The sequence below is a fragment of the Stenotrophomonas sp. STEN225 genome (assembly GCF_056756445.1).
This window is the reverse complement of record NZ_JBRRBV010000009.1, coordinates 110521-168191: the sequence shown is the minus strand read 5'-3', so window position 1 is coordinate 168191 and position 57671 is coordinate 110521. Positions and strand designations below refer to the sequence as shown.

The window sequence follows — 57671 nt, the reverse complement described above, 5'->3', positions numbered from 1 at the left end:
GCGGCCTGGCCTACGATCAGACCCCGACCACCTACGAGCACCGTGACGTCCGCGTGCCGGACACCACCCGCAAGTGGCTGTCGCTGGGTATGACCTACGCAGCGTCGGACAAGCTGGAGTACAGCGTGGGCTACACCCACCTGTTCACCAAGGATCCGGACATCTACTCGACCTCGGCGACGGCCAACACCGTCATCGGCAAGTACAAGGTCAGTGGCGACGTGCTGGCCGCATCGCTGCAGTACAAGTTCTGATCCAGGCTTCGGCCTAATCCAGTACACGAAGGGCCCCGCGCAAGCGGGGCCTTTTGTTTGTGCAGCGCGCATCCACGCGGGCTGTGGATCTACGACAATGGCCGCATGAACCTGTCCGATCCGAACTTCCAGCTGGAGCTGGCCGCCAACGTAGCGGTCGCGGGCTCGATCCTGCTGGCGGGACGCAACAACGTCCACACCTGGTGGCTGGGCATCGTCGGCTGCGCGTTGTTCGCCGTTGTCTTCGAGCGCTCACACCTGTTCGCCGACATGGTGCTGCAGTTCTTCTTCATCGCCATCAGCGTGCTGGGATGGTGGCAATGGCTGCGTGGCAACCACGGCGCACCGCTGCCGATCACCTCGCTGCGCCCGCGCACGGGAATGTGGCTGCTGCCGACGGCGGCCCTGGCCACGTTCGGCTACGGCTGGATGCTGACCCGCCTGACCCACGCCTATGCGCCCTACGTCGATTCGGCGGTACTGGTGCTGAGCGTGATCGCGCAGATCCTGATGATGCGCCGCAAGCTGGAATCGTGGTGGGTGTGGCTGCTGGTCAATACGATCGCCGTGCCCCTGTACTACAGCCGTGGCCTGCACCTGACGTCGATCCTGTACGTCGGTTTCTGGATCAATGCACTGGTGGCGTTGCGCCACTGGCGCAATCTGATGCGTGCCGAGGCCACGGCGGCACCTGGCTCCCTGTAGAGCCGAGCCCACGCTCGGCTGCGCCGGAAAAGCCAAGCGCGGGCTCGGTTCTACAGCAAGCGAGGCACAAAAAACCCCGCTTCCGCGGGGTTTTTCGTTGACCACATCAACCCGGTGATCAGTCGCCCAGCGTCAGCAGCGAGGCGTTACCACCAGCGGCCGTGGTGTTCACCGTGACGGTCTTCTCGGTGGCAAAGCGCAGCAGATAATGTGGGCCACCGGCCTTCGGTCCGGTGCCGGACAGGCCCTGGCCGCCGAATGGCTGCACACCGACCACTGCACCGATCTGGTTGCGGTTGACATACACATTGCCGACCTGGATGCCGTTGGTGATGCGATCGACGGTCTCGTCGATGCGCGAGTGCACGCCCAGGGTCAGGCCGTAGCCGGTGGCATTGATCTGCTCGATCACCGCGTCCAGCTGCTCACCCTTCCAGCGGATGACGTGCAGGACCGGCCCGAAGATCTCCTTCTGCAGCTGGCCCAGGTTCTTCAGTTCGTACGCGCGCGGTGCGAAGAAGGTGCCGTGGGCAGCCTCGGCGGACAGTTCAGCCGCAGCGATCAGGCGCGCTTCGCGGTCCATGCGTTCGGCATGGTCCTGCAGGATCTTCAGCGCATCGGCGTCGATCACCGGGCCGACGTCGGTGGACAGCAGGCCGGGGTCGCCGACCTTCAGTTCCTTCATGGCGCCGGCCAGCATGGTCATCACCTTGTCGGCGATGTCGTCCTGCACGAACAGCACGCGTGCGGCCGAGCAGCGCTGGCCGGCCGAGGTGAAGGCCGAACCGATCGCATCCTTGACCAGCTGTTCCGGCAGCGCCGAGGAGTCGGCGATGAAGGCGTTCTGGCCACCCGTCTCGGCGATCAGCACGCCGATGGCGGCATCACGCGCGGCCATCGCGCGGTTGATCGCACGTGCGGTGTCGGTGGAGCCGGTGAAGGCCACGCCCGCCACGCGCGGATCGGCGGTCAGCGCCGCGCCGACGGTGGCACCATCGCCCGGCAGGAACTGCACCACCTCGGCCGGCACGCCGGCGTCATGCAGCAGCTTCACGGCGTAGTAGCCGACCAGGTTGGTCTGCTCTGCCGGCTTGGCGATGACGCTGTTGCCGGCAGCCAGTGCGGCGGCCACCTGGCCCAGGAAGATCGCCAGCGGGAAGTTCCACGGGCTGATGCAGACAAACACGCCACGGCCGTGCAGCTGCAGCTCGTTGGATTCGCCGGTGGGGCTCGGCAGCTTCTCGGCATGTCCGAACTGCTCGCGTGCCTGCTTGGCGTAGTAGCGCAGGAAGTCGACCGCTTCACGCACTTCGGCAATGCTGTCGGGCAGGCTCTTGCCGGCTTCCTTCACGCACAGCGCCATGAACTCGGGCATGCGTGCTTCGAGCTGGTCGGCGGCGTGCTCGAGAATGGCGGCGCGGCTTGCTGCCGGGGTGCGGTTCCAGGCCGGCTGCGCGGCCACGGCATTGGCCAGCGCCTTCTGCACGGTGGCGGTATCGGCGGGCAGCCACTGGCCGACCACTTCGCGAGTATCGGCGGGGTTGGTTACCGGTTGCGGCGCGCCTGCGGGGGTCGCACCCGGCACCAGCGGCGCGGCCTGCCACGGCTTCACTGCCGCGTTGAGCTGCCCGGCCAGGGCGCGCAGTTCGTTGTCGTTGGCGAGATTGGCGCCCATGGAGTTCTTCCTGTCGTGGTTCTGGCTGCGCAGCAGGTCAACCGGCAGCGGGATCTTGGGATGCGGAATCGATTCGAACGAGGACACCATCTCGACCGGATCGCGGATCAGATCGGAGATCGGCACGCGTTCGTCGGTGATGCGGTTGACGAAGCTGGAGTTGGCGCCGTTTTCCAGCAGGCGCCGCACCAGGTACGGCAGCAGATCCTCATGCGATCCGACCGGCGCATAGACGCGGCAGGGAAGGCCGAGACGATCGGCCGGCACCACTTCGGCGTAGAGATCGTCGCCCATGCCGTGCAGCTTCTGGTGCTCGTACACGCCGCCGTTGGCAATGCTGCGCACGGCCGCGATGGTGTGCGCGTTGTGGGTGGCGAACATCGGGTAGATCACATCGGCATGCGTGAACAGACGCTTGGCACAGGCCAGGTAGGACACGTCGGTGTTCTGCTTGCGGGTGAACACCGGGTAGCCCGGGTAGCCCTCGATCTGCGCGCGCTTGATCTCGGCATCCCAGTAGGCGCCCTTGACCAGGCGCACCTGCAGGCGGCGACCGGCACGGCGGGCCATGTCGGCCAGGTGGTCGATCGTGTACGGGGTGCGCTTCTGGTAGGCCTGCACCACGACGCCGAAGCCGTCCCAGCCGGCCAGCGAGGCGTCGCAGAACACCTGCTCGATGATGTCCAGCGAAAGCTCGAGGCGGTCGGACTCCTCGGCGTCGACGGTGCAGCCGATGCCGTAGCTCTTGGCCAGCTGCGCCAGTTCCAGCACGCCCGGCACCAGGTCCTTCAGCACGCGCTCGCGCTTGGCATGTTCGTAGCGAGGGTACAGCGCCGACAGCTTGATCGAGATGCCCGGTGCGTTGTTGACGTCGCCGTCGGGACGGCCACCGCGTGCCTTGTGGTCACCGCCGATGGCGTGGATCGCACGACGGTAGTCTTCCAGATAGCGCAGCGCATCCTTCATGGTCAGGGCACCTTCGCCCAGCATGTCGAAGGAATAGCGATAGCTGGCGTTGTCGCCCTTGTGCGAACGCGCGAGCGCCTCGCTGATGGTGCGGCCCATGACGAACTGATGGCCCATGATCTTCATCGCCTGGCGCACGGCCAGGCGGATCACCGGCTCACCCACGCGTCCGACCAGGCGCTTGAACGCGCTGGGTGCGTCGGCACGGGTGGCATCGTTCATCTGCACCAGCTTGCCGGTCAGCATCAGGCCCCAGGTGGAGGCATTGACCAGTACCGAGTCACTGCCGCCCAGGTGCTTTTCCCAGTCGGCGTCGGCCAGCTTGTCGCGGATCAGTTTGTCGGCGGTGTCCTGGTCCGGAATGCGCAGCAGCGCTTCGGCCACGCACATCAGCAGTACGCCTTCCTCGCTGCCCAGATCGTACTGGCGCATGAAGGCTTCGATCGCGCCCTGGTCCTTGGCGCGCACGCGCACGCGGCCGACCAGATCGGCGGCCAGCGCCTGCACCCGGGCCTGTTCCTCGGCGGGCAGGCGGGCCTGCGCCAGCAGCTCACGGACGTGGCTGGCCTCGTCCTTCAGCCAGGCGTCGGTAATGGCCTGGCGGAACGGGTTGGGGGACGCCGGCAGTTCCGGCGACAGCAGCGCGCCATGACGCGGGGCGTCGTGGGCGGCAAGGGAGGAGGAGGGTGCGTTCATGCCGGTCCGGCCAATGGAAAACTTGGCGATTTTAATCATTTTTGCGCCCTCCGGAAGTGCCCCGCGGCCGCCTTCGTGAATGCTGATAGCCCCTAACGGTGGTGGATTCAGTGTGTTCAGCAAGCGCGACACTATTTGTGCTGAATTCGTCATTTGCGGCGCCGGGCGAATGCTGTATTGCAGCATGGCAAAAAGTGTGAATGCACCCTTGCTACCGGTGAGACGGCGGGGCTACCATCGAGACGTTTCCCGCGGCAGGAACGCGGTTGCGACATGATCGAGGTGCTTCCAGCTCCAGATGGGTCAGGTACGCAGCTGCGGCTGCGTCCCCCACGGGCGCTCGATGCCCGGCAGTTCGTCCTGTTGTTCACCGTGTTGTCGGGAGCGATGTGGCTGGTCTCCGCCCTGGGGTGGTTGGCCGGCAATGCATTCGCCCCCCTGTTCGCGCTGCTGTACAGCCTGTTGCTGGCAGCCGCGTTACGTGCCCTGTGGCGCAGCGGCGAACGGCAGGAGGAAATCCGGGTAGTGCCGGCGTATGTGGAGGTCATCCCCATGCCCGGTGGATTGCCGGTGTTCCGGGCTCACCCGCATTGGGTGCGCCTGCTCGCCGACGATGAGAGGGTCCGGCTTGCGTCCAGCGGCCGGCAGGTGGAGGTGGGGAGTTTCCTCGCGCCGGCCGAACGTCAGACGCTCGCAGAGACACTTGAAGGCTTGCTCGCCGCCAGCGATGGCGGCAACCGACGACGCTAAGGGTCTAGGCAATGAAGCAAAGCAGCAGGTGGGGCACGAAGTGCGTTGCAATGGCCGCCGCAGTGGTGGCCGGGGGATGGGTTCCGGCGATGGCATGGGCCCAGGCGGCCGATCCCAAGCCGTGGCAGCTGAACATGGGCAAGGGGGTAACCCAGACCTCGCGCCTGGCCTGGGAGTCGAACAATCTCTCGCTGATCGTCTGCACGGTGATCGGCGTGATCGTGTTCGGGGCGATGGCCTACGCCATCTTCAAGTTCCGCAAATCCAAGGGGGCGGTCGCAGCCACCTTCAGCCACAACACCAAGGCCGAGATCATCTGGACGGTGATCCCGGTGATCATCCTGGTGGTGATGGCATGGCCGGCCACGGCCAACCTGATCAAGATGTACGACACCCGCGATGCCGAGATGACGGTGAAGGTCACCGGCTACCAGTGGATGTGGAAGTACGAGTACCTGGGCGAGAACGTCACCTTCACCAGCCGCCTGGACCGCGAGTCGGACCGCATGCGGCAGAGTGGCAAGGTGCCGACGCGCGAGAGCCATCCCCACTACCTGCTGGATGTCGACAACCGGCTGGTGTTGCCGGTCGATACCAAGGTCCGTTTCGTCATCACCTCCGACGACGTGATCCACGCCTGGTGGGTGCCGGCGCTGGGCTGGAAGCAGGATGCCATTCCCGGCTTCATCAACGAGGCCTGGACCAGCATCGAGCAGCCGGGCGTCTATCGCGGGCAGTGCGCTGAACTGTGCGGCAAGGACCACGGATTCATGCCGATCGTGGTCGAGGCCGTGTCCAAGGAGGAGTTCAGGCAGTGGCTGGCGCAGCGCAAGCCGGCACCGCCGGCCGCAGCCCCGGCCGAACCGGCTGCGCCTGCGGCGGAGACGCCTGCCGCGCCGGCCGAACCTGCCGCCGCCGAAGCGGGTGCCGCCCCTGCCACCGCGGCCAGCGGCGCGTGATGTAAATCCCGCGGCCGCCTGCGGCCGTGGCGACAACCGATTCTGAGAGGTGTTTTGCAATGGCGCACTCGGCAGTTGGGCACGACGATCACCACCACCACCCGGGTTTCTTCGAGCGTTGGTTCTTCTCGACCAACCACAAGGACATCGGCACCCTGTATCTGCTTTTCAGCTTCATCATGTTCATCATCGGCGCGGCGATGAGCGTGATCATCCGCGCCGAGCTGATGCAGCCGGGCCTGCAGTTCGTCAGGCCGGAAACCTTCAACCAGCTCACCACCGTGCACGCACTGGTGATGATCTTCGGCGGAGTGATGCCGGCCTTCGTCGGCCTGGCCAACTGGATGGTGCCGTTGCAGATCGGTGCGCCGGACATGGCCCTGCCACGCATGAACAACTGGTCGTTCTGGCTGCTGCCGGTGGCCTTCAGCCTGCTGCTGCTCACCTTCCTGCTGCCCGGAGGTGCGCCGGCCGGTGGCTGGACGCTGTATCCGCCGCTGTCGCTGCAGGGCGGCTACAACGTGGCCTTCACTGTGTTCGCCATCCACGTGGCCGGCATCAGTTCGATCATGGGCGCGATCAACATCATCGCCACCGTGCTCAACATGCGCGCGCCGGGCATCGACCTGCTGAAGATGCCGATCTTCTGCTGGGCCTGGCTGATCACCGCCTTCCTGCTGATCGCGGTGATGCCGGTGCTGGCCGGTGCGGTGACCATGCTGTTGACCGACAAGTTCTTCGGCACCAGCTTCTTCAACGCCGCCGGTGGCGGTGACCCGGTGATGTTCCAGCACATCTTCTGGTTCTTCGGCCACCCCGAGGTGTACATCATGATCCTGCCCGCCTTCGGCGTGGTCAGCGAGATCATTCCCACCTTCAGCCGCAAGCCCCTGTTCGGCTACCAGGCGATGGTGTACGCCACGGCTGCGATCGCCTTCCTGTCGTTCATCGTCTGGGCCCACCACATGTTCACCGTGGGCATGCCGCTGGGCGGCGAGATCTACTTCATGTTCGCCACCATGCTGATCTCGATCCCGACCGGCGTGAAGGTCTTCAACTGGGTCAGCACGATGTGGCGTGGCTCGCTGACGTTCGAGGCGCCGATGCTGTGGTCGGTGGCCTTCGTCATCCTGTTCACCATTGGCGGCTTCTCCGGTCTGATGCTGGCCATCGTCGCCGCCGACTTCCAGTACCACGACACCTACTTCGTCGTTGCCCACTTCCACTACGTGCTGGTGACCGGTGCGGTGTTCGCGCTGATTGCCGCGGTGTACTACTGGTGGCCGAAGTGGACCGGTCGCATGTACAGCGAGAAGTGGGCCAAGGTGCACTTCTGGTGGTCGATCGTGTTCGTCAACCTGCTGTTCTTCCCGCAGCACTTCCTCGGCCTGGCCGGGATGCCGCGCCGTATTCCCGATTACAGCGTGGCGTTCGCCGACTGGAACCTGATCAGCTCGATCGGCGCATTCGGTATGTTCGTCACGCCCTTCATGATGGCGGCGATCCTGCTGTCCTCGCTGCGCAATGGCGAGAAGGCGGCCGATCGGTCCTGGGAAGGTGCGCGTGGCCTGGAGTGGACGCTGCCGTCGCCGGCACCGGCCCATACCTTCACCACCCCGCCGATCCTGCGCCCGGGCGATCTGGCGCATGACGACATCACGCATTGAGGTGGGGCATGCATAACGAGAGCCCGCTCCAGACCTGTAGAGCCGAGCCCGGCTCGGCTGTCGAAGAGCAGCCGGGCAGGGCCCGGCTGTACGGCGGCGAGACTCAGGGCATCGAACAGCAGCGCCGGCGTGCCCGGCGCACGGCGGTCGTGGTGGGCGCCATCGCCGTACTGGTCTATGCCACCTTCATTCTCAGCGGGGTGATCGGACGATGAGCCCGACACCGGCCAGCACACCGTCGCCCAGCGCCGGCCTGCCGCGCCTGATCGGCGTTGCCGTGGCCGTGTTCCTGCTGACCTTCTCGCTGGTGCCGCTGTATCGCATCGCGTGCGAGAAGGTGTTCGGCGTGCGCCTGGAGCGCGGCCCGGGCAGCGAGGCCAGCGTGGGGGCTGCCACCGCAAAGCGCACCGTGCGGGTGGAGTTCGATGGCGGGGTCAATTCGCGGCTGCCATGGGCATTCCATCCCGAGCAGCTGACCATGGACGTGGTGCCCGGTGAGCTGAACGAGGCGCTGTACTACGCCCGCAATGACGGCCCACAGGCGATCGTCGGTAGTGCGGTGCCCTCGGTCGCGCCAGCACGTGCCTCCGGATTCTTCAGCAAGACCGAGTGCTTCTGCTTCACCGCGCAGACGCTGCAGGCCGGCGAGAAGCGCGACATGCCGGTGCGCTTCATCGTCGATCCGGATCTGCCGCCGGAAATCAAGACGATCACCCTGTCCTACACCTTCTACCGCAACGACGCGCTGTCCGATCGGCTGGCTCCGGCCGCCACTTCGGAAGGCGCGCACGCCGCTCCCTGACCCGGATAACGACATGGCCCAGACACCGACCGACGCCAACGTGTACTTCGTCCCGGCCCAGAGCAAATGGCCATTCGTGGGCTCCATCGCGATGATGGTGACCATGGTGGGCGTGGCCAGCTGGCTCAACGATGCCAGCTGGGGGCGCTGGACGTTCTACATCGGCATCGCGATGCTGGTGCTGACCCTGTTCTGGTGGTTCAGCGACGTGGTGCGCGAATCGCAGGCCGGCAACTACAACCGCCAGGTCGATGGTTCGTTCCGGATGGGCATGGTCTGGTTCATCTTCTCCGAGGTGATGTTCTTCGGCGCATTCTTCGGCGCACTGTTCTACACCCGCCACCTGGGCCTGTCCTGGCTCAGCGGCGAGGGACGCGGGGTGATGACCAACGAGCTGCTGTGGCAGGGCTACTCCGCGGGGTGGCCCACCAACGGCCCGGCGGCGATCGGCGGGGCCTTCCAGACCATTCCGGCCTGGGGCCTGCCGTTGATCAATACGCTGATCCTGCTGACTTCCGGCGTGACGCTCACCATCGCCCACCATGCGCTGAAGGCCGGGCACCGTCGCCAGCTGCTGGTCTGGCTGGGCCTGACCGTGGCGCTGGGCCTGGGCTTCCTTGCCCTGCAGGCGGAGGAGTACATTCACGCCTACAAGGAGCTGAACCTGACGCTCGGCTCGGGCATCTACGGGTCGACGTTCTTCATGCTGACCGGTTTCCACGGTGCGCATGTGCTGCTGGGCACGATCATGCTGATCGTGATGTGGCTGCGCTCGGCAAAGGGGCACTTCACCCGCGACAACCATTTCGCGTTCGAGGCCGCTGCGTGGTACTGGCACTTCGTCGACGTGGTGTGGCTGATGCTGTTCCTGTTCGTCTACGTGCTGTAAGCGCCGGTGCCGGTGGCGTACTCAGCCACCGATGCCGTGCGGTTTGATCCAGCCCATGTAGATGCTCACGATCACCAGTACGATCAACGCCACCGACACCGCGATGCGGCGCGTCAGTGCGTTGACCGTGCGCTTGGTCTGGCCCCGGTCGACCAGCAGGTAGTACAGCCCGGCGCCCAGGTTCCAGACGATGACGATCAGAAACGCGATCACCAGCAGGGTCTTCAGCGAATCACTCATGCGCGGCTCGAGGGCAGGGTGGATGTGCCTATCTGACCGCGTTTGCGCGGACTTGTCATGATGCGCCAGCACACGCGGGTGATCGGCTGGCTGCTGGCGCTGGTGGCGATCACGGGATTCACCGCGCTGGGCCTGTGGCAGTTGCAGCGCATGCATGCAAAGCAGGCCATGCTGGATGCGCAGGGCCCCGCTGCGGCGCAGGAACTTCCGCTGGCGCAGGCACTGGCGGCGCCGGGCGCGCTGCATGGCGTGGCCGACCATGGCCGCTTCCTGCCGGGCGTGGTGCTGCTGGACAACCAGACCCGGCACGGCCGGGCCGGGGTGAAGATCTATCGCCCCTTCCGCAGCGACGGCGGCAGCGTGCTGCTGGTCGACCTCGGCTGGCGCGCGCTGCCCGCCGACCGCACGCTCCCCGACCTGCCGCCGCCGCCTTCGCCGGTGGCCGTGCGCGGGCTGCTGGCGCCGCCGCCGTCGGCAGGGTTGGCGCTGGGCCCGGCGTTCTCTGCAACCGGTGAGGCGCAGCGCTGGCTGGCCAGCCGGCTGCCTGCCGAGGGCCTGGCGACGGCGCTGGGGCTGCCCGCACTGCCGGAGCGCGTGCTGCGGCTTGATCCGGCGCTGCCCTTCGGTGATGAACGCGACCTCGATCTGCTGCCGAACACGCTGCCCCCGCAGCGCCACCTGGGTTACGCCGTGCAATGGTTCGGCCTGGCGCTGACCGTGCTGGTGGTTGCGCTGGTGCTGGAAGGGCGCAGCAGGCGCGTTCCACGCTAGCGCCGGCCCGACTTCGGGCGCCCGGCATCCCCTGTCCAACCATGAGAAAATGCCCGCATGAACACTGCTACATCCCCGCAGGCGCGCGGTTCCGGTCGCCGGACCCTGGTGCTGTTGTTCGCCGTGTTCTTCGGGGCAATGGCGCTGGCGGCCGTGCTGCGCTTCTCCGGATGGCAGCCTACCGGCCACCGCAACAGTGGACAGCTGCTCAAACCCCCGGTGGACCTGCGCCAGCAGCCACCGACCCTGGCCGACGGCACGGCCTATCCCTGGAATCCGGAGGCGCGCACCTGGCGCCTGCTGGTGGCACCGGCCGGTGCCTGCGACGCGCAGTGCGTCACTTTGTCGCAGGGACTGGGCAAGGTGTGGCAGCTGTTCGGCCATAACGCCGATAATGTCGAGATCCTGTGGCTGGGTCCGCCACCGGCGTCGATCGCCTCGCTGCCCGCGCTGCGGCCGCTGGCACCGTCGCCAGCGCTGCGCGCGGCCCTGCCCGGCGTCGACGATCCGGCTGGCCTGCCGGTCTACGTGATCGATCCGAACGGCTTCGTGATCATGCGCCATGCCCCGGGCAGCGACCTTGGGGGCCTGCGCAAGGACATGGCCACGTTGCTGAAACTGAAGTGAGTCCTGTTTGATGAGCCTTTCCGCGCGTCCGGCGCTGCACCGCAATTTCCACCGCCTGGCGTGGTTCGCCATGATCATGACCGCGAGCACGATCATGTTCGGTGCCTTCGTCCGTCTGTCCGATGCGGGGCTGAGCTGCCCGGACTGGCCGACCTGCTACGGCCGCGCGACCTGGCCGCAGCACATCGAGGAGACGGTTGGCCACCCGGCCGCCGATATCCGTCCTCTGGAAACGCACAAGGCCTGGCGCGAGCAGGTTCACCGCTTCCTGGCCGGCGCGCTGGGCATCGAGATCCTTACCCTGGCCCTGCTGGCCACGCGCAGGCGCCGGTTCGGAACCGCGGCGGTCGTCACCGCCTGCGTGCTGGTGGCTGCCGGCATACCGTTGTACATGATGGGCTGGCATGCGACGGCCAGTGCCCTGGCCCTGAGTGGTGAGGCGATACTGCTGATTGCCGCCTTGCGCTGGAACAACATCGATCTGGCGCGCGCGGCGGTACTGACCCTGGCGGTGGTGATCTTCCAGGCCCTGCTGGGCATGTGGACGGTGACGCTGCTGCTGAAGCCGATCGTGGTGATGGGCCACCTGCTGGGCGGCATGCTGATGTTCGGCCTGCTGGTGTGGCTGGCGTGGCGGGCCACGCATCTGCCGATCACGCTGGCCGAGGCGCCCAGGCTGAAGTGGCTGCTACGTGCCGCCGTGGTCGTGCTGGTCACCCAGATCGCACTGGGCGGCTGGGTCAGTGCCAACTATGCGGCGCTGGCCTGCGGCGGCGGCAGCGCCTCGCTGGACAACTTCCCACGCTGTGCCAACCAGTGGTGGCCGCAGCACAACTTCGTCGAAGGCTTCACCCTGTGGCGTGGCATCGGCGTGGACTACGAAGGGGGCGTGCTCGATGGCGCCTCGCGTATCGCCATCCAGCTGGCGCATCGCCTGTTTGCCATCGTGGTGGCTGCCTACCTGCTGTGGCTGGGCGTGCGTCTGTTCCGCCTGCCGAGCATGCGGGGCTGGGCGACTGCGCTGATCGTGCTGCTGGTGCTGCAGGTCACCCTCGGCATCCTCAACGTGAAGCTGGCGCTGCCGCTGGAAGTGGCGGTGGCGCACAACGGCGTGGCCGTTGCCCTGTTGTTCGTGCTGGTCAGCCTGCTGGCCCGCCTGCGTGCCCCGGACTGATCCGATGTTCTCCAATTACCGCCAGTACTGGGACCTGACCAAGCCCAAGGTCGTCGCCCTGATCGTGTTCACCGCCCTGGTGGGCATGGTCCTGGCCATTCCAGGCGTGCCCAGCTGGGAACAGGTACGCGCGGGCCTGCTCGGCTTCCTCGGCATCTGGCTGGCGGCCTCGGCTGCGGCTGCGATCAACCAGCTGCTGGATGCGCACATCGATGCGCAGATGGCGCGCACCTCGTGGCGGCCGCTGGTGGTCGGCAAGGTCAAGCCGTGGCAGGTGCTGGTGTTCGCCGGCGCGCTGATCGTGCTGTCGATGACGATCCTGGTGCTGTGGGTGAACGTGATCACCGCCGTGCTGACCTTCGCTTCGCTGATCGGTTATGCGGTGATCTATACGGTCTACCTCAAGCGTGCGACCTCGCAGAACATCGTCATCGGTGGTCTGGCCGGCGCGATGCCACCGATGCTGGGCTGGGCCGCCGTCACCGGAATGCAGGGCTCTTCGGACTGGGCGTACTCGTCGCTGCTGGTGCTGATCATCTTCATCTGGACGCCGCCGCATTTCTGGGCGCTGGCGATCTTCCGCCGCGAGGACTACGCCAAGGCGAAGATCCCGATGCTGCCGGTGACCCACGGCGTGGTGCATACCCGCAGGCAGATCATGGTGTATTCGGTGGTGCTGGCCCTGGTCTGCCTGCTGCCCTATCTGGTGGGCATGAGCGGACCGTTCTACCTGGGCGGTGCGATCGTGCTCAACGCGGTGTTCCTCTGGTATGCGTGGCGCATGCTGGATCCGCCGGATGAGCTGTTCTCGATGAAGATGTTCCAGTACTCCATCGTCTATCTGATGGCGCTGTTCGCCTTCCTGCTGATCGACCACTGGATCCTGCCCTGGTTGTAACGGGCGCCTGCCGCCGGGCATGGCCCGGCGCTACCGTGTCCCAGGGAAAGGCGGGCGCATCAGCCGGATGCATGACGGCCGTCGCAGGGAGGACATGCTTGACCTGATCGAGGCGGCACGCGTGCTGCGCAGCCACGCCGTGCGTGGACGGTCTTCCACAGAACTCCGTGCGTTCAATGTCGGCTTCCGCTCGCCGGAGGCGGCACTTTGCCAACCCGCCGAGCCGCTACGGTGTAGGGATCTGCCGCGCTGCTGACTCACCGCGGGCAGTGGATCACAGATACGGATGGATCCGGCAGGCGGGATGGTCGAATGTGGATACACAGGATTTGCGAGATCAATCGCAATTCTGTGGAGCAATCAATGAGATGCCATGTTTCTCTGCCCATCGTCCTCTGTGCTGCGCTTGCGTGCTTGGCCGGCAATGCAACAGCAGAAGTAAAAGCACTGAGTCGGGCCAACTGCATTGGATTCGTCAATGAATCCGTTACCTACGAACGGCCCCAGTTCCGCAACTTCCAGGGCTCTGCCGCATCCAGGCATATCCCGCTTGGAAACATCGAGCCGAAGCATGTCCTTGCTGCTCCCAACAATGGACTGTACTCCTGGCGCTTCTACGCAGGCGATGGCACCGATCCGGAACGGATGGTTGTTCATGGTTACCACACATGGGGGCTGGGCGGGCGTGTATTCACCCAGTCCACGAGCGCAGTCGATTGCCAACTTTCGGAGTGGTGAGCATCATGAAAAGCGTTTGCTTTCTTGCAACCTCACTGCTGATGTCGATGTCGGCCCAGGCATCGCAGACCGATGCAGCTCCTGATCCGGTGGGACGTTGGCTGCACCAACGTGCCATGCAAGCTGCAATGCAGGAGGCCTCGACGACGAGAGGGTCGTTCGTAGGCGCTGGCAGCTACCAGATCGTGCGGCTGGCAGACCTGGATGCCCCCGAAGCGGTGAAGCATCAGCTTCGCGCGGATATGGACCGGTCAGCAGGTGTGGTGCAGGTTGCAGAAGGGGACATCCCAACGCGGGCCGAACTGCTGGCTGCGTTGCCCCGCCGATATCGCTCGGCGTCGGAACTACGCCAGCGCCTGCCGCAGCCCCCCAGCAGCCTGGAAGCAAGCCTCCTGGGACCGGCAGAGCTGATCGGTATGGAGCCCAGTGGCGCTCTGGATGGAGGCAGGTCCTCGGGGCTGAGCCGTTTCTTCCAGCTGGAAGGCATCGGCGTCGTGGAGTTCAGCGAGAACAACTTCCTCGCTGCGGGCACGCATATCGAGGTCATTGCCGAGGCGCAGAACACAACAGTGAAAGGCGCGCTCGCGCACTTGAAGAAGAGCATTGACAGTGCTGGCCGCACCCGCGTCGAGCTTGTCTGGACGGGAGACAGCAAGACCTTCAGCCTGATCGCAACCGGGGAGCGCGGCACCGACGTGGAGCGTAGCGCCCGATTGCTGCACGACATCGCTGCCGCCATCGTGGATTAGCGACGGCGCGAGGGGCGTCCACACGTGGCGTGGCATCAGCCGAGCATGGGCTCTGCTCTGCAGTAGTTCCACGCCATGTGTGGATGAATTTCCGGGTCAGGAGCTGCGCCGTGCGTAGCGCTGCGCGATCACGCCGCAGACGATCAGCTGGATCTGGTGGTAGATCATCACCGGCAGCACGATGGCACCGAGGCTGCCCCCGGCGAACAGCACCTTGGCGATCGGCACGCCAGTGGCCAGGCTCTTCTTGGAGCCGCAGAACACGATGGCGATCTCGTCCTCGCGGTTGAAGTGCAGGCGACGGGCGATGAAGGTGATCAGCGGCATGGCGATACCGAGCAGGACGGCAGCTACCACGGCCACTGCCAGCAGCGACAGCACAGGGGTCTTGCTCCAGAGCCCTTCGGTGACGGCTTCGCCGAACGCCGAATACACGACCAGCAGGATGGTGGCCTGGTCGGTGTAGCGCAGCAGCGCGCGCTGCTTCTCGACCCAGCCGGCGATCCACGGGCGCAGCAGGTGGCCGGCCACGAACGGCACCAGCAGCTGCAGCATGATGCCGCCGATCGCATGCAGCGGGTCATGCACACCGCCGGAGGTGCCGGCCAGCGCGGTCAACAACAGCGGCGTGAGGAACACACCGAGGATGCTCGACAGCGATGCGCTGCAGACGGCCGCCGGCACATTGCCGCGCGCCATCGAGGTGAAGGCGATGGACGACTGTACGGTGGAGGGCAGGGTGCACAGGAACAGCACGCCCAGGTACAGCTCCGGGGTCAACAGCCAGCCCGACAGCGGCTTGAACATCAGGCCCAGCATCGGGAACAGCAGGAAGGTGCAGGCGAGGATGGTCAGATGCAGGCGCCAGTGCAGCATGCCGCCGATGATCGATTCGCGCGGCAGGCGAGCCCCGTGCAGGAAGAACAGCGCGGCGATGGCGACCGTGGTGACATCGTCCAGGACGATGGCGGCGGCGCCCTTCATCGGCAGCAGCGAGGCCAGGCCGACGGTGCACAGCAGGGCGAGGGTGAAGTTGTCCGGTCGCAGGCGCGACCACCAGCGGGTCATGGGGGGCAGACTCCTTGGTGTGGAGGGTTCAGGGCGAGGTGACCGGTGTGGCCAGACGCTGGCGGGTGGCCGCTTCCAGCGACTTCAGGCCGGCGCGCTGGCCCAGCTGAAGCGCCTGTTCCGGGCTGGCATGTTCGTAGCGTGCATTGACCAGTCCGAGCACGGCACCGGCGCGGTTGCCGGACGCGCAGTGCAGCAGCACCGGCCCTTGGCTCTGCTGCAGGGCCTGGTGCACGGCGCGCACATTGGCCGCATCCAGGCCCTCGGCGCCGGCCACCGGGATGCGCACATAGCGCAGGCCCAGCGATTCGGCCGCGCGGGTTTCATCGAAACCACGGTCCTCGTCGGGCTGGCGCAGGTCGATCACGGTGCGTACGCCTTGCGCAGCCAGTTCGCGCAGGTGTGCGGCACTGGGCTGGCCGCCGGCATACAGGCCGGGGCGGACTTCATTGAGCGGGGCATCTGCGGCCAAGGCCGCCAGCGGCAGGTAGAGGGACAGCAACAGCAGGCAGGTCAGGCGCAGCAGCATGGTCCTCTCCGTTGAAACGTTCCGCCGCTACCGGCCCAGGCTGGCGCGGGCCTTGAGCAGCTCGCGCAGTTCGTACTTGTCAGTATTGTCCAGTCCCTGCTGCCGCTGCTTTGCCAACAGCTCTTCCAGACGTTGCTGCAACAGTTGTTTCTCCAGCTGGGCCACGGCGTCGTGCAGTTCCTGGGTCCAGATCGCTTCGCTGCCGGGCAGGGTCTGGGCGGCCAGCGTGTGCAGCGAGGCCTGCTCCTCACGCCCGTCGAAATGCTCCAGCAGCGCGCCGGTGCTGATATCGGGACGCTGTTCGACCAGCGCCAGCAGCTCCAGCAGCAGCTCCACACCCGGCAGGCGCAGGCCCTGGAAGTGATGCTTGCCGCCCAGGGTCAGCGCCAGCGACGGCTGCTGCAGCAGCACGGCGATCGCACCCCGCACCAGGCTGCGCTTGGCCACCGGCTGGATCGACCGTGCCGGAGGGCGCTGCGGCATCGCCGTGCGGGTATTCTGCGTGGCCGCACCGAGCCCGGTCAGCTGCGCCAGCTGCTGCTTCATCAGGTCACCGAACGCGCCATCGGGAATCTGCGCCAGCATCGGTCTGGCCCGCTCGGCCAGGCGTGCCCGGCCGTCCAGCGTGCCCATGTTGATCTCGCGGGTCAGCTCGTCGAAGAAGAACTGCGATAGCGGCGTGGCCTGCTTCAGGCGTTCGTTGAAGGCCTCAGCGCCTTCCTTGCGCACGATGGTGTCCGGGTCCTCGCCGTCGGGCAGGAACAGGAAGAAGGCCTGGCGGCCGTCCTTCATGCGCGGCAGCACCGACTCCAGTGCCTTCCAGCCGGCGCGGCGGCCGGCGGCATCGCCATCGAAGCAGAAGAACACGTCCGGTGCGTTTCGGAACAGCAGCTCGGCATGGTCGGGCGTGGTCGCGGTGCCCAGCGTCGCCACCGCCTGGGTGACGCCGAACTGGAACAGCGAGACCACGTCCATGTAACCCTCGACCACGATCAGCCGCTCGATCTTCTGGTTCGCCTGGCGCACCTGCCACAGGCCGTACAGTTCGCGGCCCTTGTGGAACAGCGCGGTTTCGGGCGAATTGAGGTACTTGGGACCGTCGTCCTTCTCGAACACCCGGCCACCGAAGGCGATCACCCGTCCACGGCGGTCGAAGATCGGGAACATCACCCGGTCGCGGAACTTGTCGTAGACGTGCCCCCGGTCGTTCTTGGAGAACAGGCCGGCACGGTCGAGCAGCTTCATCCGCCGCTCGTCCTTGCCCAGCGCATCGCGCAGGCCGCTGTAGCCGTCGGGCGCATAGCCGATCTGGAAGCGGGCGCGGTTCTGTTCGTCCACGCCACGGCCGTCAAGGTAGGCGCGGGCCTTGTCGCTGCCCTCCAGGTTCTTCTGGAAGAAGCGCGCCGCTGCATCCAGTGCCGAATAGAGTTCGCGGCTGTCGTCCTGCTGCTGGGCGCTGCGCGGGTTCTCGCTGCGTGGCACGTCCATGCCGGCGCGCTTGGCCAGCTCATCCACCGCGTCGAGGAACTCGAGGCGGTCGTAGTTCATCAGGAAGCTGATTGCGGTGCCGTGCGCACCGCAGCCGAAGCAGTGATAGAACTGCTTGGTCGGCGAGACGGTGAACGAGGCCGAGCGCTCGTCATGGAACGGGCAGCGTGCCGCGTACTCCTTGCCCTGTCGCTTCAACGGCACACGGCTGCCCACCACCTCGACGATGTCGGTGCGGGCCAGCAGGTCGTCGATGAAAGCGTCGGGGATACGGGCCATGGGCAGCAGGGCAGGGCGCGGCCGCCGGGGCGCGCAGCAGGGGCGGCAGGTCCCCCTAGTTTACTCGCTGGCGATGGTCGGGCCGGCCTGTTGTTCGCTGCTGCCGCCGGCGCTGGCGGCAGCCCGCTGTGCCCGGGCACTCAGGCGCTCGTCGATCACCGCGGTCATCAGGGCGCCGACGAAGAACACCGCGGTAGCGTAGTAGATCCAGACCAGCGCGATCACCAGGGCGCCCATCGAACCGTAGGCGCTGCCGGGCGCCACGGTGGCGATGTAGACGCCGATGCCGTAGCGCCCCAGGGCGAACAGGAGCGAGGTGATGGCCCCGCCGATGAAGGCCTGGCGCCAGGCCACGCGACGGTCGGGCAGATAGTGGTAGAGGAAGGCGAAGGCCAGCGTGTACAGCAGCAGCGTGGTCACGTAACCGATGGCCGGCAACACCGATGGCAGCTGCGCGAATACCACCTGCAGGGCGGTGGTGGCGGTCATCGACAGGATCAGCAGGAAGCCCAGCGCCAGCACCACGCCGAAGGAGAACACGCGCTTGCGCAGCCAGGCCTGGACGCCTTCCAGGCGCTGGCCGCTGGTATGGAAGATGCGGTTGAGTGCGTTCTGCAGCTGTGCGAACACGGCGGTGGCGCCGACGAACAGCAGCAGGGTGCTCCACAACCCAGCCAGCGAGCCCATGCTCGGCTGGCTGTTGGCGTTGTGCAGCACGGTATCGGCCACGCTGGCCACGCTGCTGCCGGCCACCGAGCCGATCTGGCTGATCAGCGCCTGCTGCGCGGGCGGGTACAGCGAGGCGGTCAACCACAGCAGCAGCACCAGCAACGGCGCCATCGACAGCAGGGAATAGAACGAAACCGATGCGGCCTGGGTCAGGACGTCGATTTCGACGAAGCGCTTGGCCACGGCCATCGGGAAGCTGTCCTGCAGCTTCTCCAGGCGCGATCGGACGATGGGCAGGAAGGTGCGGGGATGCGGCATCTACGGCGTCGGCTGGAGCGGTACGGGCTTCCTTTTCTAGCAGATGCCGGCGTTGCGGCAGGTGAAGTGGAAGCGCGGTCGCAGAATGCAGCGAAGTCCGCGTTATCCTTCTGCCCGGACCGAGGGCGCGCTGGGGCTGCCGCCGCGGTATCCGGGCCCACCGCCGGTGTGCGGGGCCACGACAATCCAACTTCTCTGCAAAAGGACGCGTTATGAAAGGGATGGTCTGCACCACGATGGTGTTGCTGCTGGCGACGAGCGGTTCGGCCGCTGCGGCGTCCACGGCCTGCGAAAAGGCCTTCAAGACGGTAGGGGATCCGCGCAATGGCGCGATGTACATGGCCGACCTGACGGTGCCCGGTCTGAAGGTGCAGAGTGCACTGGACCAGCTTCGCAAGATCGGTGCCGATGACCAGTTCGAGGTGGGCGGCCAGCTGGTGGAAGGCGATACCGGCAACCAGTACCTGATCCAGACCAAGGGCCTGCGCACGCCGCTGGTGCTGATCGGCACCGCCGACCGCAGCGGCCGGGTCACCCTGGCCACCAAGCTGGCCCGCGGCCAGACCATCGCCCAGGAGGATGCCCGCAAGTCGATGTGCGACATGCTCGACAAGCTCAAGGGGGGCAGCCAGGGGGACGCGCTGGCCGCCGCTGCGCGCGCGCAGTATCCGACTTCCGTGGCGGAGGACGTGACCGCGCCGGACCTGTCCAAGAAGATGGGCAAGGAGGTGCGCGATACGATGGCGGCCTACAACGCTGCGGGCAGCTTCAAGGACCTGCTGCTGGGCACCACCACCAACAAGGAAGACCTGGGCGACCGTTCGGCCACCTTCCTGCCGGTGTATGCCAAGTACATCGGTCGCCGCTACCGGATCGACGGCCAGATCTACACGGTCAACTCGAACAGCTACTCCAGCCGTCCGGGTGAGGTCGGATCGATCAACTACCTGGTGACGCCGACCCGTGGCCTGTTGCGGATCCGCCAGAATGACACCTTCAACAACAACAACTACACCATCCGTTGCGAATTCGCTCCGGACCAGGCGGCCAACTTCGCCATGCTGCGCGAGCGCGACTGGGCCAAGCTGGAAGGCGAGGTCAGCGCGGTGGAAGGCAGTTCCATGACCCTGCGCAACTGCCGCCAGGTGTAAGCGCTGGCCTGGCCGCTGCAGCAATGACAAGGCCCGCGTGAAGCGGGCCTTGTCGTGTCCGGCAGGGGCGGTGGCGGATCAGCCAGCCAGGGCCTGCTTGACCAGCTTGGACACCACGCCCATGTCGGCCTGACCGGCGAGCCTGGGCTTCAGCGCCCCCATCAGCTTGCCCATGTCGGCCGGGCCGGTGGCACCGGTTTCGGCAATGGCGGCCTGGATGGCGGCGGCGATCTCGGCCTCACCCATCTTGGCGGGCAGGTAGGCCTCGATGACCACGATCTCGGCACGCTCGATCGCGGCCAGGTCTTCACGGTTGGCCGCTTCGTACTGGCTGACCGAGTCCTTGCGCTGCTTGACCATCTTGTCCAGCACGGCGATCACGGCGGTGTCGTCGAGCTCGATACGCTCGTCCACTTCCTTCTGCTTGATCGCGGCGTTGATCAGGCGGATCACGCCCAGCTTGTCCTTCTCGCCCGCCTTCATGGCGGCCTTCATGTCATCGGTGAGCTGCTGCTTCATGCTCATGGGAGACCTCGTGGTGGTAGTGGGGCAGGGCGGTTGCCCGGGCCCGGAAACGCAAAAAGCCGGCGACGCTCGCGCGTGCCGGCTTCGGCTTCACCGCGGAAGGACGAACCCGCCGCAATGAAGATGCGTCCGATCAGTACAGGCGCTGACGCTTGGTGACGTCGCGCGACGAGCGGCGCAGCTGACGCTTCACAGCAGCGGCGGCCTTGCGCTTGCGCTCCTGGGTCGGCTTTTCGTAGAACTCGCGCTTGCGGGTTTCGGCCAGCACACCGGCCTTTTCGCAAGTGCGCTTGAAGCGGCGAAGAGCAAACTCGAAGGGCTCGTTCTCGCGGACTTTGACGCTGGGCATGGAATCTCCGGGACACAGTAGAACCGGGTCACGCCCGGCGAGCCGCACATTATAGCGGCGAATCAACAAACTGCAAGCACGCAAGCCTGAATGCGGGCCAGCAATACGGATGCAGTGGGATCTGCACGTCACCCCGAGGGGGCGGCAGGGGCGTCATAATAGCAGGCATGCGAGTCCTTGGCATCGAATCTTCCTGTGATGAGACCGGCGTGGCGGTGTACGACACCGACCTGACCGGCAGCGCGGCCCTGCGCGCCCATGCGGTCTACAGCCAGATCGCCCTGCACGCCGAGTACGGCGGTGTGGTGCCCGAGCTGGCCAGCCGTGACCACGTGCGCAAGCTGCTGCCGCTGGTCCGGCAGACCCTGGCCGAGGCGGGCCTGGGCGTGGACGACATCGATGGCGTGGCTTATACCGCTGGCCCCGGGCTGGTCGGTGCGCTGCTGGTCGGTGCCGGGGTGGCCCGTGCCCTGGCCTGGGCACTGGAGGTGCCGGCCGTGGGCGTGCACCACATGGAAGGGCACCTGCTGGCGCCCTTGATGGAGGACGATCCGCCGCAGGCCCCGTTCGTGGCCCTGCTGGTGTCCGGTGGCCACACCCAGCTGGTGGCGGTCGATGCCATCGGCCGCTACCGCCTGCTGGGCGAGACCCTGGACGATGCGGCCGGCGAAGCCTTCGACAAGACGGCCAAACTGATGGGGCTGCCCTATCCCGGCGGCCCGCAGCTGGCCAAGCTGGCCGAACAGGGCACCCCGGGGGCCTACCGTTTCGCGCGGCCGATGACCGATCGCCCGGGTCTGGATTTCAGCTTCTCCGGCCTGAAGACCCAGGTGCTGATGGCCTGGCGTGACAGCGACCAGAGCGACCAGACCCGCGCCGACATCGCGCGCGGTTTCGAGGATGCGGTGGTGGAGACCCTGTCGATCAAGTGCGAACGCGCGCTGGAAGCAGCCGGCACCAATGTGATCGTGGTGGCCGGCGGTGTCGGTGCCAATACGCGGCTGCGTGCCCGCCTGCAGCAGATGGCCGAACGGCTCGGGGGGCGTGCCTGCTTCCCGCGGCCGGCGCTGTGCACCGACAACGGCGCGATGATCGCTTTCGCCGGCGCCCTGCGCCTGCAGGCCGGGCAGCACAACCCGCCGAAGGTTGACGTGACCCCGCGCTGGGACATGGCGACGCTGCCCGCAGTGTGACCCGCGGCGCACCCATCCACACAAGCTGCGACCGTAGCGGCGGACGTGCCGGGATCCGGTCGTTTCAGGCAGTGGTGGTTCCGTGCCGTTACCATGACCGTCTGTTTTCCGGCTGGTAACCGCAATGGACAAGGTTTTCATCGAGGGGCTGACGATCGACGCCCTGATCGGCATCTACGATTGGGAACGGCGGATCCGGCAGGACCTGGTGTTCGACCTGGAGATGGGTTTCGACAACCGGCGCCCGGCAGCGACCGACGATATCGCCCATACCCTCAACTACAAGGCGGTCAGCAAGCGGCTGGAGCAGTTCGTGCGCGAATCGGAGTTCGGCCTGGTCGAGACCCTGGCCGAACGTTGCGCGCAGATCGTGCTCGACGAGTTCGATGTGCGCTGGCTGCGGCTGAAGCTGAGCAAGCCGGGAGCGGTGCGCGGCGCGCGCGCGGTCGGCGTGATCATCGAGCGCGAACGCGGCTGAAACAGCAGCGTCGGCCGGCGGCCGGCAACTTCTTCATGCGAAATGACTGAAACAGGAGACGACTGATGGTGGATGCGGTGGTGGCGGTACAGTGGATGGAGCGGCTGCAGAACACACTGGAACCCTATCCCGGCGCCTACCTGGCGTTGATGATTTCGGCCCTGCTGCTCGCGGCGGGCCTGGCCAACTGGGTGACCAAGCGCATCCTGGTGCGCGGCCTGCGCCGTCTGCTGCAGCGCCTGCCCGGTGCCGAATCCGGGCGTGGCAGCCATCTGATGCGGGTCATCTCGCGGTTGTCCAACGTGGTGCCCAGCCAGGTGATCGCCTCTGGCATCACCCTCATTCCCGATCTGCCGCCCGGGCTGGTCAGCGTCATCGTCAAGCTGTGCATCGTGTGGGCGGTGCTGACCGTCTCGCTGGCCTTCTCGCATGCGCTGGATGCGGCCAACAGCCTGTACGAGCGCAAGCCGGATGCGCGCAACAAGCCGATCAAGGGCTACCTGCAGGTGGTCAAGATCGTGATCTTCGTGGCGGCCGGCCTGGCGATCATCTCCACCCTGCTGGGCGTGGCGCTGGGCCCGCTGGTGACCGGCCTGGGTGCGGCCACGGCCGTGCTGATGCTGATCTTCCAGGACACCATCCTCTCGCTGGTGGCCAGCGTGCAGATCAGTGGCGATGGCCGCGTGCGCATCGGCGACTGGATCGAGATGCCGAGCCAGAACGCCGATGGTGACGTCATCGACATCGCCCTGCACACCATCACCGTGCAGAACTTCGACAAGACCATCACCACCATCCCGACCAAGAAGCTGGTGACCGAGTCGTTCAAGAACTGGCGCGGCATGCAGGAGGCCGGTGGCCGCCGCATCAAGCGCGCGCTGTATCTGGACCAGCACAGCGTCGGCTTCCTGGACGAGGGCGACCTGGCCTTCCTCGGTGAGTTCGCCCTGCTGCGCGACTACCTGCGCGACAAGGAGCAGGAGCTGGGGCAGTGGAACGGGCGCCTGCGCGAACAGGGCGTGGCGGACGTGAACAGCCGCCGGGTGACCAATCTGGGCACGTTCCGGGCCTATGTGGAGCGCTACCTGCGCAGCCACCCGGGTATCCACACCGACATGACCCTGCTGGTGCGACAGCTGCAACCGACCACCGAGGGCCTGCCGCTGGAGCTGTACTGCTTCACCCGCACTACCGCCTGGGCGGAGTACGAGGCCGTGCAGTCGGACATTTTCGACCATCTGCTGGCGATCCTGCCGGCCTTCGGCCTGAGGGTGTTCCAGGCGTCCAGCGACGCCATGTTGATGGCCGGGCAGCGCCAGTCGGCCCGCTCGGAGTAAGCTGCCGTGCCGCCCGCGGGACCGTACGGACCCCGCTGGTGGATGAAACTGAATGCCGAAACCTCTCGCCAAATGGCCCGGGATCGCTAGAATGCCGGGCTTGTAAACGTTTTCATCAAGGACTGCCGGTGGCCTCCGAACGCATCGAATCCCTCATTGCCCAGATGACCGTCGAGGAAAAGGTCGGCCAGCTGGGTGTTTTCGCGGACATGGTCCGCCCGTTCGCCCCGGACGTGAACCCGGAAGCCAACGTGCGCAATGCCGACCAGGTGCTGCAGCAGGTGCGCGAGGGCAAGGTCGGCTCGCTGTTCAACGGGGTGGGCGCCGAACTGGGCCGCCGCATCCAGCAGGTCGCGACCGAGGAGAGCCGGCTGGGCATCCCGGTCATCCTCGCGGCCGACGTCATCCACGGCATGCGCACCGTGTTCCCGATCCCGCTGGGCGAGGCCGCCAGCTTCGAGCCGGACCTGGCCGAGCGCACCGCCCGCGCCACTGCGGTCGAGGCCACCGCCGCCGGCCTGCACTGGACCTATGCGCCTGCCGTGGACATCGCCCGCGACCAGCGCTGGGGCCGTGGCGCCGAAGGCGCAGGCGAGGACGTGGTGCTGGGCTGTGCCTTCGCCGCCGCCCGTGTGCGCGGCTTCCAGGGCAGCGACCTGCGTGCCGCCGATTCGCTGCTGGCCACGCCCAAGCATTTCGCCGCCTATGGCGCGGTGATGGCCGGCATGGAATACAACATGGTGGACATCTCGCCGCAGACCCTGCGCGACGTGCACCTGCCGCCGTTCAAGGCGGCCTTTGATGCCGGTGCGATCACGGTGATGTCCTCGTTCAACGACATCAACGGCGTGCCGGCCAGCGCCAATGCAGAACTGCTCACCGACATCCTGCGTGGCGAGTGGAAGTTCCCGGGTGTGGTGATCTCCGATTACACCGCCGACATGGAACTGGTGGCGCACGGCTACGCCGCCGATGACCGCGACGCCACCGCCAAGGCCTTCACCGCAGGCCTGGACCTGAGCATGCAGAGCGGCTTCTATGCCGAGCACCTGCCAGGCCTGGTGGAAAGCGGCGAGGTGCCGATGGCGGTGCTGGATGAGGGCGTGCGCCGCATCCTGTGGCTGAAGGAAACCATCGGCCTGTTCGACGACCCGTACCGGTCGCTGGACCCGGCCCGCGAAGCGGACGACTCGCACATCGCCGCACATGATGAGCTCTCGCGCGATGCCGCGCGCCGTTCGATCGTGCTGCTGAACAACCGTGACAACGTGCTGCCGCTGCAGAAGACCGGGCAGAAGATCGCGCTGATCGGCCCGTTCGTGCAGGACCGCGAAAACATCGAAGGCTGCTGGACCCTGTTCGGCGACAAGCAGCGTTATGTGGACCTGGAAACCGGTGTGCGTGCCGCCATCGGTGACGCGTCGCTGCTGGAGATCGTGCCCGGTTGCGATCTGGAAACCGCGATCCCCGGGGGCACCGAAGCCGCCGTGGCGGCTGCGCTGCGTGCCGACGTTGTGGTGTTGGCGCTGGGCGAGCCGCAGCGCTACAGCGGCGAAGCGCAGTCGCGCGTGGAGATCACCTTGCCGCCGGCGCAGCAGGCACTGGCCGAGGCGGTGGCAATGACCGGCAAGCCGCTGGTGGTGCTGCTGCGCAATGGCCGCGCGCTGGCCCTGCAAGGTGCGGTGCGCAATGCACAGGCCGTGGCGGTCACCTGGTACCTGGGCACGCAGACCGGTCATGCGGTGGCCGATGTGCTGTTCGGCGACTACAGCCCGTCCGGCCGCCTGCCGGTCAGCTTCCCGCAGGTGTCCGGCCAGCAACCGTATTTCTACAACCATCCGCGCACCGGCCGCCCTGAACTGCCGACGATGTCGGAGTTCAAGGCACGCTGGCGCGAGATTCCCAACGAGCCGCTGTATCCGTTCGGTCATGGCATCGGCTACACCACCTTCGCCTATGGCGTACCGCAGCTCAGCACGGCACAGCTGGGCTGGGACGACACCCTGACCATCACCACCACGCTGACCAACACCGGTACCGTGGCTGGCGAGGAAGTGGTGCAGCTGTACATCCATGACCGCGTGGCCAGCCGCGTGCGGCCGGTGCGCGAGCTGAAGGACTTCCGCAAGATCGCACTGCAGCCGGGCGAATCCACCGATGTGGTGTTCACCCTGCATCGCGAGCAGTTGGCGTTCACCGGCCGCGATGGCGTGCTGCGTGCCGAGCCGGGCCTGTTCGAGCTGTGGGTGTGCGCGTCGTCAGCGGCTGGCGAGCCGGTGCAGTTCGAACTGCTGAAGGGCTGAACGGGAACGGTAGCGCCGGGCCATGCCCGGCGTCGTCACCCACACGCCGGGCATGGCCCGGCGCTACCATCGCTGTGGGTGTGCGCGTCGTCACCCATGGCAAACACGCCGGGCCTGACCCGGCGCTACCATCGGGGTTCGTGATCCGATGGAGCCCGACCATGCGCAAGAGTGCTTTCCTTGCCCCCGCGCTGCTGCTGGCAGCCTGTGCACAGCCGGCGCCGCCGACGGCTCCGGAGGCAACGCCCGCTGCTGCACCGCCGGCCGAACCCGTGCAGGCAGCGCCGGCAGCACCTGCGGCACCCGCGAGCGAACAGACCGAAGATGCGCGCGCGCGCATCGAGACACTGCTCGGTGACGCGGCGCAGTACGAGAAGGTCTTCACTGCCTTCAGAACGGCGGTGGTCGGCGGTGATCGCGCGGCGGTCGTCGAGGAAATACGTTTCCCGTTGAACATCAGCGGCGGAAAGACGATCGCCGGACCGGGCGAATTCCAGCGCAGCTACGAGAAGATCATCACGCCGGCCGTGGTCAAGGCGGTGTCCGCACAGGATTTCGGCAAGGTGTTCGTCAACCAGCAGGGCGTGATGATCGGCGATGGCCAGGTGTGGTTGAGCGGCCAGTGCCTTGATGCGGCCTGCACCCGGACCGAAGTGAAGGTCATCACCATCCAGTGAGCGTGCGGGGTGACGGGCTCTGGCCCGCCACCCTGCGTTTCCTGATCAGGTCTTCGGCGTGAGCTTGAGCAGGCGCGCCTTGCTGCCATCTTCAAGCAGCCACAGCGCGCCATCGGGCCCCTGTTCCACTTCACGGATGCGCTCACCCATGTTGAAGCGTTCCGCCTCGCGCGCGTTGTCGCCCTCGAAGGCCACGCGCACCAGTGATGTGGAGGACAGGCCGCCGATGAAGCCGCTGCCCTTCCACTGCGGGAACAGGGTGCCGCTGTAGATGACGAAGCCCGCAGGCGAGATGACCGGCGTCCAGGTCACCTTCGGCGCGGCGAACTCCGGGCGCGTGTCGTGGTCGGGAATCGGCCGGCCGTCGTAGTGGTCGCCGTTGGATACCACCGGGTAGCCGTAGTTGGCGCCCCGCACGATCAGGTTCAGTTCGTCTCCGCCCGCCGGCCCCATCTCATGCGCCCACAGCTTGCCGTTGGCATCGAAGGCCATGCCCAGGATGTTGCGATGGCCCAGCGACCACACCTGTGCTGCCACGCCGCCCTGTGACGCGAACGGATTGTCCGCCGGCAGGCTGCCATCGTCGTTGAGGCGGATGATCTTGCCGAGGTTGCCGCCCATGTCCTGCGCGGGGTCGAACTTCTGCCGTTCGCTGGAGCTGATCCAGAGCTTGCCGTCCGGACCGAACACCAGGCGATGGCCGTAGTGGCCCTGCCCGCTGACCTTCGGTGTCTGTCGCCAGATCACCTTCAGATCCTTGAGCTGGCCACCGCCGTCGGCGTCCAGGGCGAGCGTGGCGCGGGCCACCGCGGCGCCGCGGGTATCCAGCGTGCCTTCCTCGGCATAGCTGAGGTAGATCACCTGGTTGCGGGCAAAGTCCGGGTGCAGGATGACGTCGCCGAAGCCGCCCTGGCCACCATAGGCGACCTTCGGTACGCCGGTGATCTCATGCTTCTGGCCGCTGGCCACGTCCAGGTGCTGCAGCTTGCCGCGCTTTTCGGTGACCAGCAGACTGCCATCGGGCAGGAAGGTCATTGCCCACGGTTGATCGAAACGGCTGACTTCCGTGGCGGTGAACGGTCGCTGGTCGGTTGCGGCCGCAGCGGGTGCAGCAGCGGTGGCGACAGTACCGGCAGTGCCGGATGCAGGATCGGCGGCGTTGCAGGCAGTGGTGGCGAGAATCGGCGCCAGGCCGAGGGCAAGCAGCAGGGGCGTGCGGGTCATGGGAATCTCCGGGGCGGGGATGCGGATGGCCAAGCGTTCCCTTGTATACCACTGCGGGTGTGACCGTCGTGGCCCGAAGGTCCTGCTACCCCCTGTGCGACGTGGGGCGGATCGTCTAGGGTGGGCACGCCCGGGCAATGCATGCCCGTCTGTCTGCCAAGGATCTGCAATGCACACTGTTCCGACCCACAAGCCGTCTCCCGCCTTCGTCGCCGCTTCCTGGGTGGCGCTGCTGCTTGGCGCGGTGGCTTATCTGATCGGCCTGTTCAACGCCGAAATGGCCCTGAACGAGAAGGGCTACTACCTGGCGCTGCTGCTGTACGGCCTGTTTGCGGCGGTATCGCTGCAGAAGAGCGTGCGCGACCGCGTGGAGGGCATCCCGGTCAGCGGCCTGTACTACGCGCTGTGCTGGTTCGCCCTGCTATCGGCGCTGCTGCTGTTGCTGGTGGGCCTGTGGAATGCCACGTTGCTGTTGAGCGAGAAGGGCTTCTACGCCATGGCCTTCGCACTTGCGCTGTTCGGCGCGGTCGCGGTGCAGAAGAACACCCGCGACCTGATCGCCGCCAACGGCGGCAATGCAAGCGGTCAGGCCGTGCCGCCGCTGCCGGAACACGATTGACGCCCGGATTGCGCAGAGCCGGGACCATGCCCGGCTCTGCCGCAGTGCCGAAGGACAGCCGGGCATGGCCCGGCCGCAGCGGGGCGTGCCCTCAGGTGCCGCGCGGTACGCCCCGGTCCAGGCGCTGGTCGAGGTTGACGGCTTCTTCCCAGCCGCGGCGGACGGCGTTGCGGGCCTGCGCCCACTCCAGCCGGCTCTTGCCGCGCTCGCTCGCCCAGCGCGACTCGAGTTCGGCTTCCACCTCTTCGTACGCGCGGATCATGTCCTGCGCGCGGGCAGCGTGGCCGATGCGATAGGCCGGCTCGTAGTCCTCGAAGAACAGCTGGTTGTCGTAATAGGGTTCAGCGGTGTAACGCTCGCGCCAGAAGTCGGAAACGGCCTGGCGCGGTGCGCTGTCATCCGGCACGCGGCCGGGGATCTGGTACTCGGGGCTCATCGATCGGGCTCCGTGGTGGATGAGCTTCGATCATGCCGCCATGGCGGTTAACAATCCGGTCCGCTCGCGTGAAGGGAAGGTGTCCTCCATCCGCGCCGTCGCTGCCGATCATCAGGCGCCCACATCCTTGCGCGGCAGTTTGTAGATCACTGCGCCGATGGCGAAGGCGACCAGTGCGGCGGCGATGTTCTGCCAGCTGGCACTGGCGAACAGGGCCAGGCAGAGCAACAGGGCCAGGACCGGAATCAGCGGCCCGCCCGGCAGCTTCAGTGCGCCCGGCCGGTCGGCGTAGCGCTTGGCCAGCACCAGCACGGCCGCCGCGGTTCCGATGTAGGCGAACAGTCGCGTGGTCATCGACAGCAGCGCCAGCTGAACGAACGAACCGGACAGCGCCAGGCCGAGGGCGATCAGCCCCTGGCAGAAGATCGCGGCAGCCGGTGTGCGGAAGCGCGGATGGACCTGCGCGAGGATCTTCGGCCCGTAGCCATCGCGGGCAAGCGCGAACAGGAAGCGCGGGCCCATCATCATCGTATTGCTGTTGGTGCCGAGAATGGAGATGGTCGCGCCGACGGTCAGGATCAACGCCAGTGCCTCACCGCCGAATCCGGCTGCGGCATCGGCCAGCGGTGTCGGCGACGACGCAAGCCCGGCCAGGGTGCCCTGCGCCACCACCTGCACCGCGCCGTAGATGACGGTGACGGTGATGATCATGGTGATCAACGCGAATGGAATGTCGCGACGGGGGTTGCGGTACTCGCCGGCTGCCGCCGGGATGTTCTCGAAACCAGCGTAGGCATACAGCAGCAACAATGCGGCCTCACCCATGCGCTGCAGGTCGTGCGGGTCCGGGCGCTGGCCGGAGAACGCCAGCTGCGGATCGATGTAGAACGCGCCGATGGCCACGAACAGCAGCAGCGGCAGCATCTTGCCGATCACCAGCACGATGCCGGTGCGGGCCGCCGAGCGCACGCCGATGATGTTCACGCCGGTCAGGAAACCCAGCGACAGCACGATCACGGCAAGGCGACCCGTGCCGGCCCCGGCCCAGGGCCAGAAGCGCGCGACCGCATCGGCCAGCGCATTGCTGAGTGCGGCCGCCGAGCTGATACGGGTCAGCCAGATCATCCAGCCGATCTCGAAGCCGGCGAAGCGGCCAAAGGCTTCGCGGGCATACAGATAGCTGCCGCCGGGTTCATCGAAGTAACTGGCGGCCTGCGCGTAGCACAGCACCAGCAGGGCCACCACGATGCCGGCGGCGACCACGCCCCACAGGCTGAAGGGGCCCAGCAGGGCGACGGTGGCCGCCGGCAGCAGATAGATGCCGCTGCCGATCACGTCGTTGATCGACAGGCCGACGATCTGCCAGCGGCTGACCGCGCGCTGCAGCTGCGGTTCGTCCGGGGCGCTCAACGCAACGCTCCGGTCAGGGCCGGCAGCTGCCACGGCCCCTGCAGGTTGTCGTACTCCGTCCTGGGCAGCAGGACGAAGACCGCGCGCGTGTCCGGCTTCAGCCAGGCCAGCAGGGCCGTCATGTGGCGCGGCCCCATTGCCGTACAGCCGGCCGTGGCCTCGCCCGGTTTGCGCCAGAGGTGGGCGAAGATGCAACTGCCCTTGCCCGGCCTGCGGCTGCTGTTATGCTCGATCACGAAGCCCTCGCGGTAGCGAACATCGCCCTTGTTGTGCAGGTCCAGCCGCATCGGTTCGGTGGAGCCTTCTACTGCGGCGGTACCTACGTCCGCCGCATCGACGATGCGGTTGTAGTAGCGCGAGGCGGGTACATCCATGCAGTAGTGGCTGGCCGTCATCGGCAGATACGGCATCGCGCTGGCGATCGTCGGCGCGTAGCCGAACGCGGGGCCGATATCGAAGACGCCGGCCGGACTGCGCCCGTCGCCTTCCGTTTTCTGCGGCCCCTGGTTGTGCAGCGACGCACGGCCCACGCCCCACGCGCTGCCCTCACGCCCCACGGCCACGGTGAAGGCCGGGCCGTGCGGGCGCCACGTGTCGTCGCTGCTCCTGCGCTCATAGGCCTGCAGCCGGCCCTGGGTGGCATCCCAGCTGTCGGTGACCACCACGATGGCCTGCAGACTGCGCGCCATCGGCGGCAGCGGGGTGAGCGCGCCAGCGGGCAGCGCGGTGGCCAGAGCGGTGACAGCGAGGGCGGTACGCAGCAGCGGCAGCATCGTGGACTCCAGTGAACCAGGGGTCGATCAGGCGTCGATCAGGTGTTCGATCCGTTCCAGGTTCACCCCGAGCTGGCGGTGGCGGTCCGGGTTGGCATGGCACAAAAGCACGAAGACGAAGTCGAGCAGGGACTGCAGTGAAGCACGGTACAGCAGCTGCGCCACGTGCGGTGCGGGGTCATGGGCGCAGACCACCAGTGACTGGTCGGCATGTGCGCGCAGCGGGTTGGCGGTGTGGCGGGTGATCGACACCACCTTCCCGCCCACGTCCTGGAACTGCCGCGACAGCTGGAACAGCTGCGGCAGCTTGCCGAACTCGGAGAACACCAGCATGGCATCACCGGCCCGCGCCGCTGACAGGTTGGCCATCATCAGGATCGGATCGGCATGGTGCACGGTCAGCATGCCCAGCAGCGACAGGCGCATGGCGAACTCGCGCGCGTACAGGCCGTCATCGCCAAGGCCGTACACGAACACTTTGGGCGCCCTGTCGAGCAGTCGCACGATGGCCTCCACATCAGCCTGCGCATTGGCCAGGCTGGTCTCTTCCTCGGCGGCTGCCCGGCTCAGGCGCAGGCGCCCGGCGATGTCGGCGTAGTCATCGGCGCTCGGCGACGGCGGGCGTGCCTGCGGATCGTGGCCGGCGCGCGCCACGTCCTGGCCGATCGAGTACTTCAGGTCCGGATAACCCTTGAAGCCCAGCTTCTGGCTGAACTTCACCACGCTGGACTGGCTGATGCCCAGCGCGCTGGCCAGCTGCTGCGACGAGTAGTCGCGCAGCAGGTGCGCGTTGTCGAGGATGAAGTCGGCGATGCGGCGTTCGATGGCCGACATCTGCCCGCGCTCGGAGCGGATTTTCACCAGGGGTGGCATGGGGCTCAGCGTGGGTCCGGTTGCAGGAAGGGTAAGCGGGATCAACGGTCGGCGGTAGCGCCCGTGCAGCGGCCTACCAGCGCGGCGGCGTGATCATCTCCAGCCCGCGCACCTCGGTGATTCCCAGCCCCGGCGCATCGCTGATGGTGATCTCCGACTCGTTGAAGTTGACCCCGCCGCTGACCGGGTCGAACTGGCCCAGCGAAGGGCCGTCCAGGTCGACCTTGGTGATCACATCACTCCTGGCCACGGCCAGGTGCACGGCCGCGGCCACGCTGATGCTCGATTCGATCATGCAGCCGATCATGCACGGCACGCCGTAGATGCCGGCGATGTCGGCGATGCGGATGGCATTGGACAGGCCACCGGTCTTCATCAGCTTGATGTTGATGATGTCCGCCGCGCGCTGCTGGATCAGGTCCATCACCTGGCTGGGACTGAACACGCTCTCATCGGCCATGACCGGCGTGTTGACCCGGTCGGTCACGTACTTCAGGCCACTGATGTCGGCGGCCTTCACCGGCTGCTCCAGCAGCTCCAGCACCACGCCGGCATCCTCCAGCGTGCGCATCGCGTGCACCGCCTGCTTGGCGGTCCAGCCCTGGTTGGCGTCCAGGCGCAGCAGGGCGCGGCCTTCAACCGCCGCGTGGATCGCCTTGACCCGCTCGATGTCCAGGCCGATGTCCTTGCCTACCTTGATCTTCAGCGACTCGAAGCCACGCTCGATCGCCGACAGCGAATCGGCCACCATCTTGTCGATGTAGTCCACGCTGATGGTGATGTCGGTGGTGATGACCGGGTCGCCGCCGCCGAGCATCTGGTACAGCGGCGCACCATGCAGCTGCGCCCACAGGTCGTACAGGGCGATCTCCACTGCGGCCTTGGCGCTGGTATTGCGCTCCATCGACGTCTGCACCAGCCCGCACAGGCGGTTGAGGTTGGCAACGTCCTGCCCGATCAGGCGTGGAGCGATGAAGTGGCGGATCGCTTCGATGATCGAGCCATGCGTATCACCGGTGATCACGGCGGTGGCCGGCGCCTCGCCGTACCCGGTGTGGCCGCTGTCGGTGCGGACCAGCACCACCACGTCCTCCACGGTTTCCACGGTGCGCAGGGCGGTCTTGAAGGGGGTCTTCAGCGGCACGCGCAGCATGCCCAGTTCAATGGCGGTGATCTTCATTCAGGGGTCTTGGCCCGCAGGCGCTGGATGTTGGTGATGCGGTCGATGTAACGGACCGTGTCGCTGGCCATCATCGGCTCCAGCGGCGTGACCGAAACACCATTGAGATGGGCCTGCACACGCGTGCCGTCGGCGCCGAACCAGCTGCCGCCGGCCGTATCGTGGATGACCCAGGTGCGGCCGTCGACGTGGCCGATGGCCATCATCACATGGCCGGGGATGTAGACCAGATCACCGACCTGCAGGCCGGTGACGGCACGTTCGCGCGCGGCCTTGCCATCCCTGCTGGTGAACGGCAGGCGATCCAGTGCCGGGCTGATCGCCTGGGCGCTGGTATTGCGCGGCAGCAGCACGCCGAAGCTGCGGTAGATTTCCGAAACGAAGCCGCTGCAGTCGCGGGTATCGTAGTCATGGCCCCAGCCATAGCGCTCACCCAGGAACTTGAACGCCTGCTGCAACAGCCGTCGAGGGGTCAGCGGCAGGTAATCGGCGACCGTGTCCTGCGAGCGCGGCAGCAGTGCCGGAACCAGCTTCAGTCGTCCATCGGCCTCGCGCACGGGCAGCTGCACCACCCATGAGGCGTGAGCCTGCTGGCCGTTGACCGGCGTGGCCGCAGGCCAGTCGGCCAGCACCGGCAGGCGCACGCCCATGTCCAGCTGCAGGCGCGAGACGCGCGGCTCTTCCGGCGTGTAGACGGTGTGCGCGGTGGCGCCGGTGACGATGCGGTACGGGCCGGCGCTGCCATAGCCGAGCACGCTGGTCTTGTCGCCGGTGGCCACGGCGTCCGTTTCGATCCATGCACTGTAACGCTCGCTGTGCACGAACAACCAGCGGCCATCGGTGCTGCGATGGACCACGGCGACCTTGTCACCGGGGAACAGCGCCGATTCCTGGAAGCGATCGATATCGGTATCGCCCACCGTGCTGAAGACCCGCTCGCGGGTCGGGAAGGTGCGCAGTGCGGCACGCTTCACCACCAGCCCGTAGTCGGGCGCCACCTGTGCGGGAATCGCATCCAGGCCGAGGTTGGCTTCGATGGCCTTGCGCACTGCCGGTGCGATCGCCTGCCCCTTGGCGTTATAGAGCGTACGCGTGGGCCAGCTCGACAGCGCCGTGATGCTGCTGCGTACCTGTGCCGCATCCAGCTGGGCGGGCAGGGCGGCGATGTCCTGGATATGGACATCCTCTGCGCGCATCCGTGCGTTCTGCGCCTGGATCTGTGCGCGGTCGAGGATCGGCGCATCGGCATCGTCCAGCCGGGCGGCCCAGTAGTCCGGGGTCAGGTAAGCCTCGTGCAGACCGATCACATACGGCAGCGGCGCGCCCGGATCGGGCGCGGCAGCCTGCACGAAGGCCGGTGCGGCGAACAGGCACAGGGCCAGGGTCAACCGGCGCGGCCACTGCCGGCGCGGTTCGCGGGAAGCCAGAATCATGCGCAGCACACCCTCCTCGAATGCCTTAAGGAATATTTATTCCTTTCGCTCGCGAAAGCAAGAATAAATTATTGACCGGTCCTCCGGCCCGTGTTACACAGCCGTTACCACCCGCTTGGGAAGTGTCGCTGTGGATCCTGCCGTTCGCAAACCGCGTCTGCCTGCCGCCGCCGGCCTGTGTGCCGCGCTGCTGCTGTGGGCGTCGGCCACGCACGCGGCAGACGCGCGCGACAGCCGGCAGCTGCAGGTGATCGACCTGATCGACAGCGGGCGCTTCAGCGACGCCCAGGCGCTGCTGGCGACCGGGCGCGATGCTGCCGACGACGCATTCCAGCGCGAGCGCATGCGCCGCATCCGCCTGGATTTTTCCCTCGACGAAGCGGCGGCCAAAGCGGCGGTGCGTCGCTGGATTCCGGATCTGACCGACGAGGAGTTCGCGCGCTGGGACCAGCTGGGGCTGATCGAGCACCTCGATATCGATGGCAGGCGCGCGTACTTCAAGCGCGCGCCCTCGAACCTGTTCCTGCTCAGCGATGAAGCGCGTGCACGCCGCCGCGCCGATGCACCGATGCCGTCTCCGGGCCCGAATGAAGTGCTCAACGCGCACCACGCACGTGTCGTTGCTGCTGCCGGTCAAAGCGGCCAGGGCTCGGTGCTGCCGCAGCGCATCGCGTTCACGCAGTCGCTCACGGTCAAGGCCGATGCGGTCCCGGCGGGCGAAACCGTTCGCGCCTGGATTCCCTATCCGCGCGAGATTCCAGGCCAGCAGGAGCGCGTGCAATGGCTTGGCAGTACACCGGACAAAGCACGCGTGGCACCCGCCGGTACCCTGCAGCGCACCGCCTATCTGGAAGCGAAGGCCGTCGCCGGGCAGCCCACGCGCTTCGAGATCCGTTATGCCGTCACCCTGTTCGCCCGCCACACGGCAATCGATCCGGCCCGGGTGCAGCCGACACCGGCCGACGCCGCGCTGCAGCCTTACCTGAGCGAACACTTGCCGCATGTGCGTTTCACGCCGGCATTGAAACTGTTTTCCGACCAGGTGCTGCAGGGCGAAACACGCCCCTACGAGATCGTGCGCAGGCTGTTCGCGGCGGTCGATCGCATCCCATGGGCCGGCGCACGCGAGTATTCCACCCTCAGCAACATCAGCGACTACGCGCTGCGTGCCGGCCATGCCGACTGCGGCCAGCAGACGCTGCTGCTGATCGCGCTGCTGCGCATGAACGGCATTCCCGCGCGCTGGCAGTCGGGCATGGTGTTCTCCGACGATGGCAGCGGCTACAACAACCTGCATGACTGGGGACAGGTCTATCTGGCGCCGTATGGCTGGCTGCCGATGGATGTGACCACCGGTGCACTGGCCAGCGATGTACCTGCGCTGCGCGATTTCTACCTGGGTGGCCTCGACGGCTACCGCATCGCCTTCAACGACGATTTCGGCCAGCCGTTCGTGCCGGCCAAACAGCATTTCCGCTCGGAAACGGTCGACTCGCAGCGCGGCGAGGCCGAGTGGGCAGGCGGCAACCTGTACTTCGACCAATGGAGCTACGACTTCCAGTGGCAGGTACTGCCCGCCGGGCAACGCTAGCGCGACACACCACCATCGGCACCATTCAATTCTTGCAGGAGAGAGCAGGGGATGAAGGCATACAACATCAAGCGGGCGGCGCTGTGCGTCGCCCTGGGTACCTGTCTGGGCGTGATCGCGCCCGGCGCCTTCGCGCAGGATGGCTCCGTCGCCGGCCGGCTGGTCAGCGATGCCGGCCAGGTTCCCGCCGGCGCCACGGTCACGGTGCGCAATCCGGCCACCGGCTTCGTCCGCTCGGTACAGGCCGATGCCAACGGCAGCTATCGCATTCCGCTGCTGCCGGTGGGCACCTATGAGATGGAGGTGAGCCTGCCCGGCGGCGGTGCCAGCCGCGTCGGCCAGGTCACCGTCGGCCTGGGCAGCGCAACCACCGTCAATGTGCCGCTGGGTGCGGTCAGTACCCTGGGAACGGTGGAGGTGCGCGCGCCGCAGGTGGTATCGATGGTGGATGTGAAGTCCACCGAATCGGCCACCAACATCACCCGCGAGGAGCTGTCGCGCCTGCCGGTGGACCGTGACATCACCGCCGTCGCGCTGCTGGCGCCGGGCGCAGTGAAGGGCAAGGGCTCGCTGGGCGGACAGGGCATTTCGTTCGGCGGCTCGTCAGTGGCCGAGAACACCGTGTACATCAATGGACTGAACGTCACCGACTTCTACAACCGGGTGGGCTTCTCGTCAGTACCGTTCTCCTTCTACCAGGAGTTCCAGGTCAAGACCGGAGGCTATTCGGTGGAGTTCGGGCGCAGCACCGGTGGCGTCATCAACGCCGTCACCCGCTCGGGCAGCAACGACTTCAAGGCCGGTGCCGAGCTGGTGTTCGAACCCCGCGCATGGCAGTCGCAGGCCCGCGACCGCTATGACGGCCAGGGCAGCCGTTACATCACCGCCAGCCGCGACGACTACAGCCGCAGTGCGCTCAACGTGTTCGCATCCGGTGCCCTGATCCAGGACCGGCTGTTCTTCTTCGGCATGTACGAGGCCCGTGACTACCGGCCAACCTCGACCAACGACGCTGGTACGCGCCTGAGCCAGGGCAAGGCCGATGACCCGTTCTGGGGCGGCAAGATCGACTGGCAGATCACCGACAACCAGATGCTGTCGCTGTTCGGCTTCTCGGACAAGAGCAAGACGCTTACCGATGTCTACAACTACGACTATGCCAGTGGCCAGACGGTAGGCGAGCGCAGCAACCAGATCTACAACACCGTGGGCGGCAGGAACTGGTCGGGCACCTACAGCTGGCAGGTCAACAACGACCTGACCATGAAGCTGATGTATGGCGAGAACAAGCGCAACCGCGCGCAGAGCTCGTTGATGGACGAAAACTGCAACCGCGTGTTCGACAACCGTACCGCCAGCCAGGGCGTGCCCTCGCAGCTGCAGGGCGACCGCAGCTGCACCAGCAGCTCGCTGCTGGAATCGGCACTGGATACGCGCAAGGCCGCACGCGCCGACTTCGAGTGGACCCTGGGCGACCATCTGCTGCGCTTCGGCCTGGACCGCGAAGAGAACACCTCCGACTACAGCCGCGCCTATCCCGGTCCGGGTGGTTTCCGCTACGACATCTACTACCGCACGCCGGGCAGCTCGCTCAATGGGGGCATCGTGCCGGCCAGTGGCCTGGTCGCGCGCACCCGCCGGTATGAAGTGGATGGCTCGTTTGAAACCATCAACTCGGCGTATTACCTGGAAGACAACTGGCAGGTCACCCCGAACCTGCTGCTGAACATGGGCCTGCGCCTGGAAGCCTTCGACAACAAGGGCGGCGACGGCAGCAGCTACATCAAGATCGACGACATGCTGGCCCCGCGCCTGGGCTTCGCGTGGGACGTGCGCGGTGATGGCACCACCAAGGTGTTCGGCAACCTTGGCCGTTACTTCCTGCCGGTGGCCAACGTCATCAACATCAAGCAGGCCGGTGGCTTCCTGGACGAACGCACCTGGTACGAATTCCTCGGCTATAGCGGTGCCGCCAACAACGTGCCGAACCTGGGGGCACAGATCGGGCCGGTCGACAATTCGCAGGGTGATGGCAGCGTGCCGGACCTGCGTGCCGAAGTGAACCGGGACATGGACCCGGTCTACCAGGACGAGGCGATCCTCGGCTTCCAGCAGATGATCAACGAAGCCTGGTCGGTCGGCGCCAGCGTGACCTATCGGCGCCTGCACAACGCCATCGATGACATGAACATCACCGCCACCGGCCAATGCGGTGCCATCGACAGCGTCTGGATCATGGGCAATCCCGGGCGCAGCAATACCGTCTGGGGCGATACCAACTGCGACGGCAGCAACGACGGCTGGATCAGCATCGATACGTCGAAGGAAGGCTGGGCGCTGTATGACGATGACGGCAACTATGTTGGCCAGCGCGGCTGGGTGAAGCCCAAGCGCGACTACAAGGCGCTGGAGCTGCAGGTCGATCGCGCCTGGGATGGCAAGTGGGGCTTCAATGCGTCCTATACGCTGGCCTACGGCCGTGGCAACGCCGAAGGCCCGGTCAACTCCGATACCGACTTCGCCGATGCCGGTCGTACCGAGAACTTCGACAACCCCTGGGTGAACTACGGCGGCTATGGCTACCTGGCCAATGACCGGCGGCATCAGTTCAAGTTCCGTGGCAGCTATGCGTTGACCGAGAACCTGAGCGTGGCGGCGACGCTGGGCGTGCAGTCGGGCAGCCCGATCACCCGCTTCGGCGCCGGCAATCCGTTCGACGACACCGACTTCCACAGCTATTACGTGTGCGTCTCCAACTGCCAGGCGAGCGTGCCGTCCGAGCGCGTGTTCGTGCATTCCCCGCGCGGTGGCGATGGCCGCACGCCGTGGACCTACGACCTCGACGTCAGCGTGTCGTACAAGGTGCCGATCCCCACCGACCTGCGCCTGAAGCTGGCGGTGTACAACGTACTCAACCAGCAGCGTGTGGTGACGGTGGACCAGGACTACGAACCGCAGGACAGCATCGGTACGCCGAACCCGCTGTATCGTTATGGCACCGGCTTCCAGTCGCCGCGCTATGCGCAGCTGACGGTAACCTGGAGCTACTGACGCTGTGCCCGCGCCGCTCGAAGGGGCGGCGCGGGCAATGACACAAGGGAGCAGGCCTGTGCTTCAGCTGATCGTCCTTGCTGCACTTGCCACCTCGCCTGCTGCGTCGGCGGAGCCCGCGCGCTTTGATGCCGATATCGCCACCGTTGTCGCACGCGAGCACCTGCCTGGGGTGGCGGTGGCGGTGGTGGACCAGGGGCAGGTGGTGTACCGCCATGCCGAGGGCATGCGTGGCGATGGCGGTCGCGTTGATGAGGACACGCTGTTCAAGATCGCCTCCAACAGCAAGGCGATGACCGCCGCGCTGCTGGCACGGCTGGTGCAGCAGGGCCGGCTGCGCTGGGATGACCCCGTGCAGCGGCATCTGCCCGGCTTCCGCATGCACGACGCCTGGGTGGGGCAACAGATGCAGGTGCGTGATCTGCTGATCCACAACAGTGGCCTGGGGCTGGGCGCCGGTGACCTGATGCTGTGGCCCGAGCCCAATGCCTTCACCCGCGCCGACATCATCGCCGGGCTTGCGCATCTGAAACCCGTTACCAGCTTCCGCAGCGGCTATGCCTACGACAACCTGATGTACGTGGTCGCCGGTGAAGTGGCTGCTGCCGCAGGGGGCAAGCCCTATGACCAGCTGATGCGCGAGCAGGTGTTTGAACCGCTGGGCATGGCCCGTTGCCAGGTTGGCCGCTGGTCGGTGCGCGATGTCGGCAACGTCGCCCAGCCGCATGCGCGGCGCGACGGCCGCACGACGGTGGTCAACACCGATGGTGAGATCAGCGCCGATCTGCCATCGATGGCAGCCGGCGGCATCCGCTGCTCGCTGCGCGACATGACGCGCTGGATGCAGGTCCTGCTGGATCCCGACCTTGTGCCGGACTGGCTGGACACGCCACAGCGGCGGGCACTGTGGACGCTGCACATGCCGATGCCGCTGGGTGACTTGCAGCGGCGCTGGGACAACGCACACGTGCATGGGTATGGCTACGGCTGGCGCCTGTCGGACATCGATGGCCACTGGAAGGTGGCGCATACCGGCACTCTGTCCGGCATGTATTCGTCGCTGGCCCTGCTGCCCGACCGTGGCATCGGCGTGGTGATGCTGATCAATGGCGAGGGCGAGCAGGCACGTACCGCACTGATGCAGTCGATGCTGAAGGCGTACACCGCGCCGCAGGACCGCAGGCGTGCCGCCGACTACCTCGATGAACTGGAGCGCGCGCAGGCGTCCAAGCGTGCGCAGGGGCATGTGGCGCCTTCGACGGAAGGTGCGCGCGCCGTATCCGGCACGGCCTTGCCGCAGTGGCAGGGCCGCTATGCGGATCCATGGCTGGGAACCGCCTGGCTGTGCCCAGGCCCCGACGGCCTGCGGTTCCGCGTGGAGAAATCGCCTCGCCTGCAGGCCCGGGTGATGCAGCTGCAGCAGCGTTGGCTGCTGCGTTGGGATACGCTGGGTGAGGACGCGCAGGCGTGGCTGCAGCCCGGCGATGGCCCGGTGCCGTCCCTGCAACTGCGCGCGATCGACCCGGACATCGACTTCAGCTATGACTTCCAGGATCTGCATTTCACTCGCATTGGCGACTGCACTGGCGAGCCCCGCGCACGCCAGTGAGGCGCCGCGCATATCGTCGGCCACCGACGCGTCGCAGGCCGGGCTGGTGGAGATCCGCACGGTGTCGCCGGGAATCGAGCTGGACATCCGCTATGCCGGCGCCGGCAACTTCACGGGCGCACGCGTGCCTGGCTATGAAGCGCCGGCCTGTTATCTGCTGGCGCCGGTCGCGACCGCACTGGCACGGGTCGAAGCGGATCTGCGCGCGCAGGGCTTCGCTCTGCGCATCTACGACTGCTATCGCCCGGTGCGCGCGGTGCAGGCGTTCGTGGCCTGGGCACATGACCCCGCGGAGCAGTCACGCAAGTCACTGCAGTATCCGGATCTGGAAAAGCCGCAGCTGTTGAGCGAAGGCTACATCGCCGAGCGCTCGGGCCACAGTCGCGGCGCCACCGTGGACGTCGGCCTGCTGGCGTGCCGGCGCGACACGTGCACGCCGCTGGACATGGGCACCGATTTCGATTTCTTCGGTCCGCGCGCGCACACCGCGGCCGAGGGCCTGGATGACGCACAGCGGGCCCACCGTGCCCGTCTGCTGCAGGCGATGGCCCGGCATGGCTTCAGCAACTATGCGCAGGAGTGGTGGCATTACACGCTGCAGCCCGAGCCGGACCCGATGACCGCCTACGACGTGCCCGTTCGATAAGCACCGGCGGGTTCCGCGCCGCCGATACCCTCCGTCGTACACTGGCCGCCTTTCCCTTCCTGCGCACCCGATGAATCTTCCCCTGCATTTCGGCCTGCTCGGTACCCTGGAAGCTGGCGCCATCGCATTGCTGGTTGGCCTGCTGGTGTACCTGCTCTGGCATCGGCTGTGCCGCCTGCTGCACTGGACGGTAGGCCATGCCATCGGCTGGTCGTGCGTCATCGCCGTGGTGATCTCGGCCGGCATCGATGCATGGAAGCTCTTCTACATGGGAATCGTGCGGCTGGAGTCGCCGCTGTATGCGCGGTTGTTCCTGGCCACCATCCACGATCCGAACGAACTCGGCAGCCGCGTGGTGCTGGAGATTGCCGGAGCGCTCGCCGGTGTGGCGCTGGGATGGGTGTTGTTCAGTTCGCGGTCATCGTCCCAGAACGTCGACTGACGCAGGTTTTTCGTTGCCTGCGGGTTAAATCCAAGGGCGTTGAATGTTCGCCTTATGGGCCGATCACTCCACCCTAACCACCGCGCTAATGCATGCACGCCGGGCAGTGGTTAACCGCGCGTGTGGATGCCGGTCGCGGCGCAAAATCGATTCAGAAACGGGGTGGCAGGGTAGGTGCCGTGCGGAAACAACAGGCCGCGCAACACCACCCCAAGGAGACATCCCTGATGACCATTCGCAACCGCAAGCCCCTGATCGCCCTGATTGTCGCCGCCGGCAGCGTACTGGCCATTCCGGCCATGGCACAGACCGCGCAGCAGCAGGCCGCACAGGCGCAGAATGATGCAGCGCAGGCCCAGCAGGCCGCCGCGCAGGCAGGCCAGGCCGCGAACCAGGCCACTGACGCAGCGGCGGCCGCGTCGGCGCAGGCCAGCGGCGGCGGCCAGACCTGGGCCAGCATCGATACCGACGGCAACGGCACCATCAGCAAGTCCGAGGCACAGGTCAACGCCGGCCTTGCCCAGGTGTTCGACCAGGCCGATGCCAACAAGGACGGCGAGCTGAGCGCCGATGAGTACAAGGCCTATGTGGCCGCCCAGCAGGCCGGTGCCGGCGGCGCCGCACAGGGCCGCTGATCCACCGTTGATTCGGGACAACCGGTGCATGGGTACCCGGGCGGCGCCAGCCGCCCGGGTTTTTTTCGCCCTCGCCGCGCCTGTATCCTTGTCCGATGAACACCTCCACGCCTGCGCCCTCGCGCGCCATCGGCCTGGTCGGTTTTGACGGTGACGACACGCTGTGGAAGAGCGAGGACTACTACCGCAAGGCCGAGCAGGACTACCTTGACCTGCTGTCGCGCTACATCGACGTGCACGACACCCAGACCGCCCGTCACCTGCTGGAAGTGCAGCAGCGCAACCTGGGCGTGTTCGGTTACGGCGTGAAAGGCATGGCGCTGTCGATGATCGAGGCGGCCATCGACATCACCGGCCAGCGCATCGACGCGAAGGACATCCAGCGCATCCTCGACATCGGCCACGACACCCTGCGCCATCCGGTCGAGCTGATCGACGGTGTGCGTGAATCGGTGGCGGCCATCGCCGAGCACTATCCGGTGGTGCTGATCACCAAGGGCGACCTGTTCCACCAGGAACGGAAGGCACCCCCAAGCAGGAGGTGTGCCAAGAACTCTAAGCGATTGAATTGTATGAGTTCCGCTTTGCGGATACGCCGGCGCAAGGGGCGTTCATGTAGCCCGATGGAGCCCGATGTAAGCCAAAATTGCCTCGGTTTTGCCACGATTTCGGGGGCGGCATGATCCGGATCGTGGGGTTCGACGGGGACGACACCCTGTGGCGCAGCCAGGAGTTCTACGACCAGGCGCAGCTGGATTTCGAGGCGATCATCGCCCGCTACATCGACTTGGACTCCGCGGGGCTGCGGGCAACGCTGTTGGCCACCGAGCGCGGCAACCTGGCCCAGTACGGCTATGGCGTGAAGGGCATGATCCTGTCCATGGTCGAAGCGGCCATTGATCTGACGGGTGGTCGGATCGAGGCCAAGGACATCCGCACGATCATGGACATGGGCAAGGACCTGCTGGTTCATCCCGTGGAGTTGCTGCCGGGCATTGCCGAAGCCGTCGAGCAGGTCGCCCAGCGTTTTCGCATTGTCCTGATCACCAAGGGGGATCTGTTTCACCAAGAGCGGAAGGTGGCGCTGTGCGGATTGACCGCGTTTCAGCGCATAGAGATCGTGTCCGAGAAGGACGTGGCCACCTATCGCCGGCTGCTGGACGAGTTCGAGGTCCAGCCCCACGAGTTCGCCATGGTGGGCAACTCCCTGAAATCGGATATCGCACCCGTAGTCGAGCTGGGCGGATGGGGTGTGTATATGCCGTATCACGCCACCTGGGAGCATGAGGTCCTGCACGACTTTGACGGGGCGGGTCGCGTGGTGGAAGTGGACGGCGCAGCTCGGATCAGTGAGGCTTTGGACAGGATGATGTCGGGGGCCTGATGTCCGAACGCATGCTCGATCTGTTGATCCGGCAATGGCCGGGCAAGACGCATTTGTCGGCAGAAGAGACGGCCAAGGTTCTCATGCAGCACCCGTACACGGTGCGCGAGCGGATGCGTAACGGCGAGCTTCCAGGGGCCGTGAAGCGCGATGGCACTTGGAAGATGCCGCTCCCGGACCTGGCCGAGCATTTGGAGCCCACGCCCAAGGCGCCACAGATCCCGTCGCCTCCCGTCATCGTGGGCGGCGCCCGACGCCGCAAGGCGGTCGTCATGAACTACCACCGCGACCGCTTCTGGGCGCAGGTGGCCCGAGCCTTGGGCGACATGGAGGCCGCCGACATGCTGGACCAGGCGGCGCAGTACTTGTACGACGGCGAGGTACGGGAGTACCTGGTCGAGCGCGCTGAGCGGCGCAGATTGCTATTGGCGGGCACAGCCAGGCGGGCCAGAGGTCTTGCGGCGTCTAGCGAATCGCCTGGCGACTTGTAGGCAGTTCGCCTCGCGGCGATGATTTGGCCCTGACCGGGCGGCTTCTTGCGCCCAACGCTAGGGACGGCTACGGCCCACCCTTGCGCTCACTGTTTTCGGGGGCCGAAAGACCATGCGCCGGTCCCCCACCGTTTTTGGGGACACCATGGCCGAAACCACCATCCACCACATCCTCGACGAGCTTGCCGAGGCCGCCACCGACTACCGCGACAAGGGCGGGAAGTTCGAGCGCCTGATGAAGGCGTACTTTCAAGCCGACCCTCTGTATGTGTCGCGGTTCTCCGACGTGTGGCTGTGGAACGAGTGGCCCGACCGCAAGGGCAAGGCTGACACCGGCATAGACCTGGTGGCCCAGGAGCGCGATACGGGTGCCTTGGTGGCCATCCAATGCAAGTTCTATGCGCCCAGCTACACGCTGCAGAAGGGCGACATCGACAGCTTCTTTACTGCGTCGGGCAAGTCGCCGTTTGCCAGCCGCCTGATCGTGTCCACCACCGACAAGTGGAGCAAGCACGCGGAAGACGCCCTGGAGGCCCAGCAGATCCCGTGCGCCCGCCTGCGCGTAGCAGACCTGGAAGACAGCGCCGTTGATTGGTCCAAGTTCAGCCTGGCCAAGCCTGACCAGGTGGTGCTGCGCACCAAGAAGAAGCCCTTCAAGCATCAGCACGCGGCATTGAAAGCGGTGGCCGATGGGTTCAAGTCCTACGAGCGCGGCAAGCTGATCATGGCCTGCGGCACGGGCAAGACCTTCACCTCTCTCAAGATCGTGGAGCAGGAAACGCCCAGCAACGGCCTCGTGCTGTTCCTGGTGCCCTCTATCTCGCTGCTGTCCCAGACCTTGAAGGAATGGACGGCGCAAGCCACCGAGGAGATCCGGGCGTTTGCGGTGTGTTCGGACACCAAGGTGGGCAAGCACTCCGAAGATATCGCTGTCCACGATCTGGCCTTCCCGGCCACGACTGACGCCAAGCGGTTGGGCCAGGTAATGGCCGCGCGGCCCGCAGCAGACACGCGCCGCACGGTGATCTTCTCCACTTACCAGTCGATCGATGTCATTTCCCAGGCCCAGAAGAAGCACGGGGTAGGGGAGTTCGATCTGATTGTCTGCGACGAGGCGCACCGCACCACGGGCGTGACGCTGTCGGGTGAGGACGAAAGCGCATTCGTGCGCGTCCACAAGCCCGACTTCCTGGCGGCCAAGCGTCGCCTGTACATGACGGCCACGCCCAAGATCTACGCCGACGAGAGCAAGACCAAGGCCGACGAGGCGGGCGCGGAAATCGCCTCCATGGACGACGAAACCAAGTTCGGGCCGGAGTTCCATCGCCTAGGCTTTGGCGAGGCCGTCTCCCAAGGCTTGCTGGCCGACTACAAGGTTATGGTCCTGGCCGTGGACGAGAAGTCCGTCACCAAGACGTTCCAGAGCCAGCTGGCCGACAAGAACAAGGAGCTCAACCTCGACGACGTGGTGAAGATTGTCGGCTGCTGGAATGGATTGTCCAAGCGCCTGGCCACCACGGATGGCGACAACACCGCCCAACTCGATCCACACCCCATGCGCCGGGCTGTGGCCTTCGCCAAGGACATCAAGTCTTCCAAGCACCTGGCCCAGCTGTTCCCGGAAGTCGTGGACCAGTACATCGACGGGTCCGATGACGATCTGCTGCGTTGTGAGGTTCAGCATGTCGACGGCACCTACAATGTGCTGCTGCGCAACCAGAAGCTGGACTGGCTGAAAGCCGAGTCCGAGGGCAACACCTGCCGGATTTTGTCCAACGCTCGTTGCCTGTCCGAGGGTGTGGACGTACCCGCCCTGGACGCCGTGCTGTTCCTCAACCCCCGCGACAGTGTGGTGGATGTGGTCCAGTCCGTGGGCCGCGTCATGCGCCGCGCTGAGGGCAAGAAGTACGGCTACATCATCCTGCCCATCGGTGTACCGGCAGACCTCACGCCCGAAGAGGCGTTGAAGGACAACAAGAAATACAAGGTGGTCTGGCAGGTGCTGCAGGCGTTGCGCGCCCACGACGACCGCTTCAATGCGCTGATAAACAAGATCGATCTGAACAACGATCCGGGTGGCGGCAAGATCAATGTCATCGGCGTGGGTGGGAAGAAGCCCGGTACCGAAGGCGAAAAGGGTGATGGGCAGGGCGGTCAGCAGATGGGCTTTGCCTTCCCGCACTTGGAAGAGTGGCGTGAGGCCATCTTCGCCAAGATCGTCAAGAAGGTGGGAACGCGCAAGTATCTCGAGCAGTGGGCCGAGAAGGTTGCTGACATTGCCCAGCGCCACATTGACCGGATCACGCTGCTTTTGGCTGAACCCGACAGCAAGGCCAGTAAGGCCTTCGCCCAATTCTTGAAGGGTCTGCATAAGAACATCAATCCGTCGATTTCAAAGGACGACGCGATTGAAATGCTGGCCCAGCACCTGATCACGAAGCCCGTGTTCGAGGCATTGTTCGAGAACTACCAGTTCTCCAAGAGCAACCCAGTGTCCGTGTCCATGGACAAGGTGTTGAAAGTCCTCGAAGGCCAGGCGCTGGACAAGGAAACCGAAAGCCTAGACAAGTTCTACGCCGACGTGCGCATGCGCGTGGAGGGGGTGGACAACGCCGAGGGCAAGCAGAAGGTCATCACCGAGCTGTACGAGAAGTTTTTCAAAGTGGCCTTCAAGAAGATGACCGACCGGCTGGGGATCGTCTACACCCCCGTCCAGGTGGTGGACTTCATCATCCGTTCGGCCGACGACATCATGCGCAAGGAGTTCGGCCAGGGCCTGGCCGACGAGGGCGTGCATATCCTAGATCCCTTCACCGGCACGGGCACGTTCCTGGTACGGCTCCTCCAGTCGGGATTGATCCCGCCCGAGGCGGCCAAGCGCAAGTACGCGACTGAGCTGCACGCCAACGAAATCGTGTTGCTGGCCTACTACATTGCTGCCATCAACATCGAAGAGGCGTACCACGGGCTGACGGGCGGAGACTACACTCCGTTTGACGGCATTGTGCTGACTGACACCTTCCAGATGGGGGAGGGCGAAGGTCAGTTCGAGGAAGTGTTTCCCGAGAACGACAAGCGAGCCAAGAAACAACAGAAGACCGATATTCGGGTGATTATTGGTAATCCACCATACTCGGTGGGTCAGGCCAGTCAGAACGACCAGAACCAGAACGTAGCCTATCCGCGCATGGACGAGCGGATTGCCGAGACCTATGCAGCTCAAGCTGACGCCTCGTTGCTTCGCAATTTGTACGACAGCTACATTCGGGCTATTCGCTGGGCCAGCGATCGGGTGAAGGATCGAGGTGTTGTTGCTTTCGTCACCAACGGCAGGTTTATTGACGCAGGTTTCGCCAGTGGGTTGCGCAAGTGTCTAGCCCAAGAATTCAGTAGTGTTTACGTCTTCAACCTGCGCGGGTTCGTGAAGGGACGTGTGGGCGACGACGCCAAGAGGGAAGGCGGGAATGTCTTTGACATTCTCACGGGTGTTGCCATCACATTGCTGGTCAAGAACCCGGACGCCGAGACCCACGGGCAGATCTTTTATCACGACATTGGCGACTACTTGTCCAAGACTGAGAAACTGGCCGCAATTCAAGACGCGGGCAGCATATCGGGCTTGGAATGGCACGCCGTTACGCCCAATGCAGAGGCCGACTGGATCAATGTCCGCGACCCAGCGTTTGCTAGCTTTATGCGCCTGGGTGACAAGGATGATCCTCACGGGACAAGGGTCTTCCAGACGTACTCGCTCGGGGTCAGTACTAACCGGGATGCCTGGGTATACAACTTTTCCAGCGTCAAGCTTGAGGACAATGTTCGGAGCACGATTGACTTCTACAACTCGCAGCTGCGGAAGTACGCCAAGGCAGTCAAGAATGCCGTAGGCGATCCGCCTGCGGTTGACCAAGTCATTGATAACAACTCCAAGAAGATCAGCTGGACAGTCAACCTAAAAGAGGATATTCGCAAGCAGAAAGAACACGAGTTCGGGAATGGACAGATCGTGAAATCCACCTATCGTCCATTCTGCAAGCAATATCTGTATTTCAGTCGTGCTTTCAACGAGCGCGTACTGTTACAGCCGAGACTGTTCCCTCGCGCGGATCTGGTCAACCTCGTGATTTCAACCACTGGCGTGGGTGCACGGCGGCCATTCTCGGCGCTGATCACTAACTTCGTGCCAAATTTGCACCTCCAGGACACCGGCCAGTGCTTCCCGCTGTACTACTACGAAGAAGTGCCCAAGGATGACCTCCTGAGTCAGTCCGGCGAAGACGGTCTGGTGCGGCGCGACGCCATCACCGACCAGGCCCTGACCTCTTTTCAGAAGGTCTATCAGGACAAGAACATCACCAAGCGAGACTTGTTTTATTACGTCTACGGGATCCTTCACTCGCCCGAGTACAAGCAACGCTTCGAGGCGGACTTGAAGAAGATGATCCCGCGCATTCCCTATGCCGGCGACTTCTGGGCGTTCTCGAAAGCTGGCCGGCAGTTGGCCGATTGGCACCTCAACTACGAGACGGTCGAGCCGTACCCGCTGGGCCAGGCAGGTGAACTGCCTCTGGGTGACGACTCCCAGTACAAGGTGACCAAGATGGCTTGGGTCAAGAACCGGTTGAACGGCAAGCTGGTGGAGGACAAGACGGCGTTGAAGTTCAATGCCAAGACCATCCTGACCGGGATTCCGCCCGAGGCCCACGAGTACGTGGTCAATGGCAAGCCCGCCATCGAGTGGGTAATCGAACGCTACCAGGTGTCGCCGGACAAGGCGTCCGGGATCGTCAACGACCCCAACGACTGGGCCATCGAACACAATGACCCGGCCTACATCGTCAACCTGGTCAAGCGGATCTGCACGGTGTCAGTGGAGACCATGAAAATCGTCAGGGCGCTGCCGCCTTTGAGCGAGCGGAAGTAGATGGCCTAACGACAGGGGCTGCAAATGAAGGTTGAAGGGAAGAACTTGGTATGACTTTCGCCGGAAGATAGCTACAAGAGGGCGGTTCTGACGGCCCGGAAGGACCCTTTGCGATTGGGTGACCGGTTTGACGGTCTGCTTTTTTGCGGCATATTTCTTCCCGAAGAACGAAGTCAAGGATCAGGATCTTCCATTGGCCGTACGTCACCCCTACTACGAGCTAGTGAAAGAGGCGGCATAGAAAGCTGACTGACGTCAGGGGCGCTTGGGCGGGACGATACACGGCGAGTCAGGAGGGCCAGGTGTGAGCGAGGAAGACGGAATTTACGTTGCCAACAAGGTGCCGGGGCGCATTTATGGTTCGTCCGCGTTCCCCGTAAAGGGGCTGGTCAAGGACGGCGCGCGCTTCACGGAAGTGGTTCGGAAGTTGCGGTACCTGGATAGGGTCTTCCCCGACATCGAAGGCGACGCGCTTGGAGTGGTCAAGCACGAGGTGGTTCTTCGGACCACGCCAACCGGCAAAAGGCAGATCAAAATGCTGTTGGTGGAGGACCCCCGGCGGATCAAGTCGATCCTCCTGCAGTCGTTTGACATGAGCGAAGGAAAGGATAGCCCGAGCCGGAATGCGCACTTCCTGATCACGGGCAAGGAGATCGATGAGCTGGTTGAGCTGGCCATGCTTGCCGTCAACGCCGAGTTCCGGGCCGAAGACAAGTTCAGAATCGGGATCGATCAACTCAGCCGCTTCACGCTATCCAGGGACGCAGCCAAGCAGCTCATCGGCAAGAACGAGCAGTTGCTGGAAGACATCCTGACCAGCGAAGTCACTGAGCGTGATCTGGTCGCCGTTGCCTACAGGCGCCGGCAACTCGACCTGTTCGAGCGACTTCTGTCCGACGACACGTTCTTCGACGAGCAAGCAAGCCAGGTGCGAGGCCCCGAGGAGGTTTGGCAGCGGTTCTTTGAGGCCAACCACTGGATCTTTGGCGGCTCGCTGTTTTTCAACGCAGCAGGCGCAATCGATGAGGGCAAGCTGGAACGTGTGGTGGCCGGGGCAAGCGTGGTAGGCCCAGGAAAGCGAGCGGACGGGTTGCTCAGTACGCGTGGACGAGTTGGCGCGCTGTGCTTTGCGGAGATCAAGACCCATCGCACAAGGTTGCTGCAAAAGAGCCAGTATCGGCCTGGTGTCTGGGGCCCCAGCAGCGACCTGACAGACGCCGTGGCCCAGTCACAAAGGACGGTCCATCTGGCCGAAGCCAATATCCGCGAAGCGCTACGCATTGTCGACGACGAGGGCAATCCGTTGGGGAAGGAAGCCTATCTCATTCACCCACGGTCGGTGCTGGTCTGTGGCGACCTCCAGGAGTTCGTGGCGGAGCACGGAGTGAACCGCGAGAAGTTCGCCTGTTTTGAGCTTTTTCGTCGACACCTTCAGGGTCCAGAAGTGGTCACGTTCGACGAGCTACTCGAGCGGGCGCGCCTGCTGGTAGAGCAAAATGGATAGCCCTTCCAGCTGCCCTCTCTCAGGTTTGTCTTGAACATGCCCGCGTTCCGGAGTTGCGAGCATGACTGATCCACGCCTGGCCCAGCTGGCCAAGTACCTTGCCGATGTCGAATCAACCACCACCCAGGCCGACTTCTGGGCTGGATGGGATCGGGTTGCCGGAGATCTATGCCAGCAGGTCTGGGCTGGCGGCGCAGACCCGGGTATGGGCGAGGCATACACGGAATTGCTAGGGGACGCTGACGACCCTGGCCAAGCCGTACCACCGGAGCATGGCCAGCCATGAGGGACCACAACCGCACCTCGCCAAAAAGGAAGCTCCCACCCTTGGTCAAGGTCAAGCTGGCTGCCATTGCGTTGGTGGCAGTATTGTCTGACCGCATGACTGACAAGGAGGCAGGTCGGTTCCTTCGTGAAGCCACCGGCACTCAATGGTCATTGCTGACCTGCATGCAGTACCTGTCGGGCAAGGAAGCACTGTCAGCAATAGCCGCATTGCCCGATGACTGGGCAGAGGACGGCATGACGAAGGACGCGTTGGGTCAGGCCACCAAGGTGGCAGCGTTCGCCGTGGCCAATGCCCACCCCGAAGGTACGCCGCTTTGTGCCAGCGACCTAGCCAAGCAGTACCAGGGTAGGGGGGCGATCTAGGAATGACGGGTTTGCAGGACGACGAGAAGGCGTTGTTTGAGCGCATGGTCAACGACGCCATGCGCGTGTTCGGGTATGGCCGCCCCAAGGCCGAGAAGCTGGTCAAGGGCGTGATCCCACGGATCCGACACCAGGCCCAGATCCAGAAGGAGCGGCAGAAGAAGGCGACGCGCAAGAAGAAGGTCCATGGTAGCCAGAAGCGGAATGGGCCCATGACACGCGAGGAAATCGCCAAGCTGCCTCCGGTCGTTCCTCCACGTCCCCCGCCGCGCAATGCCAAGGAACGCTTGGAGCGCGCCTTGGGACCGGATGAAGGCGAGCGCAGGCGTCGCAGGGGCAGCCCTGTTGTCCAGGGTGGTAGCCCCGGGCTAGGGCGGCGGCGCTAGCTCCTACCCGCGGGTCCCATGGCAAGATGGCCCCAAGGACAAGGGGAGTGAGGGACTGGGGTAGCGGATGATCGAGGGGATTCTGGCTTGGCAGGCCATCATTTTCGTTTCGATTGCTCTGGGCGGGCGCAAGCGAGGCTGGATCGTCGGGTTCTGGGTGGTCTGGACCCTCCTGCAGGTGTTCGCTCTGTGGCTATCCGTTATCCAGTTCGGCACGATCTGGCTTGCTTGGTCGATATTCGGCAGCAAGACTTCCAGCGCTGTTTCAGCTCCTCAACCGCCAAAGCTTGATCCCGCGGTCGAGGCCGAGCGGCTGGCCAAGCAAAAGCGTGAGGACGACGAGTTCCAAGAGGCGCACAGACAGTGGATTGGCCGAGTGTCTGGGGCTCTGGGCGCTGGGCGATGGATCCCGAACGGTAGTGTCGGGAGATTGCTGGCCAAGTACCCAGCACCTAAGCACGCCCGCAAGACCTGGAAGCAGGCCGTCGGCGAGTCGACACCCGAAGAGACCTTGCGTCTTCAGTTCTACAAGTTGAATGCCCAACACTTGGCGCGCCAGAAGATTGCACGCAAGGACTTTTTCGCCACCGTGGAGAAGAACCCACTCACGGACGAGCAGATCCACGCCTGCGTATGCATGGATGACGCGGTCATGGTCGTGGCCGCTGCAGGCTCTGGCAAGACGTCCACGATGGTGGCCAAGACCGGGTATGCCTTGCATGAAGGCCTGGCCGCGCCGGAGCAGATCTTGTTGTTGGCTTTCAATCGAGCAACTGCCGACGAAGTAGGACAACGCATTGCCGAGCAGCTGAAGGGCGTACCGCAGGTCGAGAAGGTCAGGTCCAACACTTTCCACGCCTTCGGCATTGATGTCATCGCCAAGGCTACTGGCAAGAAGCCATCGCTGGCCCCGTGGGTAGACCCGAGTAATCCCGGCGCCGACGTGCGGGAGGTGGGCGACATCATTCGGATGCTGTCCGAGCAGGACAAGACATTCAAGCGCGACTGGGACCTGTTCCGGACGGTGTACGCCCGAGATGTAGGCAAGTGGGGCCAGCCCGACGAGCCGGAAGCCTACGCCAATGGCGTGCGAGGCTTTCGAACGGCCCGGGGGGAGGTGGTCAAGAGCAAGGAAGAACGCACGATCGCCGACTGGCTGTTCTACAACGGCGTGAGCTACGAGTACGAACGACCCTACGAACACGAGACGGCCGATCACCAATACCGGCAATACTTCCCCGACTTCTACTACCCCGACGCCAAGCTCTACCACGAGCACTTCGCCCTGAACGAGAAGGGCCAAGCGCCCAAGCATTTTCAGGACTACCTGTCAGGCGTGAGGTGGAAGCGGCAGCTTCACGCCAGGATGGGGACAGCACTGTTTGAGACCACATCGCATGGTCTGTTGACTGGCGACGCTATCCCAGCCCTGGAACAAGCGCTGATTGAGCGGGGCGTGCAGCCTGCCTTCGATCCGAGCAAGGAAGTCACAGGCCTGCCGCCCGTCCACGAGCAAGACCTGGCCCGGTCGTTCCGGGTGTTCCAGCAGCACGTGAAGAACAATGGCCTGACCCATCAGGATCTGCTGGCAGCGCTCCAAGCCCAGTCCAAGGACGGCTTTGGTGCACGCCTGCGCATGTATCTGTCCATCTACGAGCGGATTGCGGCCGAATGGGAGAAGCGCCTGCAGCGGGGTAACTTCATCGACTTCGAGGACATGCTGATCCTGGCCGCGGGACATGTGGAGTCAGGCGCATACAAGAGCCCGTATACCCTCATATTGGCTGATGAGTTCCAGGACAGCTCGCGCGCCCGTATCCGGCTGTTGAAGGCCTTATCCAATCAATCCGATCCGCCCGCGCACCTGTGCGTGGTGGGTGACGACTGGCAGGGTATCAATCGCTTTGCGGGCTCGGACATTACGGTGATGACCGAGTTCGAGAAGACGTTCGACAACGCCACGCGCCTGTCGCTTAGTACCACCTTCCGGTGCCCCCAGGATCTTTGCGACGTGTCCAGCCAGTTCGTCCAGGCCAACCCGGCGCAGATCAAGAAGAAGGTCAAGACGACCAACCCGCTGACCAAGACCCCCATGCTGGCCTATGGGTTCGCGAACCAGGACAGCATTGCCGGCTACGTCGAAAAGCAACTGGGCCACATGCACCAGTTGGCAGTTGAAGGAAAGGTGACGCCGGCCAAGGGGTCGCATATCACGGTCATGCTCCTGGGGCGCTACCGCGATGACAAGCCCACTGCGCTGGAATCCTGGCAGCGCAGGTTCGGTGACAAGTTGAAGATCGAGTTCCGCACCGCCCACGGCTCCAAGGGGTTAGAGGCCGAGTACGTCTTCGTCCTCAACGTCGTGGAAGGTACGCGCGGCTTCCCCAGCCAGATCCAAGACGACCCCGCGCTGCAGCTGGCCATGCCGGCGCCAGACCCGTTCCCGTTCGCCGAGGAACGCCGCCTGTTCTACGTGGCCATGACCCGCGCTCGCAAGCAGGTTCGGCTCTATACAACGCTGGGCCAGCCCTCGCGGTTCCTGGTGGAGCTGGCCAAGAAGGAACACATCAGGATCGAGCCCATCGACGGCGAGGCCCTGGAACCATGCCCGGAATGCGGTCGCGGGGTCTTGCAGTTGCGATCAGGCCCTTACGGCGACTTCCACGGATGCAGTCGCTTTCCTGCGTGTACCTTCAAGCGGAAGGTGGACCAAGGCGCGGCCACCCCAGCCCAGCCCAGAACACGTGCCCAGCGGCTACCGGCCAACAGCAAGGCGGGCGACCAATGCCCCGTGTGCAGACGAGGCGTCATCCAGTCGAGGACCGGGCGGAATGGACCATTCTTGGGCTGTTCCCGCTTCCGCGAAGGCTGCAAAGCTACTGGAAACCTATCGAGCTGACGGGGCCGTATAGGGGTTCCGGACGAGGCCATGGCTTGCGCTTGCCGCTCAGCGCGTACCGCACTGTGGTGGCAGTCGCACCCACCCGGATAGCGATTTCCTTCACTGAAAGGCCGTCAGCTTTGTATTGCTGGATGCGGGCTTTGCGCAGTTCAGACACCGGGCCTCCCAGCCCGGCTTCACGCAAAATCGCGGACACCGTAGATGGTGACATCTCCATAGCCTTGGCAATCTCACTCACTGACCGGAAGTGGCGCTTGCATATCCAGCAGACCTTGTCGCGCATCCAGTAGGGATACTTGCGAGGGCGGCACATTACGAGTTGGCCCGAGTCCGCGCCCGCGAAAGAGAAACGACCGTACCCGCAGCAAGGCCAACAGGTAGCGACAGTAGGAAGGCGGGTCCATCGGGCATTCCGGCCAGCATGAAGACCAGGCTGGAGATCATCACGGCTGCCAGATAGGCATTCGCGAATGCTCGGGACTCGCGCTCAAAAGCTTCTTGTTCAATCTTGGTCATGACTGCGGGAGGACTGGGGAAGGTACTCCCAGCATGGCTGGAAAGCCGATTTCGGCAACCCCTGATCTTGCGACACTGCACGCAATCTCATGAACCAGTCGATCAAAAGCACTTGTTCGGGTCATTGCCCCGACCATGCGACTTGTCGGTCGCAGCTCTACCCCCGGATGTTTCTCTTGGCCTGTTCTAGCTACCCGAAAGGTTGCCGGGCGACAGGTAACAGTCGTTAGAGGGAGGCGGCTTCATCTATTGCGCCACCTGCACCGGTCGCAAGTTCGGCCAGGTCGTCCGGAATATACTTCGAGTGTGCGCGTTTCAGGTAGGCAAGTTCACTATCGGAGTCAGCCTGATAGTCCAGTTGCTGACTGAAAAAGTTCAGCCGCGCCCGCGCGTCGTTCAAGATCTCGGACCATGTCTTAGCCCAGACTGTGATGCTCGAATCGTCGCTTTGGAAGACGACACCCTCGGGCCTATCCTTTTGTCGGCTCTTGAGCTTGGCGTACTCATCCATCTCATTGGAGACCACCATAAAAGTCCATTTGGTCCGCTTCTGGTCGAAACGTGAGTCCTTAGCTACGGCGAATGCGTAGCTCTCAATCTGGGCAAGCACTTCTGAGTTGATCTTCTGCTTCGGGCGCTTCAACTCAACTACCAGATACTCGTGGCAGCCTTGGGTTGGCTGAATGGAGCGTGCCAGCATCAAGTCGATTCGCCCACCCTTGTCATCTTCACGCAGGACGGGGTCGTCCGATTCGTCGGCGTCGTCCTCGCGCTTGCCCAGCTTGCCGATATGGATGGCAAGAGCGTCTTCCAGCGTCTTCTCGGATCCTGCCAGGTTGAAGTCCTCCTTGAAGATCCATGACTCCACTTCCAGCGCCTTGTGGAGTTGATCGCGTTCCAGAAGCCGTTTCTTGCTTTCCCTGTTGAAAAGCAGATCGCTAAGTGCTTCCACAAAGTTCAAGCGGTCCGCCACGATCCTGGCCGACGTGATGATCTTGGACAGGGTCGTCTTCTGAAGAAGGGTCGCCAGGTCATCCTGTTCCTCCTTCTTGAGATTGAGTACCTCGTCCATGATCGTGCGAACCGAATCCGGGTTCTCGCGAATGGCCTGTGCCAGCAGCCGGAACGTGAATTTCTTGGATTTGGAGGGGGCCTCATCGAAAGAGGGAAGGTGGTCCTCCACATTCACCGCGAGGATATCGAAGACCTGACGCTCGATCTGCTCGGAGGCGTTGACTTCGGCCTTGTCCTCGTAGGGGTAAATCTTCTCGTCTTTCCAGCGCTGGATCGTTTCACTGCGGTGCTGCAGGATGCGACGCCGGAAATGCTCGCGAACCTTGACTTTGACGGCGCCAAGGATGTCGGCCACATCCTGGTTGAGATCGGACAGGACAAGGGCTCCTTCCTTGTCCAAGTCGCGGAAGTGATCCGATTTCACGTACACCGTGAAGTTGTATCCAGGCGCCTTGATCTGGGGGCCGATCGTGACTTCATGGAGGGAAACGCCTGCCTTGTCGCAAAGCTCGAACACGCGGTCTGTCTGGACCGACCATTCGACGATCGTGATAGACACTGGAACCCGCTTTCCGCTTTGGAGTTCGACTTCGCCTAGGTGGAAGTCTTCCTTGTAGTTCTGGACGGAGGCCGGATCGATCTTTTCGCCGTTGTAGTACAGCGTCAGGCCCGGGCTTTCCGTCAAGTAAGCGGCGAACTGCTTGGTGATCTCCAGTGCTGCCTTGTCGCTCGTCAGGGACGGGAAGTTGGAGTCAAGGTTCTCGATGACGACCTCGGTACCGAGGATCGTGGTGTCGGCATCCGTTGGCTGCGAGGCGCTAAAGCCTGTCAGTTGGCTTGCGCGGCCAGTAATCGTGTAGGTCTTGAATGCCTTTCCATCGAGATAAGTGGTCCGCCATTCGACACTCTCACCTAAGGCAAAAGCACGGAAGCGACCCTTGCCATTCTTGCCGTGGAGCGTCCGGCCCTTATAGCGGTGAGATTTGGCCTTCCATGAGTCGCCCAAACCACCGAACAACGCATCGACTTTGCTTCGGTCTATGCCGTCGCCGT

The 57671-nt window shown here is 64.9% G+C and carries 51 protein-coding genes and 1 pseudogene (2 of these 52 only partly in view); 34 read left to right on the top strand and 18 right to left on the bottom strand.

Annotated elements, in window-relative coordinates; all coding sequences use genetic code 11:
• Together ACVOJ1_RS11415 and pnuC are read left to right on the top strand one after the other, a co-directional pair.
• Positions 1-254, top strand: the 3' portion of a protein-coding gene (locus ACVOJ1_RS11415; protein WP_065175449.1) for an outer membrane protein transport protein. It extends 1168 nt beyond the left edge of the window; 254 of the gene's 1422 nt are visible here — the last part of the coding sequence; the start codon falls outside the window, past its left edge; the stop codon is at positions 252-254.
• A gap of 105 nt (positions 255-359) precedes the next feature.
• On the top strand, positions 360-959 hold the full coding sequence (gene pnuC / locus ACVOJ1_RS11410) for a nicotinamide riboside transporter PnuC (RefSeq protein WP_065175455.1): 600 nt from the start codon (positions 360-362) through the stop codon (positions 957-959).
• Positions 960-1077: 118 nt separating this feature from the next.
• On the opposite strand, the gene putA is transcribed toward pnuC, so the two are convergent.
• Positions 1078-4296, bottom strand: coding sequence for a bifunctional proline dehydrogenase/L-glutamate gamma-semialdehyde dehydrogenase PutA (gene putA, locus ACVOJ1_RS11405; RefSeq protein WP_053520202.1), 3219 nt, complete (start codon positions 4294-4296; stop codon positions 1078-1080).
• Between the two features lie 273 nt (positions 4297-4569).
• On the opposite strand from putA, the gene ACVOJ1_RS11400 reads away from it, so the two are divergent.
• From ACVOJ1_RS11400 to ACVOJ1_RS11375, 6 genes are read left to right on the top strand one after another with little or no spacing between them, the layout of a single operon-like run.
• Positions 4570-5046 carry a DUF2244 domain-containing protein gene (locus ACVOJ1_RS11400; protein ID WP_346480446.1) on the top strand — a complete coding sequence of 159 codons (477 nt, stop codon included), beginning with the start codon at positions 4570-4572 and terminating at the stop codon, positions 5044-5046.
• A gap of 11 nt (positions 5047-5057) precedes the next feature.
• Positions 5058-6005: a cytochrome c oxidase subunit II gene (gene coxB / locus ACVOJ1_RS11395; RefSeq protein WP_053519495.1), complete on the top strand. Its 948-nt coding sequence runs from the start codon at positions 5058-5060 to the stop codon at positions 6003-6005.
• Positions 6006-6064: 59 nt separating this feature from the next.
• Entirely contained in the window at positions 6065-7672 is a 1608-nt protein-coding gene (gene ctaD / locus ACVOJ1_RS11390) for a cytochrome c oxidase subunit I (RefSeq protein ID WP_053519494.1), read from the top strand.
• Positions 7673-7680: 8 nt separating this feature from the next.
• Positions 7681-7887, top strand: a complete 207-nt coding sequence (locus ACVOJ1_RS11385) for a hypothetical protein (RefSeq protein ID WP_053519493.1) — start codon at positions 7681-7683, stop codon at positions 7885-7887.
• Positions 7884-8474, top strand: coding sequence for a cytochrome c oxidase assembly protein (locus tag ACVOJ1_RS11380; RefSeq protein ID WP_053519492.1), 591 nt, complete (start codon positions 7884-7886; stop codon positions 8472-8474). Before ACVOJ1_RS11385 ends, ACVOJ1_RS11380 begins: the two co-directional genes overlap by 4 nt.
• A gap of 13 nt (positions 8475-8487) precedes the next feature.
• Positions 8488-9363: a cytochrome c oxidase subunit 3 gene (locus ACVOJ1_RS11375; protein WP_053519491.1), complete on the top strand. Its 876-nt coding sequence runs from the start codon at positions 8488-8490 to the stop codon at positions 9361-9363.
• A 21-nt stretch (positions 9364-9384) separates the two neighbouring features.
• Here the strand turns inward: ACVOJ1_RS11375 and ACVOJ1_RS11370 are convergent, their stop codons facing one another.
• Positions 9385-9603, bottom strand: coding sequence for a twin transmembrane helix small protein (locus tag ACVOJ1_RS11370; RefSeq protein WP_008264755.1), 219 nt, complete (start codon positions 9601-9603; stop codon positions 9385-9387).
• 57 nt (positions 9604-9660) lie between these two features.
• Here ACVOJ1_RS11370 and ACVOJ1_RS11365 point away from each other — a divergent pair, with 57 nt between their 5' ends.
• The 4 genes from ACVOJ1_RS11365 to cyoE are packed head-to-tail and all read left to right on the top strand — an operon-like array spanning position 9661 to position 13073.
• Positions 9661-10374: an SURF1 family protein gene (locus ACVOJ1_RS11365; protein ID WP_053519490.1), complete on the top strand. Its 714-nt coding sequence runs from the start codon at positions 9661-9663 to the stop codon at positions 10372-10374.
• A 57-nt stretch (positions 10375-10431) separates the two neighbouring features.
• Positions 10432-11001, top strand: coding sequence for a hypothetical protein (locus ACVOJ1_RS11360; RefSeq protein ID WP_053519489.1), 570 nt, complete (start codon positions 10432-10434; stop codon positions 10999-11001).
• A 10-nt stretch (positions 11002-11011) separates the two neighbouring features.
• Complete coding sequence (locus tag ACVOJ1_RS11355; RefSeq protein ID WP_065175445.1) at positions 11012-12175, top strand: COX15/CtaA family protein; 1164 nt, start codon at positions 11012-11014, stop codon at positions 12173-12175.
• Positions 12176-12179: 4 nt separating this feature from the next.
• The gene (cyoE, locus tag ACVOJ1_RS11350) at positions 12180-13073 is read left to right on the top strand and encodes a heme o synthase (RefSeq protein ID WP_053519487.1); all 894 of its coding nucleotides are present in this window, start codon (positions 12180-12182) and stop codon (positions 13071-13073) included.
• Positions 13074-13433: 360 nt separating this feature from the next.
• On the opposite strand, the gene ACVOJ1_RS11345 is transcribed toward cyoE, so the two are convergent.
• A complete protein-coding gene (locus tag ACVOJ1_RS11345; RefSeq protein WP_164151077.1) occupies positions 13434-13730 on the bottom strand; it encodes a hypothetical protein in 297 nt (98 codons plus the stop codon).
• 77 nt (positions 13731-13807) lie between these two features.
• On the opposite strand from ACVOJ1_RS11345, the gene ACVOJ1_RS11340 reads away from it, so the two are divergent.
• Positions 13808-14560, top strand: coding sequence for a hypothetical protein (locus ACVOJ1_RS11340; protein ID WP_197622932.1), 753 nt, complete (start codon positions 13808-13810; stop codon positions 14558-14560).
• 96 nt (positions 14561-14656) lie between these two features.
• Here the strand turns inward: ACVOJ1_RS11340 and ACVOJ1_RS11335 are convergent, their stop codons facing one another.
• The 4 genes from ACVOJ1_RS11335 to ACVOJ1_RS11320 are packed head-to-tail and all read right to left on the bottom strand — an operon-like array spanning position 14657 to position 18911.
• Positions 14657-15628, bottom strand: coding sequence for a bile acid:sodium symporter family protein (locus tag ACVOJ1_RS11335; RefSeq protein ID WP_065175442.1), 972 nt, complete (start codon positions 15626-15628; stop codon positions 14657-14659).
• A 28-nt stretch (positions 15629-15656) separates the two neighbouring features.
• Positions 15657-16157 carry a protein tyrosine phosphatase family protein gene (locus ACVOJ1_RS11330; RefSeq protein WP_065175441.1) on the bottom strand — a complete coding sequence of 167 codons (501 nt, stop codon included), beginning with the start codon at positions 16155-16157 and terminating at the stop codon, positions 15657-15659.
• A gap of 27 nt (positions 16158-16184) precedes the next feature.
• A complete protein-coding gene (gene dnaG, locus ACVOJ1_RS11325; RefSeq protein WP_065175440.1) occupies positions 16185-17924 on the bottom strand; it encodes a DNA primase in 1740 nt (579 codons plus the stop codon).
• A 60-nt stretch (positions 17925-17984) separates the two neighbouring features.
• Entirely contained in the window at positions 17985-18911 is a 927-nt protein-coding gene (locus ACVOJ1_RS11320; protein ID WP_053519482.1) for a YihY/virulence factor BrkB family protein, read from the bottom strand.
• A gap of 212 nt (positions 18912-19123) precedes the next feature.
• On the opposite strand from ACVOJ1_RS11320, the gene ACVOJ1_RS11315 reads away from it, so the two are divergent.
• Positions 19124-20062 (top strand): hypothetical protein, encoded by a 939-nt coding sequence (locus ACVOJ1_RS11315; protein WP_229765859.1) that lies wholly within the window; start codon positions 19124-19126, stop codon positions 20060-20062.
• 78 nt (positions 20063-20140) lie between these two features.
• Here ACVOJ1_RS11315 and ACVOJ1_RS11310 read toward each other — a convergent pair whose 3' ends face one another.
• Together ACVOJ1_RS11310 and rpsU are read right to left on the bottom strand one after the other, a co-directional pair.
• The gene (locus tag ACVOJ1_RS11310; protein WP_065175438.1) at positions 20141-20587 is read right to left on the bottom strand and encodes a GatB/YqeY domain-containing protein; all 447 of its coding nucleotides are present in this window, start codon (positions 20585-20587) and stop codon (positions 20141-20143) included.
• 133 nt (positions 20588-20720) lie between these two features.
• Entirely contained in the window at positions 20721-20936 is a 216-nt protein-coding gene (rpsU, locus tag ACVOJ1_RS11305) for a 30S ribosomal protein S21 (protein WP_002808376.1), read from the bottom strand.
• Between the two features lie 167 nt (positions 20937-21103).
• Between rpsU and tsaD the strand changes: the two genes are divergently transcribed.
• The 5 genes from tsaD (at position 21104) to ACVOJ1_RS11280 (ending at position 26924) form a co-directional block, all read left to right on the top strand.
• Entirely contained in the window at positions 21104-22129 is a 1026-nt protein-coding gene (tsaD, locus tag ACVOJ1_RS11300) for a tRNA (adenosine(37)-N6)-threonylcarbamoyltransferase complex transferase subunit TsaD (protein WP_065175437.1), read from the top strand.
• 124 nt (positions 22130-22253) lie between these two features.
• Complete coding sequence (folB, locus tag ACVOJ1_RS11295) at positions 22254-22607, top strand: dihydroneopterin aldolase (protein WP_053519479.1); 354 nt, start codon at positions 22254-22256, stop codon at positions 22605-22607.
• A gap of 65 nt (positions 22608-22672) precedes the next feature.
• Positions 22673-23944, top strand: a complete 1272-nt coding sequence (locus tag ACVOJ1_RS11290) for a mechanosensitive ion channel family protein (RefSeq protein ID WP_065175436.1) — start codon at positions 22673-22675, stop codon at positions 23942-23944.
• Positions 23945-24072: 128 nt separating this feature from the next.
• The gene (locus tag ACVOJ1_RS11285; protein WP_111186641.1) at positions 24073-26247 is read left to right on the top strand and encodes a glycoside hydrolase family 3 N-terminal domain-containing protein; all 2175 of its coding nucleotides are present in this window, start codon (positions 24073-24075) and stop codon (positions 26245-26247) included.
• 161 nt (positions 26248-26408) lie between these two features.
• Complete coding sequence (locus ACVOJ1_RS11280; RefSeq protein ID WP_065175434.1) at positions 26409-26924, top strand: hypothetical protein; 516 nt, start codon at positions 26409-26411, stop codon at positions 26922-26924.
• A 45-nt stretch (positions 26925-26969) separates the two neighbouring features.
• Here ACVOJ1_RS11280 and ACVOJ1_RS11275 read toward each other — a convergent pair whose 3' ends face one another.
• A complete protein-coding gene (locus tag ACVOJ1_RS11275) occupies positions 26970-28148 on the bottom strand; it encodes a PQQ-dependent sugar dehydrogenase (protein ID WP_346480445.1) in 1179 nt (392 codons plus the stop codon).
• Positions 28149-28317: 169 nt separating this feature from the next.
• Here ACVOJ1_RS11275 and yiaA point away from each other — a divergent pair, with 169 nt between their 5' ends.
• Positions 28318-28767, top strand: a complete 450-nt coding sequence (gene yiaA / locus ACVOJ1_RS11270; RefSeq protein WP_346480444.1) for an inner membrane protein YiaA — start codon at positions 28318-28320, stop codon at positions 28765-28767.
• A 91-nt stretch (positions 28768-28858) separates the two neighbouring features.
• On the opposite strand, the gene ACVOJ1_RS11265 is transcribed toward yiaA, so the two are convergent.
• From ACVOJ1_RS11265 to ACVOJ1_RS11240, 6 genes are all read right to left on the bottom strand, one after another.
• On the bottom strand, positions 28859-29203 hold the full coding sequence (locus ACVOJ1_RS11265; RefSeq protein ID WP_053519473.1) for a hypothetical protein: 345 nt from the start codon (positions 29201-29203) through the stop codon (positions 28859-28861).
• A gap of 111 nt (positions 29204-29314) precedes the next feature.
• Positions 29315-30613, bottom strand: a complete 1299-nt coding sequence (locus ACVOJ1_RS11260) for an APC family permease (protein ID WP_065175432.1) — start codon at positions 30611-30613, stop codon at positions 29315-29317.
• The gene (locus tag ACVOJ1_RS11255; RefSeq protein ID WP_346480443.1) at positions 30610-31386 is read right to left on the bottom strand and encodes a L,D-transpeptidase family protein; all 777 of its coding nucleotides are present in this window, start codon (positions 31384-31386) and stop codon (positions 30610-30612) included. Before ACVOJ1_RS11255 ends, ACVOJ1_RS11260 begins: the two co-directional genes overlap by 4 nt.
• 27 nt (positions 31387-31413) lie before the next feature.
• A complete protein-coding gene (locus ACVOJ1_RS11250; RefSeq protein ID WP_065175430.1) occupies positions 31414-32259 on the bottom strand; it encodes a MurR/RpiR family transcriptional regulator in 846 nt (281 codons plus the stop codon).
• A 73-nt stretch (positions 32260-32332) separates the two neighbouring features.
• On the bottom strand, positions 32333-33439 hold the full coding sequence (locus ACVOJ1_RS11245; RefSeq protein WP_065182564.1) for a dipeptide epimerase: 1107 nt from the start codon (positions 33437-33439) through the stop codon (positions 32333-32335).
• Positions 33436-34872, bottom strand: a complete 1437-nt coding sequence (locus tag ACVOJ1_RS11240; protein WP_253119771.1) for an SH3 domain-containing protein — start codon at positions 34870-34872, stop codon at positions 33436-33438. The genes ACVOJ1_RS11245 and ACVOJ1_RS11240 overlap by 4 nt, the downstream gene beginning before the upstream one ends.
• Positions 34873-35002: 130 nt before the next feature.
• Between ACVOJ1_RS11240 and ACVOJ1_RS11235 the strand changes: the two genes are divergently transcribed.
• The 14 genes and pseudogenes from ACVOJ1_RS11235 (at position 35003) to ACVOJ1_RS11170 (ending at position 55085) form a co-directional block, all read left to right on the top strand.
• Complete coding sequence (locus ACVOJ1_RS11235; RefSeq protein WP_346480442.1) at positions 35003-36463, top strand: transglutaminase-like domain-containing protein; 1461 nt, start codon at positions 35003-35005, stop codon at positions 36461-36463.
• 51 nt (positions 36464-36514) lie between these two features.
• Positions 36515-39514: a TonB-dependent receptor gene (locus ACVOJ1_RS11230; RefSeq protein WP_346480441.1), complete on the top strand. Its 3000-nt coding sequence runs from the start codon at positions 36515-36517 to the stop codon at positions 39512-39514.
• Between the two features lie 58 nt (positions 39515-39572).
• Positions 39573-41123 carry a serine hydrolase gene (locus ACVOJ1_RS11225; protein WP_197571908.1) on the top strand — a complete coding sequence of 517 codons (1551 nt, stop codon included), beginning with the start codon at positions 39573-39575 and terminating at the stop codon, positions 41121-41123.
• Positions 41056-41769: a M15 family metallopeptidase gene (locus ACVOJ1_RS11220; protein ID WP_253119779.1), complete on the top strand. Its 714-nt coding sequence runs from the start codon at positions 41056-41058 to the stop codon at positions 41767-41769. Before ACVOJ1_RS11225 ends, ACVOJ1_RS11220 begins: the two co-directional genes overlap by 68 nt.
• A gap of 70 nt (positions 41770-41839) precedes the next feature.
• Positions 41840-42211, top strand: a complete 372-nt coding sequence (locus ACVOJ1_RS11215; RefSeq protein ID WP_053519653.1) for a hypothetical protein — start codon at positions 41840-41842, stop codon at positions 42209-42211.
• A 227-nt stretch (positions 42212-42438) separates the two neighbouring features.
• A complete protein-coding gene (locus ACVOJ1_RS11210) occupies positions 42439-42846 on the top strand; it encodes an EF-hand domain-containing protein (protein ID WP_065175425.1) in 408 nt (135 codons plus the stop codon).
• Between the two features lie 95 nt (positions 42847-42941).
• Positions 42942-43370 (top strand): annotated as a pseudogene (locus ACVOJ1_RS11205) (HAD family hydrolase); the annotation flags it as partial.
• A 155-nt stretch (positions 43371-43525) separates the two neighbouring features.
• The gene (locus ACVOJ1_RS11200) at positions 43526-44230 is read left to right on the top strand and encodes an HAD family hydrolase (RefSeq protein WP_346480440.1); all 705 of its coding nucleotides are present in this window, start codon (positions 43526-43528) and stop codon (positions 44228-44230) included.
• A complete protein-coding gene (locus ACVOJ1_RS11195; RefSeq protein ID WP_346480439.1) occupies positions 44230-44721 on the top strand; it encodes a hypothetical protein in 492 nt (163 codons plus the stop codon). Before ACVOJ1_RS11200 ends, ACVOJ1_RS11195 begins: the two co-directional genes overlap by 1 nt.
• A 145-nt stretch (positions 44722-44866) precedes the next feature.
• Positions 44867-49645, top strand: coding sequence for a DEAD/DEAH box helicase (locus tag ACVOJ1_RS11190; RefSeq protein ID WP_346480438.1), 4779 nt, complete (start codon positions 44867-44869; stop codon positions 49643-49645).
• A 304-nt stretch (positions 49646-49949) separates the two neighbouring features.
• Positions 49950-51149 (top strand): Shedu immune nuclease family protein, encoded by a 1200-nt coding sequence (locus ACVOJ1_RS11185; RefSeq protein ID WP_346480437.1) that lies wholly within the window; start codon positions 49950-49952, stop codon positions 51147-51149.
• Between the two features lie 327 nt (positions 51150-51476).
• Positions 51477-51800, top strand: coding sequence for a hypothetical protein (locus ACVOJ1_RS11180; protein ID WP_346480436.1), 324 nt, complete (start codon positions 51477-51479; stop codon positions 51798-51800).
• Positions 51801-51811: 11 nt separating this feature from the next.
• Positions 51812-52186 (top strand): hypothetical protein, encoded by a 375-nt coding sequence (locus ACVOJ1_RS11175; RefSeq protein ID WP_346480435.1) that lies wholly within the window; start codon positions 51812-51814, stop codon positions 52184-52186.
• A gap of 67 nt (positions 52187-52253) precedes the next feature.
• Complete coding sequence (locus tag ACVOJ1_RS11170) at positions 52254-55085, top strand: UvrD-helicase domain-containing protein (protein ID WP_346480434.1); 2832 nt, start codon at positions 52254-52256, stop codon at positions 55083-55085.
• 315 nt (positions 55086-55400) lie between these two features.
• On the opposite strand, the gene ACVOJ1_RS11165 is transcribed toward ACVOJ1_RS11170, so the two are convergent.
• Entirely contained in the window at positions 55401-55604 is a 204-nt protein-coding gene (locus tag ACVOJ1_RS11165; RefSeq protein ID WP_346480433.1) for a hypothetical protein, read from the bottom strand.
• 226 nt (positions 55605-55830) lie between these two features.
• Positions 55831-57671, bottom strand: the 3' portion of a protein-coding gene (locus tag ACVOJ1_RS11160) for an ATP-binding protein (protein WP_346480432.1). 178 nt of this gene lie beyond the right edge of the window; 1841 of the gene's 2019 nt are visible here — the last part of the coding sequence; its start codon lies off the right edge, out of view; the stop codon is at positions 55831-55833.

Bases quoted from the DNA above. Each gene is read 5' to 3' on its own strand.
- pnuC (WP_065175455.1), top strand. From the start codon at position 360: ATGAACCTGTCCGATCCGAACTTCCAGCTGGAGCTGGCCGCCAACGTA.
- putA (WP_053520202.1), bottom strand. From the start codon at position 4,296: ATGAACGCACCCTCCTCCTCCCTTGCCGCCCACGACGCCCCGCGTCAT.
- ACVOJ1_RS11400 (WP_346480446.1), top strand. From the start codon at position 4,570: ATGATCGAGGTGCTTCCAGCTCCAGATGGGTCAGGTACGCAGCTGCGG.
- coxB (WP_053519495.1), top strand. From the start codon at position 5,058: ATGAAGCAAAGCAGCAGGTGGGGCACGAAGTGCGTTGCAATGGCCGCC.
- ctaD (WP_053519494.1), top strand. From the start codon at position 6,065: ATGGCGCACTCGGCAGTTGGGCACGACGATCACCACCACCACCCGGGT.
- ACVOJ1_RS11385 (WP_053519493.1), top strand. From the start codon at position 7,681: ATGCATAACGAGAGCCCGCTCCAGACCTGTAGAGCCGAGCCCGGCTCG.
- ACVOJ1_RS11380 (WP_053519492.1), top strand. From the start codon at position 7,884: ATGAGCCCGACACCGGCCAGCACACCGTCGCCCAGCGCCGGCCTGCCG.
- ACVOJ1_RS11375 (WP_053519491.1), top strand. From the start codon at position 8,488: ATGGCCCAGACACCGACCGACGCCAACGTGTACTTCGTCCCGGCCCAG.
- ACVOJ1_RS11370 (WP_008264755.1), bottom strand. From the start codon at position 9,603: ATGAGTGATTCGCTGAAGACCCTGCTGGTGATCGCGTTTCTGATCGTC.
- ACVOJ1_RS11365 (WP_053519490.1), top strand. From the start codon at position 9,661: ATGATGCGCCAGCACACGCGGGTGATCGGCTGGCTGCTGGCGCTGGTG.
- ACVOJ1_RS11360 (WP_053519489.1), top strand. From the start codon at position 10,432: ATGAACACTGCTACATCCCCGCAGGCGCGCGGTTCCGGTCGCCGGACC.
- ACVOJ1_RS11355 (WP_065175445.1), top strand. From the start codon at position 11,012: ATGAGCCTTTCCGCGCGTCCGGCGCTGCACCGCAATTTCCACCGCCTG.
- cyoE (WP_053519487.1), top strand. From the start codon at position 12,180: ATGTTCTCCAATTACCGCCAGTACTGGGACCTGACCAAGCCCAAGGTC.
- ACVOJ1_RS11345 (WP_164151077.1), bottom strand. From the start codon at position 13,730: ATGAACAACCATCCGTTCCGGATCGGTGCCATCGCCTGCGTAGAAGCG.
- ACVOJ1_RS11335 (WP_065175442.1), bottom strand. From the start codon at position 15,628: ATGACCCGCTGGTGGTCGCGCCTGCGACCGGACAACTTCACCCTCGCC.
- ACVOJ1_RS11330 (WP_065175441.1), bottom strand. From the start codon at position 16,157: ATGCTGCTGCGCCTGACCTGCCTGCTGTTGCTGTCCCTCTACCTGCCG.
- dnaG (WP_065175440.1), bottom strand. From the start codon at position 17,924: ATGGCCCGTATCCCCGACGCTTTCATCGACGACCTGCTGGCCCGCACC.
- ACVOJ1_RS11320 (WP_053519482.1), bottom strand. From the start codon at position 18,911: ATGCCGCATCCCCGCACCTTCCTGCCCATCGTCCGATCGCGCCTGGAG.
- ACVOJ1_RS11315 (WP_229765859.1), top strand. From the start codon at position 19,124: ATGAAAGGGATGGTCTGCACCACGATGGTGTTGCTGCTGGCGACGAGC.
- ACVOJ1_RS11310 (WP_065175438.1), bottom strand. From the start codon at position 20,587: ATGAGCATGAAGCAGCAGCTCACCGATGACATGAAGGCCGCCATGAAG.
- rpsU (WP_002808376.1), bottom strand. From the start codon at position 20,936: ATGCCCAGCGTCAAAGTCCGCGAGAACGAGCCCTTCGAGTTTGCTCTT.
- tsaD (WP_065175437.1), top strand. From the start codon at position 21,104: ATGCGAGTCCTTGGCATCGAATCTTCCTGTGATGAGACCGGCGTGGCG.
- folB (WP_053519479.1), top strand. From the start codon at position 22,254: ATGGACAAGGTTTTCATCGAGGGGCTGACGATCGACGCCCTGATCGGC.
- ACVOJ1_RS11290 (WP_065175436.1), top strand. From the start codon at position 22,673: ATGGTGGATGCGGTGGTGGCGGTACAGTGGATGGAGCGGCTGCAGAAC.
- ACVOJ1_RS11280 (WP_065175434.1), top strand. From the start codon at position 26,409: ATGCGCAAGAGTGCTTTCCTTGCCCCCGCGCTGCTGCTGGCAGCCTGT.
- ACVOJ1_RS11275 (WP_346480445.1), bottom strand. From the start codon at position 28,148: ATGACCCGCACGCCCCTGCTGCTTGCCCTCGGCCTGGCGCCGATTCTC.
- yiaA (WP_346480444.1), top strand. From the start codon at position 28,318: ATGCACACTGTTCCGACCCACAAGCCGTCTCCCGCCTTCGTCGCCGCT.
- ACVOJ1_RS11265 (WP_053519473.1), bottom strand. From the start codon at position 29,203: ATGAGCCCCGAGTACCAGATCCCCGGCCGCGTGCCGGATGACAGCGCA.
- ACVOJ1_RS11255 (WP_346480443.1), bottom strand. From the start codon at position 31,386: ATGCTGCCGCTGCTGCGTACCGCCCTCGCTGTCACCGCTCTGGCCACC.
- ACVOJ1_RS11250 (WP_065175430.1), bottom strand. From the start codon at position 32,259: ATGCCACCCCTGGTGAAAATCCGCTCCGAGCGCGGGCAGATGTCGGCC.
- ACVOJ1_RS11245 (WP_065182564.1), bottom strand. From the start codon at position 33,439: ATGAAGATCACCGCCATTGAACTGGGCATGCTGCGCGTGCCGCTGAAG.
- ACVOJ1_RS11240 (WP_253119771.1), bottom strand. From the start codon at position 34,872: ATGATTCTGGCTTCCCGCGAACCGCGCCGGCAGTGGCCGCGCCGGTTG.
- ACVOJ1_RS11230 (WP_346480441.1), top strand. From the start codon at position 36,515: ATGAAGGCATACAACATCAAGCGGGCGGCGCTGTGCGTCGCCCTGGGT.
- ACVOJ1_RS11220 (WP_253119779.1), top strand. From the start codon at position 41,056: ATGACTTCCAGGATCTGCATTTCACTCGCATTGGCGACTGCACTGGCG.
- ACVOJ1_RS11215 (WP_053519653.1), top strand. From the start codon at position 41,840: ATGAATCTTCCCCTGCATTTCGGCCTGCTCGGTACCCTGGAAGCTGGC.
- ACVOJ1_RS11210 (WP_065175425.1), top strand. From the start codon at position 42,439: ATGACCATTCGCAACCGCAAGCCCCTGATCGCCCTGATTGTCGCCGCC.
- ACVOJ1_RS11200 (WP_346480440.1), top strand. From the start codon at position 43,526: ATGATCCGGATCGTGGGGTTCGACGGGGACGACACCCTGTGGCGCAGC.
- ACVOJ1_RS11195 (WP_346480439.1), top strand. From the start codon at position 44,230: ATGTCCGAACGCATGCTCGATCTGTTGATCCGGCAATGGCCGGGCAAG.
- ACVOJ1_RS11190 (WP_346480438.1), top strand. From the start codon at position 44,867: ATGGCCGAAACCACCATCCACCACATCCTCGACGAGCTTGCCGAGGCC.
- ACVOJ1_RS11170 (WP_346480434.1), top strand. From the start codon at position 52,254: ATGATCGAGGGGATTCTGGCTTGGCAGGCCATCATTTTCGTTTCGATT.
- ACVOJ1_RS11165 (WP_346480433.1), bottom strand. From the start codon at position 55,604: ATGACCAAGATTGAACAAGAAGCTTTTGAGCGCGAGTCCCGAGCATTC.